Genomic DNA, 56,461 nt, shown 5'->3' on the forward strand with positions numbered 1-56,461 from the left:
CCGAGGGACTCGCTGTCGCACTGGCCCGCCATCTCGATGGAGGTGCTGGTCGTGAAGTAACCGGCCTCCTCGAGCACCTCCCGGATCTCGTCGCCCATGAGGGAGCTGGCGATCACCCCGGGGGTCGCGTCGGGGATGTCTGCCGGCCGGCCGGCGGCTTCCGCCGCGACGTTCGCTTCATCGATCCCCGCCTGATTCGATGCCAGGGCCGCCTCGATGTCCTCCGGAGTGACACGGGCGATCACCGGATCCCAGTCGTGCTGCGCGAGGAACTCGCGGGCCCTCTCGGTCAGCTCGTCGGTCTCCTCAATAGAGAGCCCGCCGCCGTACTCCGGTTGGATCCGGGCGACGACCGCGCACGTTCCGATGTCGGCACCCTCAGCGAGCTCGAACGTGCGCTGCACAGCGACGTCAGGAGTCCATCCCACCCACTGCAGCAGCGACGGCCCCGCGACGGCGGCCGTGGTCCCGACTCCGACCAACCCGATCGCCAGAACCGTCACTCCGACTCCGGAGCGGAACCACGCGCGTCGCGGCGGACGGCTCTCGGCCACTGCCCGGGCAATGCCACGCGCGGCTTCGGCGGCCGCCGGATCCTCGCCCAGCGCCAGCGGCGCAGCTCGTCGCACCAGATCGTCCATGCCGGTTCCCCCTCGGTGATTGCTCGTCACTGTCGACGTGTCCGGCCGAGGCTCGTTCTTAACGTCGGCCGCGAAGATTCACGAGCCGACTAGGGCTGGTTGAAGGATTCTCTGGCGTCGGTGATGGTGCTTCCGTCGCGGAGGGTGAGCGTGACTGTGAAGGTGGGCTCCGGTCCGCCGCGGCCAGTCTCGCCTCCCTCGGTGAGGCCGGTTCCCGGCCACCACGCTGCCCAGTGGCCGTCTGCAATCGTGGCGATGACGCTCGTGCCGTCGCCGGTGCGGATGGTGAGCCCGGTCACGTCCGAGCCGACGTCGCCGCGGGTGAAGACGGCGGGCGGGAGGTTCTCGCCCGCGAACTGACTGATGCCTCCCTGCGTGTATTCCTCAGCGAGCGGCGCGAAGCCGCCCTCGCTTCCAGTGGAACTGACGAGTGCCCTTCCCGCAGTGCTCGTCCCTACCGGAATCTCGATGAGGCACGCTCGCTGACTGGGCGTCGTGTAGGAGACCATCACCCAGTTGCCGCGCCGCTCCCCGATCGCCGGCTGACCGAGCTGCTCCGCGTCACCTGACGCACAGGCCTCGCCGGCGGTGGCCAGGTCGGAGGCGCTGGCAATGTCCGATGTGGAGGTCCAGGAGGCGTACGCGCGGGAGTCGACACCGGACGGCAGGACGGCGAGAGCGACTCCTAGCGCTGCCGCCCCGACCCCGGCGGGAAGGACGAATTGCCATCCCCGAGGGCGCCGAGCGGCGGGCTCTCGAGCGGTCACCGGGTCGCTGTGGAGGATCATCTGGAGCCGCGCAGCGGCGGCCTCGCGAGCCGGGCCGTCGAGCTCGTACTGAGCGGCCGGGTCGAGGTCTTTCGTGGCGAGGAGTTCGGGCGTGGTCATGATGCCTCCAAGGCGGGCGAGTCGGCGTGGTGCTGGCGTGAGGGGGGATCGAGTAACGCCCGCAGCGCGGTGCGTGCTCGGTGAAGTCGGAGTCGGAAGGCGACAGCGGTGATGCCGAGCACTCCGGCCGCGGAGGGAGAGTCGAGCCCTTCCCAGGCCGTCAGCGCGATCGCTTCCTGGTGCTGCGGTGTGAGCTGCTGCCAGGACTGGTAGAGGTCGAGCCGGGTCGCGATCGCGTCCTCCGGCGACCGCGCGGCCGCGTCGGTGTGAGCGGCGACCCGGATCGCGAGGGCGGCGGTGCGGTGCTGACTGCGGAGGTCGTTGAGGAGGCAGTTGCGGGCGATGGTGAACAGCCACGCACGCGTGGGCTCGTCTTCCGATGGCGCGGTGTCGTGTCGGCGCCAGGCGATCAGGAATGCCTCGTGCGCGAGGTCTGCGGCGCGCTCGGGGTCAGTGCGACGCCTCAGGAACCGGACGACGCTGACGTACTCGCGCTCGTACAGCTCGGAGAAGCTCGCCTCGCGGTCGGACTGTGGTGGGCTCATACCTGGGACATGTCGCCAGCCGAGCTGCTGTTACAGGTGATCGAGTACCTGTTGATCAGCAACACGGAACCGACGGCTCGCCCACAGGGTGATGAGCCACGCCACCGAGCCCAAGATCGGCAGGAGCACGACCACGACGGTCCACCCGACGCGCGCAGCGTTGGTGAGGGTCTTCGTCGTGATGAGAGTCACGATCGAGACGATGGGAAGAGCGACGCTGAGGATCGAGAAGACGATCCATGCGACGTCGTAGTAGGTGGGAACCAGGATCACCGCGTCCTCAGTCAGAGCGATCTCCTTTGCTGTCGAGCCAAGGCGACGCTGGTCGAACGGTCGCGGATCCAGCCTCTAGGCCATCGAAGCATCGCGCAAGACCGACCTTCTGCGGTCCGTCTCGCATGGGAATCGCTTAGCCGTCAGGGCGAGGAAAGGGACCCGTCACCGGTACCCGCGAAATATCGCCAACCGAAATCGACAGTCAGGGCGAAAGAGGCATCCGTTGCGCGCACATCCGCTGGAGTCGACTCGGTGATCGACCCTTCGTAGGACTGACGGTTGAAGCCCTGAGGGAGCGGGAGGCCATCGACCTGCAATCGGGAGGCGGCGACGAGAGTCCACCGGACGGTAGCCGTCCCGTTGGCACCTCCACCGGGAAGCCCACGACCACCACCACCGGAGATGTCGCCGCTTTGCAGTAGGTCGACGCCGACCAGAGAATCAACGACTCTCACTCCTGTGCCGTGGATTCCGTTGGTCGCGAGGAATCTGTCGACGGCTTCGGCCGCTACGAGCTGATCGGCGCCGTCCACCGCGTAGACGATTCCTCCGTCGAGTCGGCAGACCGTCGTGATAACTGACCCTGACTCGCCGATCTGATCGGATCCTCCCTCTCCGAAGCACCAGTCCTCCGTCGCCCGTGCCACCTCTCGCACGCCAGGCACGGCGTCCACCGCCATCGCCTCGTCAAACAGCGGACGCGTGTCCTGCCGTGCTGCAGCGACAATGGGCGAGGTTGGTGACGGCCCAGGAATGTCAGCGGCACAACCGGAGAGCGGGATCACGGCGGCTGCAAGAGCGAGCAGACCCCGCCAGAGGAGTCGCCTTTCACGGCCAGAGTCGGGTCGCGCGTGCATGCGCCCAACGTACGACGCTCTGGCCGGTGCGCCCAGGCCGCGTACGCGACTACCCGCCGTCACGGAACCTGATTTCGGCCGTTCACGAGACCTAGAATGAGTGACAAGTTACGTGACGCCTTCGCTCGGCGCGCCATCCCATCAGCACCGTGTCACGTATTCGGCCGTATAAGTGACAGGGGTCCGTGATGCTCGTTGGGTACATGCGCGTCTCGAAGACCGATGGAACGCAGACCACAGATCCGCAGCGCGATGCGCTGCTCGCGGCCGGCGTCGAGGACGCGCAACTGTACTCCGACCTCGCGTCCGGCCGGAAGGATGATCGGCCGGGTCTGCTGTCATGCCTGAAGGCACTGCGCGAGGGGGACACGCTCGTGGTGTGGAAGCTGGACCGGCTCGGGCGCGACCTGCACCACCTGGTGAACACGGTCCATGACCTCACCGCGCGCGGCATCGGGTTGAAGGTGCTGACGGGTCAGGGGGCGGCGATCGACACGACCACCGCTGCCGGCAAGCTGGTCTTCGGGATCTTCGCTGCCCTCGCCGAGTTCGAGCGCGAGCTCATCTCCGAACGCACGATGGCGGGCCTCGCGTCCGCTCGAGCACGCGGTCGGGTCGGCGGGCGCCCGTTCACCATGACGCCCGCCAAGGTGCGACTCGCTATGGCGTCGATGGGCAAGCCGGAAACGAACATCGGTGCCCTCTGCAAAGAACTCGGCATCTCCCGCCAGACGCTCTACCGACACGTCTCGCCCACGGGTGAGGTGCGACCAGACGGCCTCCGCGTCCTCGGACGCAAGAGCACCTAGATACGCAGCTCTCCGACGCCGGCGTAGGCTCCGAAAGACGGCTCCGATGGTTGTGCAGACGACCTTGAAGATCTGTGCAGAGGACCTCGAGAACTGACATGTGCCGCGCGTCGGCGCGGGCGGCAGTGTCCCGTAAGACCCGCCCGATGAAATGCCCGGTGACGGGGCGGCTATCGGGACACTGGAACGGTGGATCAGAAGGCAATGCTGCGCACCCGAGCCGAGGCGCTCGACGAGCTCGACCAGCAGCTGCGTTCCGAGGCCGAAGCGACAGAGTTCGCAGGTCAAGAGTGTGAAACACGCAACCCCTCACCGTCCGGCCATTCCTCGGACTTTGTTCCGTACGTGATTGAGTACGAAGATTCAATGCCGGAGCGCGCAAATCAGAACACTCGCACGCTGATGTTCGGTGTGCTGCTCGGTCTTGCGGGAGGTTTTGCGGCCAGTCTTGTTGCTTGGGGAGATTCGCGCCGTCGCGACCGTCGCGAGGAGACACAAAAACAATAAGAGAGGTCAAAGCCCGGCAAGCGCCTATTGCGCGGCTGATCTCGGAGGACCAGCCCGCGCTTTAGTCGCTAGCCAGTTCGCCAATTAGGGTGCGACCTGTGAGGTGGGATGTACTTCACTTAGACGTGAGTATCCACAAACCGATGTATGTGATGTGAAGGGGTGGTTTGGGCGAGAGCCTGTCCGAATGAGCAGCGGCTGGTGCGCGTGCAGTGGTGGCTGCGAGGTTTGATCATGTGTGGCGTAGAGGTGCCGGTGCTGCCATTGCCGCGCCTCCCTCTTCGGGCGGCCGGTTGGAGGGCCGGCTATGACTAGCTGAACCTCAGCAAGCTGACATAATCTCGCTTATGAGAAGCGGCAGTGGGAAGCGCCCGGGGGAGCGCGCAAGCCCTATACCGCCTTCGACGGGCTTGCGTACCGTCGCTGACGACCCGCACCACTCCTCGAGGCACCGGACCGGTGCAGAACAGGTGACAGCACATGACTCGCGAGCAGAACATCGCCTCCCAGCAGGCCTTCGGTGAGGCGGTCAACGCCGGCGACTTCGCCGCGTTCGACGCACTCGTCGCGCCCGACTCGGTCGATCACGACCCGGCGCCCGGCCAGGCACCCGGTCCAGAGGGATACGCCGCGTTCTTCGGCGACCTGCGGACCGCGTTCCCCGACATGGCACTCGAGGTCGAGAAGCTCGTCGCGGACGACGACAGCGTCGCGTTCGCCTACACGCTGACCGGCACGCAGACCGGTGTGTTCCAGGGCCACGCGCCGACGGGCAAGTCCGTGAAGATCCGCGGCATGCAGATCAGCACCTTCGTCGACGGCAAACTCGCCGAGCGCTGGGGAAGCAGCGACGAGCTCGGCATCCTCACGCAGCTCGGCCTCGCACCCGGCGCCTAGCCGGCGGGACTCCGACGGGTTCCGAAGCTCGTGTGCAACCACACCTCGGAGCCCGTCGAGCGGGGTGTGTGCGAACAAACTGACATAACGTCGATTATCGGAGGTCGCGCGGCGGAGCGGTTTGCTCTAGCGAAACCGGTTGCTCCAACTGCACGCCGGTCGCTTCGACCGCAGCCTCGTTTTGTGCCCACGGGTGATTTGGCGCCCGCGCAGGTCAGCGCAGGTTGCTGCTCGGGGCGAAGGGCCGTCGACTAGTTGTCGTTGATGGGATGGACCGACGCACGATCGTGTGTTGTGCAACTTCTGATCACCGCGGAAAAATTTTGCAGTTACAACTGAAACGCCGTAACGTGGACCTGCGCAGATCAGTTGAGACGCGTGATGGAGGATGAAGGACATGTCTAGAACGCTTGCGATCACGGCACCAGCAAACACCCGGGCCGTGCGAAATGAAGCCGCTGCGGTCGTTCGCGACGCGTGCGATGAGCAGATCACAACTTTCTCCGTGCAGGTCGGCGACCGCACGATTCCTCTCCAGGAGAACGTGTCGAGCTTCCTCCGGTTCATACTCGAGCAGGCCGCGGAAGGCGCATCGTTCTCGATCGCGTCACGGCCCGAGGAGCTCACATCGACGGTCGCTGCCGATCTCGTCGGAGTATCTCGCCCCACGCTCATGAAGATGGCGCGGGAGGGACTCGTCCCGTCGATCAGAGTTGGCACTCACACTCGTTTCAAGTCGGCGGACATCGAAGAGTTCCTTCGCGCGCGAAGCGAAGCGAGAGCAGCAGCGTTTAAGGAGCTGCGTCAGATCGACGACGAGCTGGAGCTTCACGCCGCCCAGTAAGCTCGCGCCATGACCCAGCGCATCTTCGTTGACGCGAACATTCTCATGTCGCGCACGCTGATGGACTGGTTGTTCATGCTTCGCGCGGAGACCGGTCGGATGTTCTCGATCGTGACGAGTGAGGACGTCCTGGCGGAGGTTGAGTACTCGTTGCGACGCCTGCACCCCGAGGCGCCCGGCCGGCTGATCGTTCAAAAGCGGGCGAAGATCGTCGAATGTGTCGATGAGGTCCTTGGTGACTTCGACGCCACCGTTCCGTACAACGGCACCGATCCTCACGATCGCCACGTCCACGCTGCTGCGCTCGCGGCCGGCGCGGATATCTTGCTGACCAACGACGGCGGATTCTCGGACAGCGAGGACGAGCTCTACGAGGTCTACCGCGCGGATGACTTCTTCATCCTCATCGATGACGGAGCGCCCTCACACGTGCAGCGTGTGACGGACAAGCAGCGGATTTACTGGCGAGACAGGGATGGCAGACCCCTCGCTGACGCTCTCCGCGGGGCCGAGTGCCCGCAGTTCGCGGAAAGGGTCACCGGGCACCTCCGTATGCTCTCGGGAATCCGCCGCGACGATCTCGCCCCCGTTCTCCTCACTGCAGCGTGAACGCAGCGAGGCCCAGCACGCGGGAGTCGTGCTGGGCCTCGCTGAGTTCAAGCGCGGACCATTGGACGTCTCAGCCCGTGGCCCGAGCCGCAGGTGTCACCGGACCAAGCGGTGCAGGAACTGAATGGCGTGCTCGACGCGCGTCTTGATCACCTGAAGCTGCGGCAGATCGAATCGTCCCGCTCCCCCGTGCGTTGCGGCGTTGAAGTCGGTGAAGAGCGAGATGACACTGTCGATGTCGTCTTCCACGAACTGAGCGAGCGCGGCGACGTCGTTTCCGGTGCGAGCGAGGAAGAACTTGATCTTCGCACGGCGGGACACGCCTCCGTTCGGGGTTTGTACGTACTCAGGGTTTGCCTGCTTCACAGCAGAGTCGGGCGCTTCTCGATCGAGAATGCTCGCGAGGATCTCGCGGGCGCTCGTGCGGAAGTGCCGGGCTGCGTCCGGGTTCTGCGGGCTCAAGGCGAACAGTGCGCCGTTCCACCGGTCCTGCAACTCCGGGTCGATGCTCGCGAGTTCGTTGGTGAGCGACGTCACCCGAAGCTCCGGTTCTTGATCCTCGTCATCGGTTGACGGAGCCAACAGTGCATTGAGGGTTGCGACGCTGTTGGCGGCTTCGCCCTCTGCCAGGTCGAGGAAGTTGCGCGAGTCTGACCAGGCGCCTTCGGTGGCTGCCGACTCCACGTCGGCGAAGGATCGCTGCAACGTCGACACCGATCGGGTGTAGGTGACATAGCGCGTCGACGAGTGCGTCTGGGACCGCAGCTTGCTGAGTTCCCGCTCGAGCCGCTGGCGGTTCGCGCGGACACGCGAGTTGTGGGCGGACGCCTCGCGGTTGTACGTGCTGACCGCTTGGCGCACCTTGTTGTTGTAGTTGCGGACTTCCCGGTTGTAGTTACTGATGGCCTGCCGCTGCTTCTGCTCGGCCTGGCGAACCATGCTGCGAAGCTGGGAGGGAGTGACTCTGCGCACCATCACTACCACCGCACCTTCTCGGCCGTGAAGGTGATCCTGGTCCCGGAGCTGATCGCCTCCGCGTACTGGCTCAGCTCCGGATCGGTGAGGTCACCGCCGTCCTGGCGGAAGATGCGCTGAAGCGCGGGCTTGATCTCGCTGACCGGTCGACCGGCATAGCGGCCGTGCAGAGCCGCGAGCGCGCGCCTCCGCTTGCGGGCGACATCGTCGAGGGTCGACTGGACCTGCTGCTGCAATTCGCGGCGAAGCGCTGCTTCGTTGAACGTGAATGACATGGTGATGTGTGAGCTCCCTGCCCGAACGGGCGTTGGGGAAGCGTGCCGTGCATCGAGACGTCGACGAGGGTCCGTGGCTCCGGGAGGAGCCACGGACCCTAGGGGCTAGCCCTTTCCGAGGGTCGAGCCGGCCTTCGACTTGGCGGCCTTGCCGGACGAGTCGGACGCGAGGGTCCTTCCCGCCTTCGACAGGGCAGCCTTCGAGGGCTTGGCCGACCGTGACGACTTCGACATCACGTGCTCCACTTCTCTATATGAGGGAGGCAGCGTCGCGTCAACGGGCCGGAGCCCGCTTCACGCAGAGGTCATGGAACCTCTAAGGTCAAGGAGTCCTTCCACAGACACCCTCGGCCCCGATCTGCCTATGAGCACCGAATCTGCTCAGGAGCAGATCGGGGCTGTTTACATTCACAACTGTAACTCAGTGGTCCGCTCTGCGCCTCTGTCGCAGCGGAAATGTGGTAAACACCTCCTGGTTTATCCACAGGATCTTGAGCCGCCAGGGGGCCGTCAGGGGCCGAAACGGACTGCTTTTCGAGCTGGGTCACGCTTCGGTCACGAATTACACGGCTGAAAGTCAAAGCTGAATGCTTGCTGAGGAAGTTATCCACAGGCGGCCTGCGCAGGACGTCCTCGACCGGTCGCCCGTGAGGAGATCCCGTTCGATCTCTGCCGCTAAGCCGCGCTTTGCGCGGCACGGGGCCCGAATGCGTGCTCACCGCGCCAGCTTCTCACCGACCCATGACACAGGGCCTTTCCGGGCTGAGTGCCATCCCGAATGGGGATCGATCGGCGGGACGCTGAGCGTCCAATTCCGCCACGACATGCATCACGAGACGGCATGGGCCGAGAACTGACATAAGGTCAATTTTGATGAAAAGGGCGCTTGTTTCCGGTGGTTGGGGTCAGCGTCCGGCGCCGTCTCGCGCTGCCACCACTTCGGTGTAGAGCGGAGGCTGGTTGTCGTCCTCGAACATGCCGACCGGTGGCGGCGTGTAGGGCAGCGGATCACCGCCGTCGTTCTCGTCGCGAGAGTCCGCGAACGGCCCATCCATCGACAGGAGCACGTTCATGTGCGGGTCGCAGTGGTTGACCCACCAGGTGCTCGGCCCGTCCGTCTCGTCTCGTCGTGCGGCCTCCCACGCCCGCCACAGGGCTTCGATGCGCAGCACTGCCTCCTTGCTCTCCCACCAGGCCGCTTTCCAGCGCATGCCGCCCCCGGAGCCGTAGGCGATCACCCGGCGCCGGTAGGTGCTGATGAGCTGCTTGCGCACGAACTCATCCGCGGACCCGTAGTGCGTCGTCACTGCCTCCTCGTCTTGCGCCGGAGCGTGCTCCGAGGCGGGTGCGGAGTCCTCACCGCCGAACGGGTCGAAGTCGTCTGCGGTCATGCTTCCTCCATAGCGGCGGTAGTGACGAGGGGCGGCGTGGTCGGTGCGGGCTTGCCCGCTTTGTGGTTCGCGATGGAGGCGTTGATCGACTCCACCAGCGCCTTGGGTCCGTCGAACCACGGGACGGTGCGCAGGATCGCGGCACGGTTACCGGAGGGCATCATCACCGCGCGCCCGATCTTGCGGCCCTTCCGCGGTGTGGGGAGGTTCGCCAGCTCCGCGACGTCGAGGATCAGTTCGCGCTTCAACGCGCTCGTGGTCGAGCGCACACCCTTGTTCATGCTCGCGGAGGTCGTCTCCCGGTCGTAGGTGCCGATCAGGTCGGACACCATGCGCAGGACCCTGAACCGACCCCTTGACAGCACGGTGCTCGGAGCTGAGTGACGCGATGCGCTCACACGCACCGCTCGAGCAAAGGCTCGCTCCCTCCTCCCTCCGCCGTCACACCCAACTAGGAGGTACCACAGGGGCTCGCGGGTATGTAAACGCCCAGCCCCCATGCCCGTCGGCCACCCTTCCCGGCCACAGGGCCACGCCGCCGGGCCTGCGAAGCCCCGCGTTACCTCTTCTAGCGTTCCATAGCGGAACGCAATAAAGTCACTGCCTCGAAGGTAAGTTTCGGCTGGCTGGTATGAATTGCTTGCCCGACCCATTTGATGCCATTCTCATCAGCCTTGATAGACGCGGTTCCAACGGGTTCCGAAAGCTCTTGGGCTGTATCCATACCATGAAGTAGTGCGGCTTCCACTCCTTCGGACGTGAGAAGCTGTTCATGCCACCCGAAAACGTTGGAGGGTCCTCTTCGATATCTATAGAGGATGAAGGCGTCATTAGGTTCCTGTGCCCAGCAGTGAATAAGTTCGATATCACCAGCACGATCTTGCTTTAGGAAGACACGCACTCCTCGCAGGAAGGCGTCGGCTGTATGTTCCGCCTGTGTCATTGCCCAACTCCTCCTAATCGACAGTAGCAGATGAGAAGAGTAGATTTCTTCTCCTCTGCTACTGACCGAACTTACTCCGTGAACATGATCTCCGGCAGGGGCGCGTAGTCGAACGCGACCTCGGTCACGTCGCTTGCGATCTCTGCCTTCAGCTCCTCGATCTCCGGCGACGCGAGGATCTCGGCCTGCTTCGCTTGTTGGTCCGCCGTGAGCCCTTCCTCCGCAGGCGTGCTCGACCGGCTAAACGGGTTGTCGACACCTGGGTAGTCAATCGAGTACGTCACCCAGTCGGCGCAGCGAGCTTCGCCGCCCTGCTTGCAGTAGAGGGTCTGCATGCCCATCTTTCCGCCGACGGGCCATCCGTAGTACAGGTCGTACGACCGGGGATTGTAGATGCCCAGCAACTCGACCTGCTCGCGGAGCACGCACCTGCCGTCGACGCAGTCGTAGTTGCCCGCGTAGGCCTTGAGATTGTAATTGCCGTTCCCCTGCAGCGTGCTGTTCGTGGAAGCCATCACCTTCTTCATTGCGTTGGTGCTCCAGATGTTGTGCTTGTGGAAAACCTTGTCGAGGCCCCACCCGCGCTCGATGTCTGCATCGTAGAAGCCGCGCCGGATCGGGAAACTTCCATGCGTACTGCTCGACACCGTCGCGAAGGTGTCTGTACTGGGGTAGCCGGCGGGCGGTTGTGCTGCCATCACCGGTCCCGTAGAGACCAGTCCGATTCCGGTGGCTGCGATGCCCGCAATAAGCAGGCTTGCAGCGAAGGAACGGAAACGCTTCATGCGATCCACCTTTAGCTTCTTGTCTCTACTCTCATTGGCACTTCTGAATTCCCTCAATGGCATATCGAACGGCCTTTCATCTGTAGCGTTTTTTCAGATGCGGATTGATCTCCGCGTTTGAAGAAGGCTTGCAGCGAAGTCAGGAACGGTCAAGAGCGGAGCTTCAAGTGGCGGGATAAGTGGCGCGTTCGTGAGCGAGGAGTCTTACTCGGATCTTCGTGAATTCGGCTCTACTTCTTTCTCTCCTCCGCTTTCGCTTGCTTCAGCGCCCTCGGTTGGCGTGGCCGGAAGGGTGGCGGCCAGCGCGCTGGTGAGATCACTTCGGGGGCCGCCCGCAATGCGACTCTCGTTGGCAGCACACTCCGATCGACCATATGAGTATGTGTCACGTTCCAGGCGTGTGGTGAGAGGATGAAAGGTATGACAGGAGTGAAAAATCGCAGCACACCAGTGAAACCACTCCAAGATCGAGCTCATCGAACGCGAGCCGCGATCGTCGCGGCGGCACGCGAAGTCGTCGTCGAGGTGGGTAGAGATCGGGCGACAACCGCCAAGGTGGCGGCTCGCGCCAGCGTCGGCATCGGCACTCTCTACCGGTATTTCGTCGATTTCGCGGATGTGCTCGAGGCTGTTTATGCAGAGTATCCGATCTACGATAGACATCAAGCGGTACTGAGAGCTGCGCACAAGGCGACCGACTCGGAGAGCGCCGAGACCGTCGCGGTGGAAGCTCTTCAAGAACTCATAAAGGAACTCAGGGCTGAGTCGCTTCTCGAAGCCGAGCTGCGTCTTTACACCTGATCTCGGGATCGTGCGAGCAACCCGCGGTGTCCGCTCGCATCGCAGAAGGCCTTCGTTTGTTCAGCGAGCGCACGCATCGGATGCCTCGCCACGAGGGACCATCAGCGCTCGCCGCCCGACCGCTCCCCGAACTCCACGAGCTTCGCGAACAGGTCCTCGATCAGCCAGCGGGTGTCGAACGCCTCGCAGACCCGGATCGTGTGCGGTCCGGCGTCGGGCAGGAGCTCGCCGTCCGCGGAGAACCGCGGTGCGCGGCGCTCCCGCCAGCGTCCGCCGGCGGGGTTCATCACGGCGCCGATGGCCGGGCTGTCGCCCAGCGACCGGAAGTCGAGCGGCCCGTACGGGATGGTCTCGTTGAACGCGATCAGCTGGTCCACGAGGTGGTCCCCGAGCGGGCTCGTGCCGCGCAGCCGGGTCCGCAGCTCGGCGTGCCCGACTCCGACTCCGGAGTACACGGGCATCGGGATCTGCCAGAGGGCGATGCCCGACTCGAGGACGCGGTTCGCGGCGTGGACGTCGTTGATCAGGTTGAACTCGGGGCTGTAGGCGGGGATCTCGTCGTAGGGCGGGCCGCCGACCCAGACGACCACGACGTCGCGCGAGGCGATCGACGGCTCGAGCAGCAGGGCGGCGGCGACGTCGGTCAGCGGCCCGAGCACGGCGATCCACAGCCGGCCGTCGTCGCGCAGCGCCTCCGCGACGATCAGGCGGGCGCCGTCCGACGCCTCGGCGGGCAGGGCCGACTCGGCGCCGTCGACGACGGTCACCGTCGCTCCCGCCAACTCCACGATGCGGTCGATCTCGGCGCGCGACTCCGGCATGCTCCCCGGCCGGCCGAAGTGCGCCGCGACCAGGCCGCGGACGTCGAGGGTCTCGGTCAGCAGCGCCTGGACGATCACGAACTGGTCGTCGGCCTCGTTCGCGGCGTCGGTGCTGACGATCAGGCGGTGCGGGGGAGGCGGGATCATGCGGACTCGCGCTGCACGAGGGTCGTCGCGAGGATCGGCTGCCGGTCGACCGGGCGGCCCTGCACGACGGCGACGACGGTCTCGGCGGCGACGCGACCCATGTCCTCGAGGGGCTGGCGGATGGTCGTGAGGGTCGGATCCGAGGTGGTCGCGATGACGACGTCGTCGAAGCCGATCACGGAGACGTCGGCGGGGACGCGGCGGCCGGACGCCTGGAGCACGCGGATCGCGCCGTTGGCCATCAGGTCGGAGGAGGCGAAGACGCCGTCGAGGTCGGGGTGGCGCTGCAGGAGGCGGGCCATCGCGGCGGAACCGCTCTCGAGGGTGAAGGCGCCGTGCACGATCGGGCTGGAGTCGAGGCCGAGCTCGGTCAGCTCGTCGCGCCAGCCGCGGATGCGGTCGCGGGCGGGCTCCATGTCGTGCGGGCCGGCGATGATGCCCAGGCGCCGGCGGCCGGAGTCGGCGAGCGCGCGGGCGGCGAGGCGACCGCCTCCGTAGTTGTCGGAGTCGATGACGATGGCGTCCTCGGGCAGGGCGACGCGCGGGCGGCCGACCCAGGCGATCGGCACGGGGGAGTCGGCCAGCGCCTGGGCGAGGTGGGTGATCTCGTGCTGGAGGATCACGATCGCGCCGTCGACGGCCCGCGAGCGGAGGAAGCGGGGGATGCGGTCGCTGTCGTCGTGGTCGGCGGGCAGCAGCACGGGCTGCACCTCGCCGGCGTAGAGGCCCTTCGCGGCGCCCTTCAGCACCGAGGTGAAGAACGTCCCGGTGAGGCTGTCGAGCTCGTTGAAGGCGACGATCAGGGCGATGGCCCCGGCCCGCCCGCCGCGGAGCATCCGGGCGGCGCTGTTCGCCTCGTAGCCGAGGGACTTCGCGGCGCGCTCGACCGCGGCGGTCATCCGGACGTCGACATTGGTGCCGCCTGCGAGCACCCGGGCGGCGGTGGCGCGCGAGACGCCCGCGGCCTGGGCGACGTCCACCAGCGTGGGTCGAGTCATGCTGCTTCCTTCTGCGAGGGGAGGTTCCGGCTTCCGCGCCTCCCCGCGGAGCACGGTGGGGAGAACGTCGGAGTGAAGACTCGCACGGGGCGGCGGGCGGCCGTCCGGAACTGCTCGATTTGCGAAACTTCCCTTTGATACTAGGCGGAGATCGTTATCTCGCGGAGACCGGTTCTCGCTTGCGTCGTGCTCGCGGGCGGGTTAGGTTGGCCGCCAAGAGATCGTTCTCTGAGGCCCGCCCTCACCGAAACCCTGCGAATCCCCAACGAAGAGGAATTGTCGTGAAAAGAAGCCTGATGGCCGTAGCCGCCGCAGCAGCAGTAGTCGCGCTCACCCTGACCGGGTGCTCGTCCGGAGGGGGAGGAGGCGCCTCGGACGACCCGAACGCCGAAGCCACCTTCTGGTCCTTCACCGGCATCAACGCCAAGGACAGCGTCGACGAGTACCTCGCGAAGATGCCCGACGCGAAGATCAAGCTCTCCGAGGTCGGCAGCACGACCGAGACCGCCACCGCCCTCACCGCGGCCCTCGCCGGCGGCAAGGTGCCCGACCTGGTCATGATCCAGAACGACGACCTGCCCCAGTTCGTCGCCAACAGCTCGAACTTCCTCGACCTGCGCACCCTCGGCGGCGACGACGTCGCCTCGACCTACCTCCCGTGGGCCGCCTCCGCCGCGACCGCCGACGACGGCTCCGTCGTGGGCGTCCCGACCGACGTCGGCGGACTGGGCTTCGCCTACCGCGCCGACCTCTTCGAGCAGGCCGGCCTGCCGACCGAGCCCGACCAGGTCGCCGAGCTCTGGAAGGACTGGCCGTCCTTCATCGAGACCGGCAAGAAGTACACCGAGGCGACCGGCAAGCCGTTCGTCGACAACATCGAGACCAGCGTCTTCTTCTCGACCGTCAACCAGGTCTCGGAGAAGTACTACTCGCCCGACGGCGAGCTGGTCTACGACACCAACCCGCAGGTGAAGGACGCGTTCCAGGTCGCCGTGGACACCAAGGACGCCGGCATCAGCGCCGGCATCGCCGCCTGGTCCTCGGGCTGGGCTCCGGGCCGCGCGAACGGCGCCTTCGCCGTGACGATCGCCCCCTCGTGGATCCTCGCCGGCATCAAGACCGACGCCCCCGACACCGCCGGCAACTGGCGCGTCACCAGCGTCCCCGGCATCGGCGGCAACTGGGGCGGCAGCGTCATCGCCATCCCCGCCCGCGCCGAGCACCCCGAGGCCGCCTGGCAGTACATCAAGACGATGATGTCGGCCGAGGGCCAGACCGACCACTTCAAGGCCTCGGGCACGCTGCCCGCCGCCACCGAGGCGGTCGCCAGCGAAGAGGTCCAGTCGTACACCGACCCGTTCTTCGGCGACTCGAAGATCGGCGAGGTCATGGCGACCTCCGTCGAGCAGTTCCCGTCCTTCTACAACGGACCGGACACCACCCCGATCAACGGGGCGCTCCTCAACACCCTCGTCGAGCTGGAGGCCGGCAACGTGACCTCCGACAAGGCGTGGTCGACCGCACTCGACACGGCCAAGCAGGCCATCGGCGGCTGATCGCCCCACCCACCCGAGCGGCCCGGCGCCTCGCGCGCCGGGCCCCTCCCCCCTTTCTCGACGGAGGTACTCCCGTGTCAACGGTGACAGCAGCACCACCCCGCAAGCAGCGCAAGCAGCCCAGCGCGCCGGTCCAGAAGGCCGCGCGGATCCGCAACTCCCTCTCGGAGCGGATCGCCCCCTACGCGTACGTCGCGCCCTTCTTCATCATCTTCATCGTCTTCGGGCTCTTCCCGCTCCTGTTCACGTTCTACGTCTCGCTCTTCGACTGGAACCCGATCGGCGAGCAGACCTTCGTCGGCATCGCGAACTTCCAGCAGCTCTTCGCCGACTCCCGGTTCTGGAACGCGCTGGTCAACACCTTCGGCATCTTCATCATCTCGACGGTGCCCCAGCTGCTGTTCGCCCTCTTCCTCGCGCACCTGCTGAACCACGCCCGCCTCCGCTGGGCGAACTTCTTCCGCATGGCTCTGCTGGTGCCGTACATCACCTCCGTCGCGGCGACCGCGATCGTGTTCGCGCAGATCTTCGACAAGAACTTCGGCCTGATCAACTGGTTCCTCGGCATCTTCGGACTGCCGTCGATCAACTTCCTCGCCACGAACTACGGCTCCTGGATCGTCATCTCGACGATGGTCTTCTGGCGCTGGTTCGGCTACAACACGCTCCTCTACCTGGCGGGCCTGCAGTCGCTGCCCCGCGAGATGTTCGAGGCGGCCTCCGTCGACGGCGCGTCCAGCTGGCAGCAGTTCCGCCACCTGACGATCCCGGCGCTGCGCCCGATCATCGTCTTCACCGTGATCATGTCGACCATCGGCGGTCTGCAGATCTTCACGGAGGCGCTCCTGGTGGCTCCCGAATCGGGCCTCACCTGCGGCGCCGGCCGGCAGTGCCAGACGCTGGCGCTCTTCCTCTACGAGCAGGGCTTCGGCCAGTTCAAGTTCGGCTACGGATCCGCCATCGGCGTCGTGCTGTTCGTGATCGTGGTCCTCGTCTCCCTCCTCAACTTCTACCTCTCCACCCGCACCCGGAAGGAGGCCGTCTGATGTCGGATGTGATCGACCAGGCCGTCCCGCAGACGCTGGCCCCCACGGTCCAGAAGGCACAGCTGCCGAAGCGGCACGGGAAGGGCGGCGGAGTCGGCTGGCCGACCTACGTCTTCCTCGTGATCGCGGTGCTCGTCTCGATCTTCCCGCTCTACTACATGTTCGTCGTCGCGTCGGTCGGAGCGACCGCCGTCACGTCGATCCCGCCGCGCCTGTACCCGGGCACGAACTTCATGGCGATCGCCGAGAAGGTGTTCGACACCGTCCCGTTCATCGCCTCGATGCTGAACAGCCTCATCGTGTCGCTGAGCATCGCCGTCATCTCGGCGATCCTCTGCGCGATGGCCGGCTTCGCCTTCGCGAAGCTGCAGTTCCCCGGCCGCAACGTGCTGTTCCTCATCGTGCTGCTGACCATGACGGTGCCGGCGCAGCTGAGCATCATCCCGCAGTACCTGATCGTCTCGGCGCTCGACTGGGTCGACACCCTCCAGGCGATCATCGTGCCGGGCCTGGCCAGCGCCTTCGGCATCTTCTGGATGCGGCAGCACATGTCCACGACGGTCAGCGACGAGCTGATCCAGGCGGCCCGCATCGACGGCGCCAACTCGTGGCAGCTGTTCTGGCGCATCGCCTTCCCGGTGGTCCGCCCCGCGGCGTTCGTCCTCGGACTGATCACCTTCACCGCGGTCTGGAACGACTTCATGTGGCCGTTCATCGTCCTCAAGTCGCCGGAGCTGTTCACGGTGCAGATCGCGCTGAAGCAGCTGCAGGCCAACCGCTCGATCGACGTCGCCCTGGCGATGGGCGGATCGTTCATGGCCACTCTCCCGCTGCTGATCGCGTTCTTCTTCGTCGGCCGCCGGATGGTGTCCGGGATCATGGACGGGGCGTTCAAGGGCTGATGCACGACGCTTCCCCAGCACTGCCCGGGACGGACGCCGCGCGTCCTCCCGGGCGGGACTGGCGGGACCGCGCTCTGCCTCCGGCCGAGCGCGCCCGCCTCCTGACCCAGGAACTCACCCTCGAGGAGAAGGCGGCGCAGCTCGGCTCCGTCTGGCTCACCGACTCCGCCGACGACTTCGCCCCGAAGCTCGACGACGGGCCCGCCGCGGGCGACGACCTCTTCACCGGCGGCCTCGGCCAGCTGACCCGCGTGTTCGGCACCGAGCCGGTCACCGTCCCGGAGGGCGTCCGCCGGCTCCGCGAGCTGCAGGAGCGCGTGGTCGCCGGCAGCCGCCTCGGCATCCCGGCCATCGCGCACGAGGAGTGCCTCACCGGCCTGGCCGCGTACGGCGCGACCGCGTTCCCCACTCCGCTCGCCTGGGCGGCCACTTTCCACGAGGAGCTCGTGGGCGAGATGGCGGAGGCGATCGGCTCGGACATGCGCGCCCTCGGCATCCACCAGGGCCTCGCCCCGGTCGTCGACGTCGTGAAGGACTACCGCTGGGGCCGCGTCGAGGAGACCCTCGGCGAGGACCCGTACCTGGTCTCGCAGCTCGGCGCCTCCTACGTCGCGGGGCTGGAGGGGACCGGCGTCGTCGCGACGCTGAAGCACTTCGCCGGGTACGCGGCCTCCCGCGGCGCCCGCAACCACGGCCCGGTGAGCATGGGGCCGCGCGAGCTCGCCGACACGGTGCTGCCTCCGTTCGAGGCCGCTCTGCGGCACGGCGGCGCCCGCAGCGTGATGACCTCGTACACCGACATCGACGGCGTGCCCAGCAGCGCCAGCCGGCACCTGCTGACGACGCTGCTCCGCGATCGCTGGGGCTTCGAGGGCACGGTCGTCGCCGACTACTGGGCGGTGCCGTTCCTTCAGGCCATGCACCACGTCGCGGTAGACGCGGCCGACGCGGGGCGCCTGGCGCTGCACGCGGGGGTCGACGTCGAGCTGCCGCAGACGGCGGCGTACGGCGAGCTGCCGCGCCTGATCCGCGAGGGCGTCGTCGACGAGGCCGACCTCGACCGCTCCGTGGCCAGGCACCTCCGCCACAAGTTCGAGGCGGGCCTGCTCGACGGCGGCCCGCTGGTACCCGAGGGGGCCGAGGAGGTCGACCTCGACAGCGCCCGCAACCGCGCGATCTCGTCGCGGATCGCGGAGGAGTCGGTCGTGCTGCTGCGCGACGAGGACGTCGCGGGGCTGCTGTCCTCCGGCTCGCTCGCCGTCGTGGGACCGGCCGCGGACCAGTTCCGCAGCCTGGTCGGCTGCTACGCGTTCCCCAACCACGTGCTCTCCAAGCACCCCGGGCACGACCTCGGGCTGTCGATCCCGACGGTGCTGACGGCGCTGCAGGAGGAGTTCGGAGCGTCGCGCGTGCGCTTCGCGGAGGGCGGCTCGATCACCTCCGCGTCGACCGACGGCGTGCAGGAGGCGGTAAACCTCGTCCGCGGCTCCGACGCGGCGGTCGTCGTGGTCGGCGACATCGCCGGGCTCTTCGGCGACGGCACCTCGGGCGAGGGCTGCGACGCGGCCGACCTCCGCCTCCCCGGAGCGCAGGAGCCGCTGGTGACGGCCGTGCTCGAGACCGGCGTGCCCACCGTGGTGGTCGTCCTCTCGGGCCGGCCCTACGCGCTCGGGGCGTTCGGAGCGGCGCGCGGACTCGTGCAGGCGTTCTTCCCGGGAGCGGACGGGGCGGCTGCGGTCGCCGGCGTGCTCTCGGGCCGCGTGGCTCCGACCGGGCGGCTGCCCGTGCAGATCCCACGGCTCCCGTCCGCGTCGACCACGTACCTGCAGCCGTCGCTCGGGCTCTCGAACCCCGGGATCACGGCGCTGGACGCGACTCCGCTCTACCCGTTCGGCTACGGGCTGACCCGCGGCGCGGTGACGTATACGGAGCTGGCGACGGCGGCGGAGCTGCCGGTCGGCGGATCGCTCGACGTGGCGGTGTCGCTCCGGAACGACGGCGCCGACACGGTCGAGGTGATGCAGCTCTACGCGGGCTACCCGACCTCGGCGGTGGTGCGGCCGGTCGCGCAGCTCATCGGCTTCGCGCGCGTGCCGATCGCGGCGGGCGAGACGCTGACGGTGCACTTCCACGTCGACGCGGCCCGGCTCGCGGTGACGGGGGAGGACGGCCGGCTCGCCGTGGACCCGGGGCCGCTGCGGCTGACGGCCGGCGCCTCGGCGGCGGACGCGGCGGTGACGGCGGAGGTGTCGATCACGGGGGAGCGGCGGTTCCTCGCCGAGCGGGCGCTGCGGACCCCCTGGTCGGTGGCGCGAGGCTGAGCGGCCGGCGCCTCAGGGGGGAGGCGCCGGCCGCTCGCGGGGGGCGGGCCGGCGGTGCCGGCTCGCGACCCCGCAGAAGTCGCGGTGCTCGAGCGCGAGACCTGCGACTTCTGCGGGGTCGGCGGCCGGGAGCGCGACGGCCGCGTAGCAGCGGAGGCGCACAGCGCAAGGGGCCCGCGCGAGCCGGGGGCCCGGCCTAGCGTGGAAGGAGCGGCGCCGCCGGTGGCGGGCCGCGGAGAAGACCGATGCAGAGGAGAGTCATGCCCGCCCTGACCGACACGTTCACGCTGTCCAACGGAGTCGCCATCCCGAAGATCGGGTTCGGCACCTGGCAGATCCCCGACGGCCCCGAGGCCTACGACGCGACGACCGCCGCGCTCGAGGCCGGCTACCGCCACATCGACACCGCCCGCGCCTACGGCAACGAGGCGAGCGTCGCCCGGGCACTGCGCGACAGCGGCGTCCCGCGCGACGAGGTGTTCATCACCACCAAGCTCCCGGCCGAGGTGAAGGACTACGAGGGCGCGAAGGCGAGCTTCGAGACCACCATGGCGGCGCTCGAGCTCGACCACGTCGACCTGTACCTCATCCACGCCCCGTGGCCCTGGCAGGACATGGGGTCCGACCACCGCGAGGGCAACATCGCGGCGTGGAAGGCGATGGAGGAGATCCTCGAGGCCGGTCGCTCGCGCGCCATCGGCGTCTCGAACTTCCAGGTCGCCGATCTGGAGTCGCTGATCGCGGCGACCGACGTGGTGCCGCACGCCAACCAGATCCGCTGGTTCGTCGGCAACACCCAGGACGAGACGACCGCGTACTGCAAGGAGCACGGCATCCTCGTGGAGGGCTACTCGCCGCTCGCGACGGGCGGCCTGCTCGACAACTCCGACATCGGCGAGATCGCCGCGAAGTACGACAAGTCGGTGGCGCAGCTCTGCATCCGCTACCTGCTCGAGAAGGACGTGCTGCCGCTGCCGAAGTCGACGACGCCCTCGCGCATCGTCGAGAACGCCGACGTCGACTTCGAGATCTCGTCCGAGGACCTCGCGCACCTCGACTCGCTCGTCGACACGGAGTCCTGACCCGCGGGCGCCTGCTCCTGACGGTCCGGAGGCCGTCGCACTCGAGCTCGAGCGCGGCGGCCTCCGTCGTCTCGGCGCATCGGCCGCCGCCTCCGCTCGCGAGTGCGCAGGAGTCGTCGCACTCGACGTCGAGTGCGACAAGTCCTGGCTTCTCGCCGGACTCCTCCGATCGCGGTTCCGCGAGTGTGCAGGAGTTGTCGCAGTCGGTCTCGAGTGCGACGACTACTGGAGTCTCGGGGTGCTCGGCACAGGAGCGACGGGCGTCCGGCGTCCCGAGGCCGGTCGCGAGTGCGCAGGAGTTGTCGCGGTCGGTCTCGAGTGCGACAACTCCTGGCTTCTCGTCGGGCTCATCCGGACCGCGGTTCCGCGAGTGTGCAGGAGTTGTCGCGGTCGGTCTCGAGTGCGACGACTCCTGGCTTCTCGCCGGGGCGAGCCGGGGCGAGGCGGGGCGGGCCGGGGCGGGCCCCGCCCGCCCCGGCCGGCGGCCGCGCGTCAGGCCAGGCGCAGCAGGCGGCAGCCGTGCGGCTCGAGCTCGAGCTCGACGGCGCCGCCGACGATCGGCAGCTCGGCGCCGCTCCACACGTCGACGGCCGAGGCTGCGCCGGAGCAGCCCAGGTCGGTCAGGTGCGCGGAGTAGGACCGCGCCGACGAGCCCAGCCAGAACACTCCGCGCCACTGCTCGTCGCCGCGCCACGCCGACCACACCACCAGGTCGCCGTCGCGGACGATCTCGCGGCTGCCGTCGCTGCCGAGCAGCGCGAGGACGTCGTCGTTCGTCAGCAACGCCAGAGTGTCGGCGGGCGTGTCCGGGAGGTGCCCGCCCATCATCAGCGGCGAGCGGAGCAGGCACCACAGCGTCACGAGCGTCCGCTGCTCCGCGGGCGTGAACCGCGAGAGCCGGTCCTCGCCCACGTGCGCGCGCACGCCGATCCGCCCCAGCGGCAGCATGTCGGCGTCGGCCCAGGCGCCGGGACGCTGGTGCGGAGCCCAGCGCGCCGCCCGCTGGAACTGCTCGTGCAGGTGGGCCCAGTCGTCCCAGAAGTCGTCCGAGATCCGCCACATCTGCGCGGTCGACCGCAGCAGCTCGAGGTTCTCGAGCGAGAGCTGCTTGCCGGGGGAGAGGCTCAGCACCATCGGACGGCCGGTCGCGTCGATCGCGCGGGAGAGTGCGGCGATCTCCTCCGCCTGGATCGGCGGGTAGAGCACGTCGTCGAGCTTCACGAAGTCGACGCCCCACGAGGCCAGCTGCGCCATCACGGAGTCGTAGTACTGCTGCGCGCCGGGCGCGCTCATGTCGACGCCGTAGTTGTCCGGGTTCCACGGGCAGACGTTCCCGCGGTCGGCGATGTCGGCGCAGGTCGCCTCTGCCCCGAGCACCGGCAGGCCGAGCTCGGCCGCTCGGCGGGGGACGCCGCGCATCAGGTGCACCCCGAAGCGGAGGCCGAGGGCGTGCACGCGCGCGGCCAGCGCCGTGAACCCGCCCGTCGCCGCGGAGGGGAAGCGTCCGACGGCGGGCTGCGGGCGGCCCCAGTCGTCGAGCACCGGCTCCGACACCTCCTGGTAGTCGCTCGTGCCGGGATCGGGCTCGTACCACTGGATGTCGACGACGACCGTGTCCCAGCCGTGCGGCAGGAGGTGCTCGGCGAGGTACTCGGCGTTCGCGAGCACCTCCTCCTCCGTCACCGAGGCGCCGAAGCAGTCCCAGCTGTTCCAGCCCATCGGCGGGCGGCGGGCGGCCTCCGTGCGCGCGGCGATCACGACAGCTCCAGCGTCACGGTCGCGAAGGAGTGCGGGGGCAGCGTGACCCGCAGGCCTGTGGCCGTGGTCTCGATGCCCTCGAGGGCGACGGGGCTCACCTCGTCGGCGGCGCCGGGCCGGTTGTGCGCGTCGGGGCGGTCGGCGGTGAGGAGGCGGCCGGTCGCGCCGGTCACGGTCCCACCGCGGAAGTCGAGGGAGACCTCGAGCGGCTCCTCCAGGTCGACGTTGGTCAGCGAGACCAGGACGCGGCCGTCCTTCGTGGAGGCGGAGGCGGAGGCGACGGGTATCTCGCGGCCGTCGACCGCGTGCGTCGGGCCGGCGACCGTGGTCGGCAGAACCGTCGCGTCGTGGTGCCCCTTGTTCATCTCGAACACGTGGTACGTCGGCGTGCGGACCATCTCGCCGCCGTCCGGGTCGGTCAGCAGCATCGCCTGCAGCACGTTCACCGTCTGCGCGATGTTCGCCATCGTCAGGCGGTCGGCGAAGCCGTGGAAGACGTCGAAGTGCCAGGCCGCGACCATCGCGTCGCGGATCGTGTTCTGCTGGAAGAGGAAGCCCGGGTGGGTCCCCGGCTCCACGTCCCACCAGGTGCCCCACTCGTCGAGCACCATCCCGTACTTCTTCTCGGGGTCGTGGACGTCCATCACCGCGGCGTGCGAGCGGAGCAGCTCCTCGATCCCCTGCGCGGCCACGATCGTGCTCCAGTAGGTGTCGGCGTCGAAGTCGGTCGCGCTGCCCTTCGCGTGCCAGCTGCCGCCGATCGTGTAGTAGTGCACCGAGACCGACTCCCACGGCACGGAGGAGAAGGGGTGCCCCTCGATCTCGGGGATCACCTCCATCAGCGTCTGCGTCCAGTGGGTGTCGGCGCCGTCGGCTCCGGCCGCCACGCGGTAGAGCGGAGTGTCGTTGCCGCTCTGCACGAAGGTCCCGAACTGCCGCGCCAGGTCGGCGTAGGCGCCGGCGCGCATGTTGCCGCCGCAGCCCCAGGTCTCGTTGCCGAGCCCCCAGAAGCGGACGGTCCACGGCTCCTCCCGGCCGTGGGAGCGGCGCAGGTCGGCCATCGGCGACTTGCCCGCGCCGGTGAGGTACTCGGCCCAGTCCGCCATCTCCTGCACGGTCCCGGAGCCGATGTTGCCCGAGATGTAGGCGTCGGCGCCGAGCAGCTCGCAGAGCGCCATGAACTCGTGGGTGCCGAAGGAGTTGTCCTCCGCGACTCCGCCCCACTGCGTGTTGATCAGGCCGGGACGCTCCTCGCGCGGGCCGATGCCGTTGGTCCAGTGGTAGCGGTCGGCGAAGCAGCCGCCGGGCCAGCGGAGGTTGGGGATGTCGAGGGCGCGGAGGGCCTCGACGACGTCCAGGCGGATCCCGCCCTCGTTCGGGACGGGCGAGTCCTCGCCGACCCAGAAGCCGTCGTAGATGCACCGGCCGAGGTGCTCGGCGAAGTGGCCGTAGAGGTGGCGGCTGATGGTGGCGCCGGGGCGGTCGAGGTCGACGGTGACGGTGCTGTTCACGGAGTGCTCCAGGGTGGTGGCGGACGGGTCGGCGGCGGTGCCGGCGGTGTCGAGGACGCCGCGGTCGGCGGCGGTGCTCACGCGGTCTCGCGGACGAGCCGCAGGACGATCGCGCGGTCGGCGTGGAAGGTCGGCAGGTCCAGGCCCGCCTCGCCCAGCAGGCTCCCCGAGTAGGCGGGGGCCGGGGCGTCGGAGTCCAGCGGAACCGTCGACTCCAGCCAGTGCGGGCTCTGCCAGGGCGGGCCGAGCGAGCCGGGGCGCGCGGTCTCGATCCGGTAGCGCGCCCGCGGATCCAGGCCCGGGAGGCGGACGCGGCGGCGCGAGTCCGCGGTCAGCGCAGGCGTGACCAGCGTGTACAGCGCCTCCGAGCCGTCCGGCGCGACGACGCCGCGCAGCGACGGCGCGTCGGGGTCGGAGTCGTCGCCTCCGACGACCCGGCCGGTCGCGATCAGGCCGCGGTGCTCGCGGTACGCCGCGATCCAGCCCGCCAGCACGGGCTCCTCCTCCGCGTCCAGCTCGCGGAGGTCCCACTCGATCCCGAAGTGGCCGAGGAAGGCGATCGCGCAGCGGGTGTGCAGGTCGCTGGTGCGACCGGTGACGGAGTTGACCGGCGAGGCGACGTGCGAGCCGAGCATCTCCGGCGGCACGAGCAGCCCGGTCCAGCGCAGCATCCGCGAGCGGTCCAGCGGGTCCTGGTTGTCGGAGGTGTGCACGCGGTCGGTGCGCTCGAGGATCCCCAGGTCGACCCGGCCGCCGCCGGAGGCGCAGCTCTCGATCTCGAGCTCCGGGTGCCGGGCGCGCAGCTCGTCGATCAGCCGGTACAGCGCGAGCGTCTGCTCGTGCACCGCGGCCGTCCCGGTGGCGGGGTGGCCCGCGTCGATCAGGTCGCGGTTGTGGTCCCACTTGAGGTACGCGACGCCGAGGTCGGCGACCAGGCCGTCGAGCACGCCGAGGATGTGCGCGAACGCGTCGGGGTTCGTCAGGTCGAGCACCTGCTGGAAGCGGAACCGCGGCGGCAGCTCCTCGCGGGCCCGCAGGATCCAGTCGGGGTGCGCGCGGGCGAGGTCGGAGTCCTCGTTGATCATCTCGGGCTCGACCCAGAGGCCGAACTCCATGCCCAGGCCGCGGACGTGCTCGGCGAGGGGGAGGAGGCCGTCGGGCCAGGCGACGGGGTCGGGCGTCCAGTCGCCGAGGCCGGCGCGGTCGTCGCTGCGGCCGAGGAACCAGCCGTCGTCGAGCACGTAGCGCTCGACCCCGAGGGCGGCGGCGCGGTCGGCCAGCTCGGTGAGGACGGCGAGGTCCTGGTCGAAGTAGACCGCCTCCCAGACGTTGAGCGTCACCGGGCGCGGCCGGCGCGAGGAGCGGGAGACCCCGCGGAGGTGGGCGTGGAAGCGGGCGGCCGCGGCGTCGAGGCCGTGGCCGAAGCTGCCGGAGATCCAGGGGGAGGAGTAGCTCTCGCCGCTCGCGAGGCGCACCTCGCCGGGCAGGAGCAGCTCGCCGCCCCGGAAGGCGAGCCAGCCGTCGCCGCGCTCCACCGCGTGCTCGTGGTTGCCGCCGATGCCGACGTGGCAGAGCCAGACCCGGCCGTCGGCGGAGTCGAAGCCGGGGTTGCCGACCGCGACGACCGTCGTCGCGTCCAGGCCGGTGCGGCCGCGCCGCGAGGAGCGGGAGTGGGTGCCGGTGACGACGGGGTGGCGCTGGGGGATCTTCTCGGTGCCCCAGCGGCCGGAGAAGTCCAGGATCTCGCGGGCCTCGGTCGGGATCCGGAGGGCGGGGTCGACGCCGATCACCTCGAGGTGCCCGGCGCCGTCGTTGCGGACCGAGACGCGGGTCCTGAGCAGTCCGGCAGGGGAGAGAACGATCTCTAGGACCACCCCGATCCGGGCCTGTGCGTCGTGCGCCTCGACGGTCACGGCGGCGCTGCCGGCCTGCGCGACCGCGCCCTCCGCGAGGGCCTCCCCGTCCACCGAGACGGTGTCCACGGTCAGTCTCGGCGACCAGCCGGCGCCCTCCCGGTGCACCCGGAGACCCGGCAGGCCGGCCCAGCCGAAGGTGTGCTCGGGCAGGATCCCGGGCTCGTAGGGGACGTCGGAGGAGCCCTCGATCCCCGTCCGCACGGGAGTTCTTGCGAAAGCTGCGAGATCGTCGTCGCTCGCGTCGAGTCGCGGACCCCAGTGCAGCAGCACGGGCAGGTCGCCTCCCGACTGAGTGAGGAGGGCGGACACGTCATCGGCGACGAGATGGATCACTCTCGGGGATTGCATGTCCCCATTCCTATCGTCGATCCTGGTCTGAGTACAGCGAGAGATCGATCTCGACCCTCGGTCGGATGGACCACCGCGCGGATCGACCCGCGCCGATCGACCACCGCTCGCGCCGCTCATCCCCACCACCCACCGCCTCGACGAGGAGCACCCATGCCGCTGACCCACCCGGCCCCGCACGAGACCCGCCTGGAGCGCGGGGTGCTCGACGCGCGGCGGCGGCTCAACCGCGACTACCTCCTCTCGCTCACCGACGAGGGGCTGCTGCAGAACTTCCTGACCGAGGCCGGGATCGGCGACCAGGGCTGGCACCTGCACCCCTCGCAGGACTCGCGCGAGGCCCGCGGCCTCGACCGGCACTGGGGCTGGGAGACGCCGGGCTCGCAGCTGCGCGGGCACTTCCTCGGCCACTGGCTCTCCGCCGCGGCCCGCGAGGTCGCGGTCACCGGCGACCCGCTGCTGCGCGTCCGGATCGACTCCGTGCTCGACGGACTCGAGCGCTGCCAGGAGGAGAACGGCGGCGGCTGGATCTGGGCGATCCCGCGCGGCTACCTCGACCGCCTCGCGACCGGCCGCCCCATCTGGGCGCCGCAGTACGCGATGCACAAGCTGCTGATGGGCCTCGTCGACCTGCACCTCGACCTCGGCGACGAGCGGGCGCTGCGGATGGCGCGGGCCGCCACGGTCCCGCTGCTGGAGTGGGTCCGCGGATTCGACGACGCCGCGTTCCAGGAGATCCTCGAGGTCGAGACCGGCGGCATGCTCGAGGTCTGGGCCGACCTCCTCGCGATCACCGGCGACCCCGTCTACACCGAGCTGCTCGGCCGCTACGACCGCCGCTCCTTCTTCGAGGGCCTGCTCGAGGGCCGCGACGTGCTGACCAACATGCACGCCAACACCACGATCCCCGAGGTGCTCGGTGCCGCCCGCGCCTACGAGGTCACCGGCGACGAGCGCTGGCGGAGGATCGTCGAGGCCTACTGGGAGCAGGCGGTCACCCTCCGCGGCACCTTCTGCACGGGCGGTCAGACCTCCGGCGAGATCTGGACGCCGCCCTACGCGTTCGCCGCTCGCCGCGGCGAGAAGACGCAGGAGCACTGCGTCGTCTACAACATGATCCGGCTGGCCGACGTGCTGCTGCGCTGGACCGGCGACCTCGCCTACGCCGACTACATCGAGCGGAACCTCTGGAACGGCCTCCTCGCCCAGCAGAACCCGCGGACCGGGATGGTCGCCTACTTCCTGCCGCTCGAGGGCGGCGCCCGCAAGGACTGGGGCAGCCCGACCGAGGACTTCTGGTGCTGCCACGGCACGCTGGTGCAGGCGCACACGCGCCACTCCGGGCTCGTCTTCTACCGCGGCGGCGACGCCGAGCTGACGATCGCGCAGCACGTCGACGCGAGCCTGCGCCTGCCGTCCGCCGCCGGCGACGCGGCGGTGCGGGTCGAGGTGCTCGACACCGCCGGCTACGTCGGCCCGGACGCCAACGCGGGTGCCGCGGGCGACGTGCACCGCCCCACCGCCTCGCGGATCCGGGTCGAGATCGTCTCGGAGGAGGGAGTCGCGCTGCACGTGCGGCTGCGGGTGCCGGAGTGGACCGTCGGCGAGCCGGGGGTCGCGGGCGACGCCGAGCGCGTACGGGCGGGCGACGGCGCGCTCCTGATCGAGCACCCCGGCGGCCGCACGAGCGTCGACCTCGCCTTCGGCACCGAGATCCGCGCCGTGCCGATCCCGGACGAGCCGGGCACGGTCGCCTTCGTCGAGGGCCCGATCGTGCTGGCCGGCCTCGTCGACCGCGAGATCGCGCTGCGGGGGCGCCTCGAGGACGCCCCCGCCCTGCTCGCCCCCGACAACGAGCGGCAGTGGACCCAGTGGCTGCGCGGCTACCGCGCCGTCGGCCAGCCCGCCGCCGTCCGCTTCCGGCCTCTGCACGAGGTCGTCGACGAACCCTTCTCGCTCTACTTCCCGGTCTCGGCCGGGAGCTGATGGACAGGATCCCCTCCGTGACCTGCGCTCCGCGCTCATGACCGCCTCCACCGCCTCCCCCGCCGTCCGGGCGATGCCCCGCGGCCGCCTCCTGCTGCCGATCTTCGCGATGCTCGTCGGCTTCGGGCCGCTCACCATCGACCTGGTGCTGCCGTTCCTGCCGACGCTGCAGGACGATCTCGGCGTCTCGGTGGCGACCGCCCAGCTGGTCGTCACCGGCGCCACCTTCGGTTTCGCGGCCGGCCAGCTCGTCTCCGGACCGCTCAGCGACGCGGTCGGCCGCAAGTGGCCGCTCGGCGTCTCGGCGGCGCTGCACATCGCGGCGAGCCTCGTCGCGGCGATGACCTCCGACACTGCCGTGCTGCTCTCGGCCCGCTTCGTCCAGGGCGCCGCCTGCACCGCCGCGGGCGTCGTCGTCACCGCCATCGTCCGCGACCTCTACAGCGGCAAGCGGCTCGTCACGATGCTCGCGAACCTCGCCGTGATCGTCTCGGTCTTCCCGATCCTGGTGCCCTCCGTCGGCGCGCAGCTGACCAAGGTGATCGACTGGCGCGGCTCCTTCCTCGCGGTCGCCGCCTGGGGAGCGCTCGCGACCGTGATCGCGCTCCTGGTGCTGCCCGAGACGCTGCCCCGCGAGCGGCGGCACCAGGGCGGGCTCGGCCCGTCGCTGCGCAACTCCTTCGGGATGCTCCGCCGGCCGCGCGTGCTGGCGCTCGCCGCCGCCTCGGCCGCGGGCTGGTCGGTCGGCTTCGCGTATCTCGCGACCGCTCCCTTCCTCTACACGAACGTCTACGCGGTCGGGCCCGACCTGTACGGGCTGCTGTTCCTGGTCACCTCGCTCGTGACGATCGCGGTCGGGCAGACGACGGGACGGGTGATCGTGCCCCGGTTCGGACCCCGGTTCGCGATGTCCGCCTCGGCGATCGTCACGGCGCTCGGCGCCGTCGTGGTCGCGGTGCTCGCGCTCACCGGCACGCAGCCGCTGCTCGTCGTCGTCGGCGCGCTGACGTTCGCGCTGGCCGGCCGCTCGCTCGGCTTCGCCCCGGTGCAGTACCTCTCGCTGCAGGGCCCGTCGAGCGAGGCGGGCAGCGTCACGGCGATCCTCGGCACGGTCAGCTTCACGGCGGCCGGACTGGTGATGCCGGTGATGGGCGCGTGGGCCGAGATCTCGCTGATCCCGTTCGCGATCCTGCTGCTGCTCGCGGGGCTGGTCGAGGGCGGCGTCGCACTGCTGTTCCGGCCGGGCTCGCGGCGCTTCGATCCGGGGGCGCAGCGGCTCGAGGACGAGCCGGCCGGGGCCGCCCGACCGGCCGGCCCCCGCGCGCACGACGAGAAGAGCTGAGATGACCCTCCGGGAAGGGACCACCGTGGAACTGCGCTCCGGCGACTACACACTCCGCGTCGAGGCGGGCGGCCTCGAGGTGCTCGCGGGCGAGCGCGTCCTCTACGCGAACGACCGGCCGCTGCGCGTCACGGTCAAGACCGTCGCCGCGATCAGCGAGTACTCCGGCGCGCCCTACGACGCCGTCTCGCTGTCGGAGGGGGCGATCACCGCGAGCGGGACGATCACCGTCCGCTCCGGGTCGGCCTTCGCCGTCACCGATGTCTGGCGCGTCGCGGGCGACGGCTTCTCCGTGCACCGCGACGTCGAGGTGCTGACGGCCGGCGGCGACCTCGGCTTCTCCACCGCCGTCTCGCTCGGGCTGACCGGGTCCGACGACCTCCGCGACTACGAGTGCTTCGCCCCCGGCGCCTGGTACCGCGACAACGCCTTCGGGCCCGCCGACGCGATGGGCCGCGACCCCGGCAGCGAGTACTTCTGGCGCACCGAGACGCACTACGCGCTGCCTCTGTTCGCCGCGCAGAGCCTCGCGACCGGCGAGACCGTGGCGCTCTCGCGCTGGGCGGCCGACGCGACGCTGCCGCGCCTGGACGTGGTCCGCTCGGAGAACTTCACCGACCCGGAGTGCACCGTCGGCTCGATCGGCCTGAGCCGCCCGCAGGGCACGACGCTGAACTACCTCTACTACGGCTTCGGCGTGCGGACCCCGCTCGACGTGCCGCCCGCGGGCCTGTCGATCGACTACGTCCACCCGGGCGCCGACGGCGAGCGCACGATCGACAACCCCTACTCCGGCCTCGACTACGACGCCGCCCCGAAGGCCCTGCAGCGGGTGAACCACCCGGTCGAAGTCGGCTTCCGCCAGCGCTACGCCGTCGCGGTCGACCTCGGCCGGTACGACGACTTCGCGACGATGATGCGCGCCACCTGGCGCAGCACCTACGCCCGGATCCGCGACGACCTGTTCGAGGTCGACAACGAGCGGCACTTCCACCACGGCATGGCGATCCTCCAGCGCCTCACCCGCCGCTACGGCGACTCCTGGGGCCTGCCGTTCGCCTGCCAGCTGCCGGACCTCGACGTCTCGAGCGTCTCATTCCAGTTCGGCTTCGTCGGGCAGCAGCCCGGCATCGGATACCAGCTGCTGCGCTACGGCGACCGCGAGGGCGTGCCGGAGGCGTTCGAGCAGGGCGTCGGCATCGTCGACTTCTGGGCGCGGACCGCGCTGCCCGAGTCGGGCCCGCCGCGGATGTGCTTCAACCCCTCGCTCGGCGGCTTCGAGCCGTACCCGCACTACCTGCGGATGCTCGCCGACGGCGTCGAGGCGATCCTCGACGCCTACCTGCACCTGCGGGACCTCGGTGACGAGCGCCCGCTCTGGCTCGAGTTCTGCCGGCGGACCGCCGACTGGCTGCTCGAGGTGCAGGACGCCGACGGCAGCTTCCACCGCGCCTACAACGCCGACGGCTCGGTGCGGATGGACTCGCGCTCGAACACCCCGAGCGTGATCCGCTTCCTCGTGCAGCTGCACCTCGTGACGGGGGAGGGGCGCTACCGCGCGTCCGCCGTGCGCGCCGGCGAGTGGTCGTTCGCGAACATCCACCGCACGCTGGAGTACCGCGGCGGCACCTGCGACAACGCCGACATCCAGGACAAGGAGGCGGGCATCTACGGACTGTTCGGCTTCCTCGCGCTCTACGACCTGACGGAGGAGCCGCGCTGGCTGGAGGGCGCCGTCCGCGCCGCCGACTACACGGAGACCTGGACCTACGCGTGGTCCTTCCCGGTCCGCGCGCCCTGGGCGCATCCCTTCAACCGGTACTCGATCAGCGGACAGAGCATCATCACCCTCGGCGGCGGCGCCGACGTCTACATGGCGGCCTGCTCGTACAGCTACTACCGACTGCACCTGATCACGGCCGACGAGCACTACCTCGATTTCGCCGAGTTCCTGCACCGCAACATCCGCCAGTCGACCGACGTCGACGGCAGCATCGGCTACGCGATGCCCGGCCTCGGCCACGAGAGCGGCGACTTCGCGACCCAGACCCTGCGCAGCCACCACCACTGGCTGCCCTGGTGCACCTTCGTCGAGGTCGACCCGGCCTCGCGCCTGCGCGACACCTTCGGCGTCTACGAGATCGCCGACGCGCAGCGCCTGCCCGCCGCCGAGCGGGCGAACCGCAACCGCGTCTACGACCGGTACGGGCGGCGGGACGCCTGACGGCGGGCGGGGTCCGGCGGCAGCTCTCGCGGCACCTCCGGCACGCGGAACCGCCTCCGGCTCGCCGGATCCGGCTGTTTCCGCGTGCCGAGGCGCGTTCCACGGGCCGGAGTCACGCCGGCGGACCTCCGGCTCGCGGTTCTACGTCCGGCTCGCTGCATTCGGCGGTTTCCGCGTGCCGCAGATTCATTGAGCTCGGCGCCCGCTCGGATGCGCACTTCAAGCCCTCCGGTCGCGCACTGCTGGCAGGCTTCCTGCTCGCGGCGGCTCTGGGCGGCCGCCCGATCACGGACGTCCATGCGTGGACCAGTGGCAGCTTCAAGAGGTCAGAGGAGACGGATGAAGATTGGCGAAGTGGCGCGGCGCGCGGTCGTCGGGGTGAGTCGAGCGCCCGCAAAAAGTTGTAAATCTCATCTCATCATCCGTGCCCTGATCAAACTCCATCGCAATTGCAGGAACCGAGTCGCCCAGCGAGCACGCGTAGCTCACCTCAGGTGAGATCTCCGGAGACTCACCCGCCGACTTTGATCGGCAGTCGCCCCTCGGAGGCGAGCAGGGCGGAAACTGGTTCCGACCGTGAAGCCGAAGGCAGAGTGCACACGCGCTTCCGATCGCTCTCGTTGGAGCTGTGAGACTGAGGTTATGCGGATCCCGATCGTGTATTGGTACTTCCCCCTTCCCGAGCCCCTGGCGTGGCCCCAGAACGATGTGATTCCGCTCCCCGTTCCAGATGGTGGTGTGGCTGTCAGCGCGTCGATCCGAGTGATTAGCGAGCGCTGGCCCAGCGTGCTGGAGTCGAGGATCGGTCGGCTCTTCGAGTCCGTGCGCGCCCTCCAGCCGCCGCCCGCTGGGCAGGGCCATCCGTCGATGTCCATACCCGTAGAACCGATCGATGAAATCACGACCGTAGTGGAGATGCTCGTCGAGCTCGAGGACGGGAGTGATCCGACTTTCGGGGTTGTGTCGGACGCATTCGACATCGGGATCAGGGGCGTTCGAGCGCTGCAGCAAGCGTACGTAGTCGCAACGCAACATCCGATTGACCTTGTGTCCCGCCAGCTCCTGCCATCGATTTTGCCCATGACGACGCGACTCATCACAGCGTCCGACGACGGTTGGCCAGGCGGTCCGGGAATCTTCCTACCGAACGATATCGGCATCGGAGCTCTTGCGGAACCGACGCCGCTAACAGAGCGGCAGAGTGCTGCGTTTCGCTACGCGTATTTGCACCCGGACCTCGCCTACGCCGGCTATACCGACCTGCGACGCGAGGCCGCTGCCGCCATGCGCCTGCGGGGTGATGTCCGATCGTCGGTGATTCACGCGGCGACTGCTGCCGAAGTTCTGATCGACACAACCGTGCTACATCTTCTGTGGGAGGTAGGTCGTACTCCCGAAGAGGCGGCTCCGGTCTTGAACCCCCCGATCGCCGCGAGAGTGAGGTCGCAGTTCCCGCCGCTGCTCGGAGGAGTGTGGGCGTGCAGGGACATCACCACGGCACCCGGCGCGTGGTTGGTGAACACCGCGAATCTGAGGAACAGGGTGGTGCACTCCTACTTCGAGCCGTCCGTCGAGCAGGCGAATGCGGCCTATTCGGCCACGATCGAGCTGGAGCAATACATCTGCGATCTCCTCTGCAAGCCCCGAGGACGTCAACGATTCCCCCGAACCGCACTCGCCCTCGCGGGAAATCCTGGGCTCCTTCGACGAGGAGTGGAGCAGGGCGAGATCGAACTGATGCGCAGTCCCGAGCAGGAGCCCGGCTGGGTAGTGGCATTTGCAGCGTGGCGAGAGGAGGTCATGACTGTTCGGCAAGACCCGTTCAACGCGACAGGCTGAGCCGAGGCTACCTAAGCGAGTTCCACAAGCGAACGGGACCAGACGGCGTGCCGCCTTCATGAGTAGGGGTAGGTTCGGCACGTGAAGCTCTGGTCATCCCTTGACGGGCAACCCGCCGTGCAAATCGAAATCGATGATGCCCCCGAGGCGGTTTTTATCGACGCCGTCGTCTCATCGCACCGCGCCAAGGTCAGGCGACTCCTGTGGTCGGACTCTATGGACATCATCGAGTGGCATCACGCGCTCGAGCTTCACGGGTTCGGGCCCGAGGACGGCTGGTTGCCGCACGGCACCTCTGTCTATGGTGCTGTCACTGTCGGTGATATCCGATCCCTGCTCAGCGGACTGCCAATCGGGGAGGCCGAAAGGCTCGAAGTTGCTCTGAACGGAAATCGTGGAGGCGACGGGTACTTCGGGGTAGTTCTCACGGCGGGCGCTGTCGCAACCCTCTTGCTCGACTGGGCGGGAGCCATCGAGACTCTTCGTCTCGCCGAGCTCTTCCGAGCGCTCGGCCGGTTGAATCACGGCGTTCCGATGGAAGACGTAGAGGCTTTCCGCCGGACGGGGGCGCTCGGTGATGAGTTCCGCTGGTGGCTCCGGCAGGACTCGTATCGACATATGGATTCGATGGTCGGCCTCACCGGGCTGTCCTACGCGGAGGTCCGAAACGCGCTTGAATCCGCAGGCTTCCACTACGTAGAGCCCTCCGGAGTTCACTGGAGACGCGAAGATGAGGACGAAGACTCTAGTGGCTGACGGACGCTGGTCTCTTGCGATTCGATTTGGCGACTGACATGACGTCAGTTATTGGATACTGCTGACAGCATGTGGAGGCCCGACAACAGCCGTCAGCTACCGAGGTCAAGCACCAATTGCCCGCACCGCACACGCGATCAGTGCCATGGCTACGGCATCTTCAGAATGCGCACCAGCACGTGGCGCGAGCCTAGTGATCATGGCGAGGGCAGCACGAACGGGGGCTCGCCTATGCAAGATCGTCCGACAAATACCACTACCAACTACTCAGCCACGGCCCCGTCGCCGACGAAGGCCGAAATCAAGTCGTCCCGCGAATTCGGGCATTTATTCTATTCTGCCAACGGAGCACCGAACAGAAGCGCATCGCGAGAGGCGTCTAATCTTGCCCTCCAAATCGACGCCTTAGCAGGTTCAATGTGAGACGCGTAGGCTAATAGCCCTAAAATGTGATGTGACATACCCAAAACATCGCGGAAGCCGCAATGGATACTATGTGCATTCGCGCCAAATCGCTCAACCCCAGAGACATGAAACTCGATGCGTGTACGCAGGTGACGCTGTAGACGCAGACTTTCTCCATCAACTGTTAAACCGAGAAGATTTAACCCGTTGGCCCGTGTGCTGAACCGGGTCTTTGATTCGTTAATATGAAAGCCGGTTTTGCCAACCATACGCGCAACTTCACGCAGAAAATCGAGGCCCTGACTCCGGCTTAGAACGCGTGCACTGGAAAAGGCCAAATCGTCGGAGTAACGCGTGTATGTTAGTTCAAGCGCGGCCGCGATGCTAGAAAGAGCTGTGTCCAATGGTTTAGCCACCAGATTCGAAATATATCCACTCGTGGACGCGCCCTGTGGCAAATAGCCGATTTTTTCGGATCTTTTATAAGGATACGATGATTTGGTAGGGATTTGATGCACGGTGCGAAGGTATTTTTTTGGAAGCCAAGGCTGACCAACATGGGGTTGGCGCGTGACTATTCTCGAGACCTCGAACGCAACTAGCGGCTCGTATAGTGACGACGCCACGCCAAAAACATGTCTCTCGTCGATTTGATGAAAGAAATCACTGAGATCGACTTTGAGCATCCACTCCGCGTGCAGATGACGAGACGCGCAGTCTTTGATGGAAATACCGTGGCGATAGGAAAAGCAATCACTGTGCACAGTAACTTTTGAGAAGACGTCAGTTAGCAGCCATTTCTGAACTTTCGCCAGCTCCGGGTGTGGAACCGCGATCGATCGCCGCCTCCCACTAGCTCGCTTTCGGATGTTAAACAGGTCATAACCATCAACCTGACGATCAACAACCGCGTGAAGATAATTCCCACTTGTTCCGGAGAGGGCGGCAAGATGGTTGAGCGTCAAAATGGGTTCAACCCCACGCGCTCGCTGTTCCGAAGTTAGCTTTATTGCTCGTTCAACAACCGCACCGTCCAGACCGCTCGGCGCATTCTTTCGATAGAGGTGAGGAGAAAGATTCAACGGTTACCTTCAGTTGTCCGCCCCGGAGGGGCGAGCGGCTCAACGGAGAAGACCGCGACTTTGTTTGAGTCGCTCGGAAGTCTCCGTAAGCGCCAGTTTTCTCCGCGCCCACCCCTCCGGGGCGAGCGTCGTCCGATGGACGCATCGTGCTTTGCAGCCTTCCGGCAGCGCCGCGCGTGGGGCTCGCGACCATGGTCGCGAGCGTTCTCTAACCCGAATCCTTCCCCTCACCTTAGCTGTCGAGGATAGTACATGACCGGCGTCACCCGGCGCGGTGCGCCGTCCTCCTCCTCAAGCTGAGGCTCCAGAGCGGGGAACCACGGTGGTGCTTTCTTAGCGAGCCGCCTTAAGAAGTCCTGCCCCTTGCGTGTCACCGTCAGGTCCATGTTGATCAGCCCCAGGCGTTGTGCAGTGGAGCGAACCTGAGCCAACCTCAGTTGAGTCATATTCGTGACTCGTCTCAGGTCTAGGTTATGACGATACCCACGCCGCGCAGCGACTAGGAAAAGTGCCAGGGGTTGGACGAGCTGAATCTGATCAACAACGCCGATTGCACGCGCCTCTGCGAGATAAAGTGGCTTTGGCTTTTTTTTCGTCACGCCTTTCTCAATGATTCTCGTTCGATTGTCTGGAGGGTAATAATCTCCGAGCCTTCGCTCGTCACCGCTCTCCATCCCAAAACCGCGATCCGCGGGCAACAACGGCGTCCACTTTTTTCGCCCATCACCAGCTTTTCTTTGAAGCAAGATTCTCGGGACCCCATTTCCGATGGTGTGCGCAAAAAAGGTAAGCGACTGCGCTTGCCGGTAGCCATAGGCCTGGTCTAGATCATCTGCATACTTCTGGCATAAGTTTTCGACTGCCTCGAGCTCGTTGTCGGACCAGTCGGCCGAATCAAAGTCATGTCCGGCCGTGTGCCAGAAGACTTCTTTCACGAAAGGCATGAGGTTGATCCACGACCAAGCGCCTTGATTCACCGTATGGACGGCGATATAGATCGAAATGTGACGGCTTGAATTCCAACTCTTGATAGTTGGTGAGTCATAGAAGTGCTGAACAAACTTATAGAGTTCATATCCACTGACAGCCTGATCCGCCACAAATAGAATGTTGTCGATCTTACGCTCACGAAGGTCGTTCAGCGAAAGGTCAAGCTGGAACTGCGTCCTACCTTTTGTTTTAAAGAGGATGTTTTGGACAATTAATTCACTTCCATCACGCTTCCAGTTTTCGGTGGAAACAAAGGTAGAGCCTGTCGCTGAAGGCAATTGTAGAACGGTGTAAGCTGCCGTCCTGCCCTTCAGTTTCTTGCGGGCGGCGACTAAAAGTTCCTTCGTCTCGGCGCGAAATGTCGAACTCGATATGATGTGGATACTGTCCAAAAGTAGCTTCGCCGCTGGCTTATCCCCGCTGTCGAAGTTGGACAACCAAGCTTTGGCACGGGCCGTATCTCGAAGACGCGTGGGCGGCTCAGGCTGGGTCATCAATTTCCTTTCAGGTCTGTTTGGGAGTCAACCATCAGTGTGTCCAGGTTTCCCATCATCGACGATTGTAATCGATGCCTTTTTGTAAGCGATCTTTTTGGCCGGCTTGTCATAACGCCAGTCGAACAATGCGCAGGTCGCGGAAACTGCGCAAAGGCGTCAAGTCGACATGACCTCGCCACGAGTGCGTCCAACGCTTACGACTATTCCCGCCTTGGACCTTCATGCTGCGTCGAGCGCTAGACGCACGTCGCGGTCGCGCAACATTGCGAACGTCGTGCAATAGGGCACTCCGAGCGCCTGACAAGCGTTCGGGAGCGGCCCAGCGCAGGACCTCCGGGCTTATCGGGATGCGGACACTCATAACGCCCCTCCGATCAGCAGCGCGTTTGCCTCATCGTAAACGGAACCTGTGACAAGTCGAATGAGCCGAGTCAGCGGCTGAGGTCTCCGCGATCAGCGCCCTGTCCCTGGCCACGGCCACGGCGAGTCTGCGGAACGGTACTCATTGGCGCCTTCGACGTGACGGCGGCGCTGGGCGGGGTGGCGTGTGCGCGGTCGGCGCTCATGCGCGCCTCGATGACGTGTGGTGGAACTTCCTTGGCTTCCATCGCCTGGATGGTCGACTGACGCCGCTCAGCGCTGTCGTAGGCGACGTCGCCGGCCTCCCGTGCTGTTGAGGCGCGAGGATCGGTCGCCGGGGATGCGGAGTTGGCCGCTGTATCGGTGCTCTGAGCAGAGTCCTGGCGTTCGGCGGGGGCGTCGTTGCGGCAGAGCTGCGCCTGGGCGCGTGCGTCGGCGGCGAGCTCGCGCAGCTCGTCGGGAGTCGCGTCGGCGGCGCCGCCGGCGGCGGCGTCGCGGTCGTAGTCATTGGCGCGCGCTTCCAGCTCGGCTGCCATGTTCGCCGGACCATTGTCGACGTCGGCCACGCCAGCGGTTTCTCGAGCGGCGGCGTCGCTGCGGGCGTCGTTGACGCGGTCGAGTCGATCAGCTTCCGCGATGAGCTGCTGCGCCTCCGTCACCTCGGCGCCGGCACGGGCGCGCTCCGGGGCGACCGTGTCCTTCCACTCCTCGACCAGCGCCGCTCGCGCAGCGGCGACGTCGGCGGGGTCGGGGGTGCTGACCTGGCTGGCGTCGTTCCAGTCGATCGATGTCTGCACCCGGTAGTCCTGGAACCCGGCCGGGTCGGTGTCGCGCTTCCACTCCTCGGCCGCGGACAGCTCTACGGTGGCGACGTCGCCGGCCAGCGCGGCGCAGTAGTCGGTGAGCAGGGCGCGCTCTGCGTTCACGTCCGGCTCCACCCGGTCGCCGACCTGCATGGTGAAGCGGTCGTCGTCGTGGCGGTGGTAGTGCTCGGGCGCAGACGTGCTGGTCCATTCCTTCGCCAGGTCCAACTCCGACTTCCCCCGGCCGGCGGCGTCGCGGAGCACGGCGGTGTCGACGCCGTAGCGGTCGAGTACCTCGCGCTGCACGATGGCAGCGGCCCGTTCTGCGATCGGGTTGTGACCTTTCCACGCCTGCGCGGTCTCCGCGATGTCCTGGACGCTCGCGCGTTCCCACCAGTCGGGCCGGTCCACGACCTGCAAGCTCGCTCGTGCAGCGCCGCGTTCGGCGTCGAACCGGGCCGACAGCTGGCGCGCCTGAGCCAGACCGCTTGAACGGCGTGCCGGAGACCTCGGCCGTCTCGTGAAGATCTCCGGCGGTCCTCCGACCCGGGGTTCCACGTCCGGCTCGCAGGATCCGTCGGTTTCCGCGTGCCGAGGCACATCCCGCGTGCCAGGAGTCTTCCCGGCGGAACTTCCGGCTCGCGGAGTCGGGTCCGGCTCGCCGGATCCGCCCGGTTCAGCGTGCCCAGGCGCGTTCCGCGCCGGAGGTCGCCCCCGCACCCTCAGTCGCGCCACTCCACGTCCACGCGCACCGCCTCCGCACCGAGCTCCAGCCCGCCCGACACCTCGCGCCCGTCGACCCGCAGCACCGCGTCGCGCAGCGTGCGCACCCGTGTCCCGCCCGCCGGTGCCAGCCACTCCGCGCTCGGCACCCGCCGCACCCACAGCGACGCCCGTCCCGGCGACCACTCCAGCCGGTCCACGACCACCCCGCCGCGCGCGCGCAGCCCCGTCACGGCACCCCGCGCCCACGCGGACGGCAGTGCCGGCAGCACCGTCAGCGTCTCGTCATCCGATCCCAGCAGCATCGCCGCCACGAGCCCCGGCAGTCCGCCGCTGGCGTCGAGGTTGAAGATCCTCCCCGCGTCGTGCCGGGTCGTCAGCGTCGGTGACCAGTGCTCGACCGCGAGCCACTCCGCGCAGGTCAGCGCCGCCTCCGCGTCACCCAGCGCCGCCGCCGCGACGCCCACCTGCACCAGCCCGAACGCCATCTCCATCCGCCCGGGAGGAGCGGTCGGCGCCTCGGCCCGCCACGCGATCTTCGCCGCCACCGTCGCCGCCGCGGCGGCCCGCAGCCGCACCGCGGAGGCGCCGGGGCCCTCGAAGGCCGCGTCGCCCGCGTACCAGAGCGGGTACAGCTGCGACGCGTGCCGGTGCGCGATCTCCTCCGCGAACCGCGGGTCGATCCACTCCGCCAGCGTGCCGTCCTCGGCGACCCGGTACTCCGGCAGCTCCGCCACCACCCGCGCCCAGCGCTCGTCGAGCGAGTCGTCGCCGCGGGCCCGGCCGAGCAGCGCCGTCGCCCGCGCGGCGTCCCGCAGCACGGCGACGTCGATCGTCGCATCGACCGCTATCGGCGAGCGCGCACCACCCGGTGTGTTCTCGGGGGAGTAGGAGGGGACGATCCGGCGCACCCCGTCGACCACGGTCGTCCCGGTCTCGGCGAAGCGCAGCACGCCCTCGGCCAGCTCCCACAGCCGGTCGTCGACGATGCCGCGGTCTCCCGTGGCCGCGACGGCGTCGGCGGCGAGGCGCAGCACCCAGCCGCCGCAGCCCGTCCAGAAGAGGTGCGGGTAGCTCGCCGCGAAGTGGTCGGCGCGGCCGTGGGTCGACATCCGCGACGGCAGGAGCATCCCCTCGGACCCGTAGACGAGGCGCGCGTTGTCGCGGTAGTCGTCGAGGTGCGGCAGCACCAGCTCCAGGATCGACAGCGCCAGCTCGGGCGTGCCGGTCGGGATCATCCCCGCCATCGCTCCGTTCTGGACGTTGCCGTTCAGCGTGTAGTCGGCCGACCACGCCGGCCGCCAGGTGCCCTGCCAGACGCCCTGCAGCGTCGGCGGCAGCTCGCCGGTCGACGCGACGATGTTGGCCCGGCCGCTCAGCCAGGCCAGCTCGACCACGCGGCGACGGGCGCCCGCGTCGCCGGAGCGGGCGGCGTCCCACAGGTCCTCGGTCAGCTCGGCGTCGGAGGCGCCGTCGAGATCCAGCACGGAGGCGCCGACCAGCCGGCCGTGCCCCTCGCGCTGGGCGTCGCGCAGCTCCTCCCAGGAGAGGTCGGCGGAGGCGTCGGGAGCCGCGCCGATCGCGACGTCCAGCCGGAGCACGCGGGCGACCCCCGCGGAGATCTCCACGTCCGAGACGGCGGCGCCCCCGGCCACGCGCCACGTCGCTCCGCTCGTCGCCCGCGTCACGGCGCGGATCGCGGTCGGGCCCTCGCCCGCCTCGGCCGTGAGCACCGCGGAGGCGCCGCCCTCGACGTGCGACGAGACCACGGCCGAGGCGTCGGGCACGCCGGTGTCGAAGGAGGTCGCCTCGCCGGCCCCGAGCGCGAGCTCGACGGTGACGACGGTGTCCGCGGAGGACTCCAGAGCCAGCCGGACGCCCTCGCCGCCGTGCGGGGCGAGCAGGCGCACGGCGTGGCGGCCGCCGTCCTCGTCGGTCCATTCCACCGCGGCCTCGCCGCCGAGCGGATCGATCAGGCGGACCGCGGAGGCGACACCGCCGGGGGTGCGCAGCGTGACGGTCGCGCAGAGGCCGAGCGGGTCGGTCCAGATCAGGCAGCCGTCGTAGCCGCTGTCGCGGGCGGCGCGGGCGAGCAGGGCGGTGGCGGTGTCGGAGTCGCCGGCCAGCAGGGCGCCGCGCAGCTCGTCGCGGACGCCGGCGAGGTCGGGCGCGTCCGGGCGCGGATTGACGGGGAGGAACCAGCGCTCGTGGGCGAGCGGGACGGTCAGGGAGTCGGCCGGGCCGTGCACCACGGCGCCGACGCGGCCGCTGCCGACGATCAGGCCCTCCTCCCAGGTCGGGGCCGCAGTGGCGGTGACGAGGGTGGGCGTGCGCGACAGTGCGCCGGCGATCGGGGCGATGATCGGTTCCTTTCGGGCTCGCGGGAGTGCCTGATATGTTGCGTGAACCCTCAAATTACCTCTCCCGGTGCGACGGCGCGCGGGAGTCGAGAGTTAGGAATCCGCGATGACGCGACCGATCACCCTCTTCACCGGCCAGTGGGCGGACCTCCCCTTCGAGGAGGTGGCGCGCCTCGCGGGGGAGTGGGGCTACGACGGCCTCGAGATCGCCTGCTGGGGCGACCACATCGACGTGGCGCGCTGGGACGACGCGGAGTACGTGCAGAGCCGGAAGGACATCCTCGAGCGCAACGGCCTCCAGGTCTTCGCGATCTCGAACCACCTCACCGGCCAGGCGGTCTGCGACGACCCGATCGACGAGCGCCACCGCGACATCCTCAGCGACCGCGTCTGGGGCGACGGCGACCCCGAGGGCGTCCGGCAGCGCGCCGCCCAGGACCTCAAGGACACCGCCCGCTTCGCCGCCGCGCTCGGCGTGACGCAGGTCAACGGCTTCTCCGGCTCGTCGATCTGGAAGGGCGTGGCCATGTTCCCGCCCGCCTCCGACGAGTGGATCGCCGCCGGCTACCAGGACTTCGCCGACCGCTGGAACCCGATCCTCGACGTCTTCGAGGAGGTCGGCGTCCGCTACGCGCTCGAGGTGCACCCGAGCGAGATCGCCTACGACTACTGGACCGCCAAGCGCACCCTCGAGGCGATCGGCCACCGCGCCTCGTTCGGCTTCAACTTCGACCCGTCGCACTTCGTCTGGCAGCAGCTCGACAGCGTCGCGTTCGTGCTCGACTTCGCCGACCACATCTTCCACGTGCACGTGAAGGAGTCGGTCACCAACCTCGACGGCCGCAACGGCGTCCTCGGCTCGCACCTGCCGTGGGCGAACCCGCGCCGAGGGTGGACCTTCGTCTCGACCGGGCACGGCGCCGTCCCGTGGAAGCCGGTGTTCCGCGCGCTCAACGCGATCGGCTACACCGGCCCGACCAGCGTCGAGTGGGAGGACGCCGGCATGGACCGCCTCGACGGCGCCCCCGAGGCCCTGGCCTTCGTGCGGAAGCTCAACGCGATCACGCCGCCGGCCGACGCCTTCGACGCGGCGTTCTCGACCTCGCGCGACTGACCGCCCGCCGCACGCCTGCATCCCGGAGGCCGGAAGGACCGACTGCCCGCGAGGGCCGTCCGGGCCTCCCTGCCTCCGTCGTGCTGCGAGCGCGTCCGCAACCGGGGCCGGGACGCTGCAGCGGGCGCCGAACGGGCCGGAGAGGGCGATCCGCCCTCGATCGCGGACGCGATCCAGGCCGGTCTCGGCGGCGGGCCCCCGCCCCGACCCGGCGGCTCGCCGGGAACGACGGACGGCCGGCCCCCCGCAGGGAGCCGGCCGTCCGGCCTCGCAGGATCTACAGGCCCTGGGAGAGGCGGTAGTACGCCGCGTTCGAGCGGATGTCGGACTCGAAGCCGCGGAGGGTGGTCGACTCGTCGATCACCAGGAGCTCGACGCCGGCGATGCGGGCGAAGTCCTCCCACGCCTCCAGGCCGATCTGCGTCGTCATGACCGTGTGGTGCGCGGCACCGGCGGTGATCCAGGCGGCGGCGCTGGTGCCGAAGTCCGGGGCGGGCTGCCAGACGGCTCGGCCGACGGGCAGGTGCGGGAGCGTCTGGGGCGGCTCGACGTTCTGGACCTTGTTCGCGACCAGGCGGAAGCGCTCGCGGACGTCGCTCAGGGCGACCACCACGGCGGGTCCGGCGTCGGCGGTGAAGACCAGGCGCACCGGGTCCTCGCGGCCGCCGATGCCCAGCGGGTGGATCTCGAGCGAGGCGCGCTTCGACGACAGGGACGGCGACACCTCGAGCATGTGCGCGCCGAGGATGAGCTCCTCGCCGGGCGTCATGTCGTAGGTGTAGTCCTCCATCAGGCTGGTGCCGCCGGGGAGGCCGGCGCCCATGACGGCGGCGATTCGGATGAGGACGGCCGTCTTCCAGTCGCCCTCGCCGCCGAAGCCGTAGCCGTCCGCCATGAGGCGCTGCACGGCGAGTCCGGGGAGCTGGCGGAGCCCGCCGAGGTCCTCGAAGCTGTCGGTGAACGCCTCGAAGCCGCCCTCCTCCAGGAACGAGCGCAGGCCGATCTCGACCGCGGCGCCGTAGCGGAGCGACTCGTGGCGCTCGCCGCCGGGGAGCAGCTCGGGGACCACGTCGTAGCTCTCGACGTACTCCGCGACGAGGGCGTCGATCTGCTCGGAGGTGGCGGCGTCGACGCGCTCGACGAGCTCGTTCACGCCCCAGGTGTTGACGCTGACGCCGAGGCGGATCTCGGCCTCGGTCTTGTCGCCCTCGGTGACGGCGACGTTGCGCATGTTGTCGCCGAAGCGGGCGACCTTCATGCTCTGCGAGGCGGACCAGCCTGCGGCCGCGCGCGACCAGGTGCCGATGGCCTCGGTGACGCGAGCGTCGCTCGCGTGGCCGACGACGGTCTTCCGGGGCACGCTCATCCGGCTGAGGATGTAGCCGTGCTCGCGGTCGCCGTGCGCGGCCTGGTTGAGGTTCATGAAGTCGAAGTCGATGTCCTGCCACGGCAGGGCGACGTTCGCCTGGGTGTGGAAGTGCAGCAGCGGCTTGGCGAGCGCGTCGAAGCCGTGGATCCACATCTTCGAGGGGCTGAAGGTGTGCATCCAGGTGATGACGCCCACCACGGAGTCGTCGGAGTTCGCCTCGATCATGGTGCGGCGGATGGCGTCGGAGCTCTTCAGCACCGGCTTCCACTCGACGGTCACGGGGATCGCGCTCGCCTCGTTGAGCTGCGCGACGACGGCCTGCGACTGCTCGGCGACCTGGCGGAGGGTGTCCTCGCCGTAGAGGTCCTGGCTGCCGGTCAGGAACCAGACGGTGCGGGTGGCGAGGTCGGGGATGATGCTCTGGTACACGCTCATGCGATGGCTCCGGTGGGGTTCTGTCCGTAGACGTTCTGGTAGCGGTCGAACAGGGCGTCGATCGACTCCTGCGGGATGGGGACGAGCTCGCCGCCCTGGCGCGCGAGGTGCACGGTGCGGGCGACGTCCTCGGCCATGACGGCCGCCTTGACGGCGTCCTTCGCGTCCTTGCCGATGGTGAAGACGCCGTGGTTCTGCATCAGGACCGCGCGCGAGCGGTGGCCGCTGAGGGTCGCGACGATGCCGCGGCCGATGGAGTCGTCGCCGATGATCGCGAACGGGCCGATGGGGATCTCCCCGCCGAACTCGTCGGCCATCGCGGTGATGACGCAGGGGATCGACTCGGCGCGGGCCGCCCACGCGGTCGCGTAGGTGGAGTGCGTGTGCACGACTCCGCCGACCTCGGGCATCTCGCGGTACACGTAGGCGTGGGCCGCGGTGTCGCTGGAGGGGCTGCGGTCGCTGCCGGGGGTGCCGGGGACGACGTTCCCGTCGAGGTCGCAGAGGATCATGTTCTCGGGCGCGAGGTCGTCGTAGGAGACGCCGCTGGGCTTGATCACGAAGAGGTCGGCGCCGGGCACGCGGCCCGAGATGTTGCCGCCGGTCCAGATGACGAGGCCGTAGCGGACGAGCTCGGAGTGCAGCCGCGCGACGTCCTCGCGGACGCGGGCGATCGCCTCCTCGACGGCGGGGGTCTGGGTGGTCATGCGGTGGCTCCCTGGTTCTGCGGGTCGGTGAGGGTCTCGACGGCGGTCTGCTCGACGGCGAGGCCGGCGCGGTAGCGCTCGAGGTAGGCGGAGAAGCCGGCGACGTCGTCCGCGTCGGGGGCGACGGTCTCGAAGCCGGAGTCGCCGAAGACCTGATCGGTGAGGTACGCGTCGAGCGCGACTCCGCTCTGCAGGCGGTAGGCGGCGAGCACCGCCATGCCCCACGGGCCGCCCTCGGAGGCGGTCGCGGCGACCGAGACGGGGGCGTCGAGCGCGCCGGCGAGGAAGCGCTGGGCGACCCCGGCGGTGCGGAACATGCCTCCGTGCGCGAACATCTCGTCGATCCGCACGCCCTCGCCTGCGAGGACGCGCATGCCCAGCGCCAGGGTGCCGAACACGCCGTAGAGCTGCGCGCGCATGAAGTTGGCGAGCGTGAGGCGCGAGTCGGGGGTGCGCACGACGAGCGGGCGGCCCTCGACCAGGCCGGCGATCGGCTCGCCCGCGAGGTGGTTGTAGGCGAGCAGTCCGCCCGCGTCCGCCTCGCCCTCGAGCGCCTCGGCGAAGAGGGTGCCGTAGACGGCGTCGCTGTCGGAGGGTCCGCCGGACGCGGCGGCGAACCGCGAGAACAGGCCGACCCAGCCGGCGAGCTCGCTGGCTCCGTTGTTGCAGTGGACCATCGCGACGAGGTCGCCGGCGGGGGTCGCGACGAGGTCGAGCTCGTGGTGCACGCTCTCCAGTGGGCCCTCGAGGACGACCATGGCGAAGATGCTGGTGCCGGCGCTGACGTTGCCGGTGCGCGGGGCGACGGAGTTGGTCGCCACCATGCCGGTGCCGGCGTCGCCCTCGGGCGGGCAGGCGGGGGCGCCGGGTCGGAGGGAGCCGGTGGGGTCGAGCAGGAGCGCGCCCTCGGCGGTGAGCGAGCCGGCGTCGGCGCCCGCGGGGAGCACGGCGGGCAGCAGCTCGCGCAGCGGCTTCACGGCGCCGGCCGCGCGCTCGTCGTAGAGGTCGACGACGCGCTGGTCGTAGTCGCGGGTCGCCGGGTCGGTCGGGACCATCCCGGAGGCGTCGCCGACTCCGAGGACCTTCTCGCCGGTGAGGCGCCAGTGCACGTAGCCGGCGAGGGTGGTGAGGAAGTCGATCCGCTCGACGTGCGGCTCGGAGTCGAGGACCGCCTGGTGCAGGTGCGCGAGCGACCAGCGCAGCGGGATGTTGGCGCCGAACAGCTCGGTGAGCTCGGCCGACGCGGGGCCGGTGCTGGTGTTGCGCCAGGTGCGGAAGGGGACGAGCAGCCCGCCGTCCGCATCGAAGGGGAGGTAGCCGTGCATCATCGCCGAGACGCCGAGCGCCCCGACGGAGGAGAGCTGCACGCCGTGGCGCGACGAGGCGTCGGCGACGAGGTCCGCGTAGGCGGCCTGGAGGCCCGCGTGGACGGCGTCGAGGGAGTAGGTCCAGCGGCGGTCGACGAACTGGTTCTCCCACTCGTGGCTGCCGACGGCGAGGACCACGGACGGGTCGGCCGCGTCGACCAGGCACGCCTTGATCCGGGTGGAGCCGAGCTCGATGCCGAGGGCGGTGGCGCCGCTCGTGATCACGTCGGCGGGGGTGGGCCTGCGCTGGTCCATCATGCTCCTCGCTCGGGCGATGTGACCGTTCACAAAGCCCCGGGTCAGCGTAGGCGAAACGGCTCGGGGTCGGCAAGCGAGGGGCCGCCCGACGGGGTCCGACTGCTCCTCCTCCGCCGCAAGCCCCTTCCGCCGGGGCCGCCCGCTTGGTCGCATGAGGCATGCGTGAGATCAGACTCGTCAGACTCGTCACCCGCCTCGAGAACGCCGCCGCCCTCGATCCGCTCGTCGGCCGGGTGAAGCGGGCCGTGAACGCGGTGGTCCGGCCGCAGCCGGTGCGGGACGTGCTGCACGGCGTCCCGGTCGGCCACCCCGTCCATCCGCTGCTCGTCCTCGTTCCCACCGGCGCCTGGGTGTCGGCGGCGGTGCTCGACCTGCTGCCGGGGAACCAGCGGGCGGCGAGGACCCTCGTCGGCGTCGGCGTGATCAGCGTCCTGCCGACCGCCGCCTCCGGCTTCACCGACTGGTCGGAGCTGCACGAGCAGCAGACCCGCGTCGGGCTGGTGCACTCGGCGGCCAACGTGGTCGCGACGGGCCTCTACGCCGCGTCGTGGGTGCAGCGCCGCCGCGGGCGCACCACGAGCGGGAAGGTGCTCGGGATGCTCGGGCTCGCCGTCGTCTCGGGAGGCGGCTACCTGGGCGGCCACCTCAGCTACCGGCAGGCGGCGGGGGCGAACCACGCGGAGGACGTGCCGCACCGCTTCCCCTCGGGCTGGCAGGAGCTCGGCGCCCTGGCGGACCTGCCGGAGCGCACGCCGGTGAGGAGGGAGGTCGCGGGCCTCCCCCTGCTCGCCTTCCGGCGGGGCGAGCGGATCGACGTGCTCTCGAACGTCTGCAGCCACCTCTCGGGCCCGCTCGACGAGGGCGAGGTCTCGGCGGACGGCTCGGGGGAGGCGTGCGTCGCCTGCCCGTGGCACGGCAGCGCCTTCTCGCTCGAGACCGGCGAGGTGCTGCGGGGGCCGGCCACCTCGCCGCAGCCGCGGTTCCAGACTCGGGTGCGCGAGGGGCGCGTGGAGGTGCTGCTGCCGCACGCGGGGTGAGGCGGGGGCCGGTGCTGCTCAGGCCTGAGTCGTCGACGCCCGCTCCACCAGCACCGGCGGCACCGGGCGGCCGACGGCGGGCTCCTCGCCGCGCAGCTCCGCGAGCACGACGCCGATCGTGCGGCGGCCGACTTCCGCGAAGTCCTGGCGGATGGTGGTCAGCGGCGGCTGGTAGTGCGCCGCCTCGGGGACGTCGTCGAAGCCGACGACGCTGAGGTCCTCGGGCACGCGCAGTCCCCGCTCGGTGCAGGCGTGCAGGAGTCCGAGGGCCATCTGGTCGTTGCCGACGAACACCGCGGTCGGCAGAAGCGCGGCTCCGAGGAGGCGGAGGCCGGCGCGGTAGCCGGACTCGGCGCTCCAGTCGCCCTCCACGACGGCGACGGGGTCGAGGCCGGCCGCGCTCATCCCGGCGCCGAAGCCCTCGAGCCGCGCCTGCGCCTCCACCCAGTGCTGCGGACCGGCGAGGTGCGCGATGCGGGTGTGGCCGAGGCCGACGAGGTGCTCGGTCGCCAGTCGCGCTCCGGCCGCCTGGTCGACGAGGAGCAGGGAGTCGGCGCCGCGGTCCGTCGCGCCGAGCGTCACCGAGGGGACGCCGATCGCGAGGCTCTCGATCGCCTCCAGCGCGCGCTCCTGCGGGGCGAGGACCACGATCGCCTCCACCGACTCCCGCTGCAGGTGGGCGAGACCGTCGGCCAGCGACTCCGCGTCCGGCGCCGCGTTCACGACCGGGACCCGGTAGCCCGCGTCGCGCGCCGCCTGCTCGATCGCGGCCATCGCGGTGGCGGTGCCGTAGAAGCTGTGGCTCTCGGCGGCGAGGATCCCGATCAGGCCGGAGCGGCTCGTCGCCAGGGCGCGGGCGGCGGCGCTGGGGCGGAAGCCGAGGTCCTCGATCGCGGCGAGCACGCGCTCCCGGGTGCGCGGCCGCAGCTGGGGGCTGTCGTTGAGCACCCGCGAGACCGTCTGGTACGACACTCCGGCCCGCACCGCGACGTCGCGGATGGTCGGCGCGCGGTCGAGGGGCATGGCCACACCGTAGCGGTGCGTGCGCCCCCGCCCCCCCCTCCCGCGAGACGCCTCCCGGGTGCGCGTTCGTCGGCGGGTCGCGTACCGGTGCGGCGTCCCGCGGGCGCGGGTCAGGGGCCGCCGAGCCAGTGGTCGATGCGGTGGTGGTCGGGGGTGAAGCCGTGGTCGACGCCCCAGAGGACGGCCTGCGTGCGGCTGGTCGCGCCGATCTTGCCGTAGACGCTGCGGATGTAGGACTTCACCGTGTTGGGGCTGAGGTAGGTGAGCGCGGCGACGTCGGCGTTGCTCTTGCCCTGCGTGATGAGCGCGAGGATCTCCGACTCCCGGTCGGTGATGCCCTCGTGGCGGCCCGGCCAGTCGAGGCCCGGTGCGCTGCCCGCCCGCCGCGGAGGATCGCTGACGACGACCTCGCCCGCCGCCACCCGCTCGAGCGCGGCCACCAGCTCCCGCGCCGGCAGGGTCTTGGAGAGGTAGCCGTGGACGCCCTGCTCGAGGGCGTCCGCGATGAGCGTCGGCGCGAAGTTCCAGGTGTAGACGACCACGTGCTCGGCCCGCTCGTTGCGCACCAGCTCCGCGATCTCGTGGTGGTCCGACTCCGGCTGGGCGAACGAGTCGTAGAGGACGACGTCGATCCGATCGGAGAGGGAGGCGTTCGCGTCGATCTCGGCGACGACCACCCGGTCGCGGTAGTGGTCGAACATGTGCGCGAGGCCCGTGAGGACGACGTCGTAGTCGTCGACGAGCGCGACGGTGAGGGGCGCACGGCGGGTCATGGTCGGACGCTACCGCACGGCCCGTCGGGGCGAGCACACCCCCAGGGGTGTACCGCCGCCTCCTCCGGGGTGGTTGCGTAGCCACCGGTCCCGCAACCGCGGAACCGATCAGCGGGCCCCCGCCCGCACAACGGAAGGACGACCGCCATGCTCGGTCTCATCATCAGCCTCATCGTCGTCGGACTCATCGCAGGAGCGCTGGCCCGCCTCATCGTCCCCGGGAAGCAGAGCATCAGCATCGGCATGACCATCGTGCTCGGCATCGTCGGCTCGTTCGTCGGCGGCTTCCTCGGCTTCCTGATCTTCCAGCACGACCCGATGGACGGCTTCTTCCAGCCCGCCGGCATCATCGGCTCGATCATCGGAGCGATCATCGTCCTGCTCGTCTACACCCGCTTCGCCGGCCGCTCCGCCGCGCGCCGCTGACCCGCAGCGCACGGCGACAGCGAGGTGGCTGCCGACCCGCGCTCCGCGGGCGTGCAGGCACCACGCTGACCGGCGGCCCCGGCCCGGCTCCCTCCACGGGCCGGGCCGTCGTGCTGTCCGCGGGGTGCCCGGGCGTCGTCCGCGGTCTCCGACGCTGCGTCCGCGGGTGCCGACGCTCCGTCCGCGGAGCCCGCGCCGCGTCCTCCGACCTCCGCGGATCAGCGGCGGAGTCCGTGACTGTCGCGTCGGTGGCTGCCGAGGCCGTCGCCGCAGAGTCCGCAGCCGCGCAGTCCGTCGCCGCCCAGCCGCCGCGCACCGGGGTGCGCGATGCTCGGGCGATGCCGCTCGTCGTCCCCGATGCCCTCGTCCCGCTCGCGCTCCGGCTCGCCCGTGCGAACCGCACCTTCGTCAGCGCGGAGGGAGCCCGTCGCCGCATCCGGGAGCGCGCGCTCCGTCCCGCCTCCTACGGCCCGCCGCCCCGCCTCCGGCCCGGCGTGCGCGTCGACGTGGAGCAGGTCGGCTCCTGGCCGGTCTACACGATCCGCCCGCGGGTGATCCGCGGCGGCGTCGTCTACGTCCACGGCGGCGGCTGGGTGAACGAGATCGCGCCCCAGCACTGGTGGCTCGCCGCCCGCATCGCCGACGAGGCCTTGGTCGCGGTGACCCTCCCGATCTACCCGCTCGTGCCCTTCGGCACGGCGCTCGAGGCGCGCGACGGTGTCCGCGCCCTGGTGCTGCGGAGTCTTGAGCGGCACGGGGCGACCTGCCTCGCCGGCGACTCTGCGGGCGGCCAGATCGCCCTCTCGACGGCCCTCGCCCTGCGCGACGAGGGGGTGGTCCTGCCGCGCACGACCCTCGTCTCGCCCGCGCTCGACCTCTCCTGGAGCAACCCGCGGATCCCCGAGGTGCAGCCGACCGATCCCTGGCTCGGCACCCCGGGCGGTCGCGTCCTCGCCGAGAGCTGGCGCGGCGCCCTCGACCTGCTCGATCCCGTGGTCAGCCCGCTGTTCGGCGACCTGGCGGGCCTCGGCCCCCTCACCGTCTTCACGGGCACGCGTGACGTCCTCAATCCGGACGCCCACGTGCTGGCCGAGCGGGCGGCGGCCGCCGGGGTCCCGTTCGAGCTCCACGAGGCCGTCGGGCAGGTCCACGTGTACCCGCTCGTGCCCACGCGGGCCGGCCGCGAGGCGCAGCACGACCTGGTCGAGGGGCTCCGCGCGGCGGTCTGATCGGAGGCTCGCCCGGGCGTCCGGCAGGCTCCTCTCAGTCCGTCTTCCGGACGGCGGACGGCGCCTCCGCCCGCTCGTCCACGACGTCGAGGCGAGCCAGCGCGTTCGCCGTCCCCCGGCGGCCCCGCGTCGCGACCAGGCCGATCATCGCGGCCGCCGCGAGGACGAAGGCGAGCAGCGACCAGAACCCGCCCTCGACGGCGAGCAGGGTCGACCAGCCGCCCGATCCCGCCGCCCAGCGCACGAGCCGCTGCCAGAGGAACGGTCGCGGCTCGGGACGCAGGCGCACCACCGTCTCGCCGAGGGTCCGCCCGGACCGCAGCACGATCACCAGCTGGAGCAGCGGAGCGACGAACGGCAGGGCTCCGAGAACCACGTCCCCGGGGCTCGAGCGCGTGTCCACCCCCGCGAGCACGAGGCCGACCCCGGTGATCGAGACGAGCGCGCCCGTGATGAGGCTCAGCGCGAGCACGTCGCAGAACATGCCGAAGGCGCGGCGGCGGATCGTGACCGGGCGGGCCAGCTCCGGCACCGCGCCCTCGGTCCGGCGGGTGAAGAGGAGGAGGACGGGGGAGAGGAGGGTGCCGAGCAGGGCGCCGGCCGTGTTGGCCAGCAGGTCGTCGACGTCGAAGAGCCGGTAGGCGCACGGGTAGAGGAACCAGTCGCCCGTGAGCTGCGTGACCTCGATGAGGAGCGAGACGGCGAAGCCGACGGCGGTGCCGCCGATCATCCCGGCGACGAGGCGCCCGCGGAGAGCGAGGTGGCGGACGAGCATCCCGAGGGGGACGAAGAAGACCACGTTCAGGAGCACCTGCGCGGACGCGGGGTTCGTCAGCAGCGCGCGGGGCCCGTCGATCCCGCCCTCCTTCGCGATGTCCCCGACGAAGGCGAACAGGCGCAGCTGCGGACCCGATCCGGTGCGGCAGGCGGCGGCGACCGTCGCCTCGTCGGGCAGGGGGAGGAGCGTGTAGGTGACGAGGGCGAGCGCGTAGACCACGGCGGCGAAGGCCAGCACCGCGTTGCCGATCCCGAGGACGCCGCGCCGCCGGTACTGCAGGGCGGCCCAGGGCACGAGGCCCACGAGGGCGACGGCGGAGCCGAACAGGAGGGCGAGCACGGCGGAGGTCATGCGTCGACAGTAGGAGAGCGGAGGCCCTTCTCGACCGCCCGGCGCATCAGGGGCCTCTGACAGCGCGGTTCGTCCCTCCCCAGCGCGGGATCCGGGCGCTCCTCCACGGATCCGAGCGATCCCCGTCCGCCGCCTCCACGCCCTGCTAGCGTTTCCTGGGTCGCGTCCAAGAAACGCGTGCACCCCCGACCCCTCCACGAAAGACGTCATGCCGCTGCGCTCCCGCCTCCTCGCCCTCCCCGCCGCCGTCGCGGCCGCCGCGCTCCTGCTCAGCGGCTGCACCGCCGAGACGCCGGACGCCTCCAGCACCCCCGTCGACGGCGGGACGCTGACCTACGCGTCCGGCGACGCCGAGCCCACCTGCCTCGACCCGCACGTCGGCGGCAACTACCCGCAGGCGCTCCTCGCGACGCAGGTGCTCGAGTCGCTCGTCTCGCGCGACGCCGACGGCACCATCACGCCGTGGCTGGCCGAGTCGTGGACCGTCTCGGACGACGCGCTCAGCTACGACTTCACCCTGCGCGAGGGCGCGACCTTCACCGACGGCACCGCCCTCGACGCGGAGGCGGTCGCCGCGAACATCGCGCACCTGCAGGACCCGGCGACCAAGTCCTCCACCGGCTACCTCGCCGTGGCGAAGGTCGCCTCCGTCACCGCGGTCTCGCCGACCGTCGCCCGCTTCACCCTGACCGCGCCGGACAGTGCGCTGCTCGAGTCGCTCGCGCAGCCGTGGACCGCGATCGAGTCGCCCGCCGGCATCGCCCGCGGCGAGGAGGCGAACTGCGAGGCGCCCGTCGGCACCGGCCCCTTCACCGTCTCGGAGTGGGTCAAGCAGGACCACGTGACCCTCACCCGCAACGAGGCCTACGACGCGTCGACCGGCCCGACCGGGGACGGCCACGAGGGCCCCGCGCACCTGGCGAGCATCACCTGGCGCTTCATCCCCGACTCCGCCACCCGCTACGCGGCGCTGCAGTCGGGCGAGGTCGACGTGCTCGACAACGCCCAGCCCGACACACTGAAGGCCGCGACCGGAGCCACCGACCTCGTCGAGCTCGACGCGCCCCGGCCCGGCTCGGTCAACCGCCTCGAGCTCAACTCCGGCCAGGCGCCGTTCGACGACGAGTCCGTCCGCGAGGCGTTCGTCCGCGGCGTCGGCGTGAACGACGCGATCGACTCCCTCTTCTTCGGCACCGCCGAGCGCTCCTATTCCCCGCTGTCCAGCCGCGAGGCGACCGCGTACTCCGACCCGTCGCTCTTCGAGGACGCCGGGTCCGACTCCGAGACGGCCGCCGCCGAGGACCTGCTCGAGAAGGCCGGCTGGGTGGACTCGGACGGCGACGGCATCCGCGAGAAGGACGGCACGCCGCTGACGCTGCGCTTCCCCGTCAGCACCAACCAGTCGATCCCGGCTGAGCAGTCGCTGTTCGAGCAGATCCAGGCCTCGGCGAAGACCCTCGGCTTCGACGTGCGGATCAGCCTGCTCGACCTGTCGAGCTGGTACACCGCGCTCGCGTCGAACGAGTACGAGCTGGTGAGCGCCCCGTACACGAAGGTCGGACCCGACGTGCTGCGGATCCTCTACTCCTCCTCGGGCATCACCCCCGCGCCGAGCGGCTACTTCGCCAACCACGCGCAGATCGCCGACCCCGCGCTCGACTCGCTGCTCGAGCAGGCGAGCGCCACGACCGACGAGGACGCCCGCGCCGACCTGTACGAGCAGGCGCAGCGGATCGTCCTCGAGGGCTACTGGATCCTGCCGCTCTACGACCAGCAGAACCACTACCTGCACCGGGCGGCCGTCCAGGGCCTCGTCGCCCTCGACACCGTGTCGACCCCCTGGTTCGCCGACGCCTGGGTCTGACCCGGCCCCGGCGAGCCGCCTGCACCGATCGATGAGCGGACGCGTGCCGGTCGAGTAGTCGCCGCGGTGGCGCATCGAGACCCCGCGATCGGGACGGGCGGATCTCGATGCGCCCGCTCCGCGGGCTGCTCGATCAGCAGGGATCCGTCCTCCATGGAGCAGCTCCGCTCCGTCGGTGTCCTCCATGCTGGTCGAGTAGCCGCCGTCGGTCGCGCATCGCGTGCTCCGGAGGGAGCGGACCTCGACGACGCCCCCCTCCACCGCCCCGACCAGAGAGGACGCCCGCCCGCATGATCCGCCGCGTGCTCCTCCGTCTCGGCGGCGCCCTCGTGGTGCTGTGGGCCGTCGCGACCGCCGTCTTCGTCCTCATCCGCCTCGTCCCCGGCGATCCGGCGCAGGCGATCCTCGGCGGTCCGGGCTCGCAGGCGTCGCCCGAGGCGCTCGCCGCGGTGCGGGAGCAGTACGGCCTCGACCAGCCGCTCCTCGTGCAGTACCTGGTGCAGCTCGGCAGGCTCGCGCGCGGCGACCTCGGCACCTCCTACTCCCTGCGCACTCCCGTCGCGCAGATCCTCGGCGAGCAGCTGCCCGGCACCCTCCTGCTCGCCGTGCTCGCGCTCACCGCCGCATGGATCCTCGCGCTCACGACCGCGCTCTGGTCGACCCGGGGCGGACGGCTCGCCGCCGCGGTCGGGTCCGGCCTCGAGCTCACGGCGGCCGCGCTCCCGCACTTCTGGCTGGCGACCGTGCTGATCGCCGTCTTCGCGACCGCGCTGCGCTGGCTGCCCCCGGTCAGCACCGGGTCGCCCGCCGGGCTGGTGCTGCCGACGCTCACCCTCGCGATCCCGCTGGCGGGCTTCCTCGGCCAGGTGATGCGCCGCTCCCTCCTCGACGCGCTGGAGTCGCCGTTCGTGCTCGCCGCTCGGGCGCGCGGCGAGGGCGAGCTCGGCGTCCGCGCCCGCCACGCGCTGCGCCACGCGGTGCTGCCGGGCGTCTCGCTCTCGGGCTGGGCGTTCGGCTACCTGATCGGCGGGGCCGTGGTGGTCGAGACGATCTTCGCGAGGCCGGGGCTCGGCCGGACTCTGCTCGCGGCGGTGACGGTCCGTGACGTGCCGGTGGTGACGGGTGTCGTGCTGGTCACGGCGCTGGCGTACATCGTCGTGACGCTCGCCACCGATCTGCTGACCCGCGTGATCGACCCGCGGCTGGCCCGGCGGGAGGCGGTCGCGTGAGCGAGCTCGAGCTGCGCGCCGCCCGCCCGCTCCGCCGGGGTCCCTCCCGCCTCCGCGCCGGCGAGGTGCTGGCCGCGGTCTTCGTCGTGCTGCTCCTGCTCGCCGCCGTGGCGCCCGGGCTGCTCGCCCCCTCCGATCCGCTCGCCGTCGCCCCGCGCGACGCCTTCACCCCCCCGGGTGCCGCGCACCTGCTCGGCACCGACGAGTCCGGTCGCGACGTCCTCAGCCGCCTCATCGCGGGGGCCGGCGCATCCCTCCTGATCGGCGCCAGCGCCACCGCGATCGGCCTCGTCCTCGGCGCGGTGCTCGGGGTGGTCGCGGCGTTCGGCGGCCGCGTCGTCGACGGCGTGATCGGCCGCGTGCTCGAGGTGCTCTTCGCCTTCCCCGCGCTCCTGCTCGCGCTGCTCGTGATCGTGGTCACGGGTCCCGGAGTCGTCCCCGCCACCATCGCGGTCGGCCTCTCGACCGCGCCGGGGTACGCCCGCATCCTGCGCACGCAGCTGCTCGGCATCCGCGACTCCGGCTACGTCGAGGCGGCGCGCGTGCTGGGCCACGGACCCGTCCGCATCCTCGTCCGGCACGTCCTCCCCAACACCTTCGGGCCGCTCGCCGTGCTGGCGACCCTCGGCGTCGGCCAGGCGATCGTCTGGGCCTCGGCCCTCAGCTACCTGGGCCTGGGCGCCGAG

50 protein-coding genes (2 of these 50 only partly in view) are annotated in these 56,461 nt (G+C 69.6%); 23 read left to right on the forward strand and 27 right to left on the reverse strand.

The annotated features are described in order from the left end of the window. From C5B98_RS01840 to C5B98_RS16555, 5 genes are all read right to left on the reverse strand, one after another. Positions 1 to 641, reverse strand: the 5' portion of a protein-coding gene (locus C5B98_RS01840) for a hypothetical protein (protein ID WP_146076863.1). Its footprint begins 13 nt before the window's first position; only the first 641 of its 654 coding nucleotides appear in the window; it begins with the start codon at positions 639 to 641; its stop codon lies beyond the left edge, outside the window. A gap of 89 nt (positions 642 to 730) precedes the next feature. Further along, complete coding sequence (locus C5B98_RS01845; protein ID WP_104262289.1) at positions 731 to 1,528, reverse strand: hypothetical protein; 798 nt, start codon at positions 1,526 to 1,528, stop codon at positions 731 to 733. After that, on the reverse strand, positions 1,525 to 2,073 hold the full coding sequence (locus tag C5B98_RS01850) for an RNA polymerase sigma factor (protein WP_104262290.1): 549 nt from the start codon (positions 2,071 to 2,073) through the stop codon (positions 1,525 to 1,527). The genes C5B98_RS01845 and C5B98_RS01850 overlap by 4 nt, the downstream gene beginning before the upstream one ends. A 30-nt stretch (positions 2,074 to 2,103) precedes the next feature. Then, complete coding sequence (locus tag C5B98_RS01855) at positions 2,104 to 2,346, reverse strand: PLDc N-terminal domain-containing protein (protein ID WP_181065431.1); 243 nt, start codon at positions 2,344 to 2,346, stop codon at positions 2,104 to 2,106. Between the two features lie 143 nt (positions 2,347 to 2,489). Next, complete coding sequence (locus tag C5B98_RS16555) at positions 2,490 to 3,023, reverse strand: hypothetical protein (protein ID WP_146076864.1); 534 nt, start codon at positions 3,021 to 3,023, stop codon at positions 2,490 to 2,492. 371 nt (positions 3,024 to 3,394) lie between these two features. Here C5B98_RS16555 and C5B98_RS01860 point away from each other — a divergent pair, with 371 nt between their 5' ends. The 5 genes from C5B98_RS01860 (at position 3,395) to C5B98_RS01875 (ending at position 6,872) form a co-directional block, all read left to right on the forward strand. After that, complete coding sequence (locus C5B98_RS01860; protein ID WP_104262291.1) at positions 3,395 to 4,015, forward strand: recombinase family protein; 621 nt, start codon at positions 3,395 to 3,397, stop codon at positions 4,013 to 4,015. 189 nt (positions 4,016 to 4,204) lie between these two features. Next, positions 4,205 to 4,522 carry a hypothetical protein gene (locus C5B98_RS16560; RefSeq protein ID WP_146076865.1) on the forward strand — a complete coding sequence of 106 codons (318 nt, stop codon included), beginning with the start codon at positions 4,205 to 4,207 and terminating at the stop codon, positions 4,520 to 4,522. A 480-nt stretch (positions 4,523 to 5,002) separates the two neighbouring features. Further along, positions 5,003 to 5,419, forward strand: coding sequence for an ester cyclase (locus C5B98_RS01865; RefSeq protein WP_056045707.1), 417 nt, complete (start codon positions 5,003 to 5,005; stop codon positions 5,417 to 5,419). A gap of 397 nt (positions 5,420 to 5,816) precedes the next feature. Then, positions 5,817 to 6,263 carry a helix-turn-helix domain-containing protein gene (locus C5B98_RS01870; RefSeq protein ID WP_181065432.1) on the forward strand — a complete coding sequence of 149 codons (447 nt, stop codon included), beginning with the start codon at positions 5,817 to 5,819 and terminating at the stop codon, positions 6,261 to 6,263. 9 nt (positions 6,264 to 6,272) lie between these two features. Next, positions 6,273 to 6,872 (forward strand): PIN domain-containing protein, encoded by a 600-nt coding sequence (locus C5B98_RS01875; RefSeq protein WP_104327210.1) that lies wholly within the window; start codon positions 6,273 to 6,275, stop codon positions 6,870 to 6,872. A gap of 96 nt (positions 6,873 to 6,968) precedes the next feature. Here C5B98_RS01875 and C5B98_RS01880 read toward each other — a convergent pair whose 3' ends face one another. The 7 genes from C5B98_RS01880 to C5B98_RS01900 form a co-directional block, all read right to left on the reverse strand. After that, positions 6,969 to 7,811, reverse strand: a complete 843-nt coding sequence (locus tag C5B98_RS01880; RefSeq protein WP_146076866.1) for a hypothetical protein — start codon at positions 7,809 to 7,811, stop codon at positions 6,969 to 6,971. A 38-nt stretch (positions 7,812 to 7,849) separates the two neighbouring features. Then, a complete protein-coding gene (locus tag C5B98_RS01885; protein WP_104327212.1) occupies positions 7,850 to 8,122 on the reverse strand; it encodes a hypothetical protein in 273 nt (90 codons plus the stop codon). 105 nt (positions 8,123 to 8,227) lie between these two features. Next, positions 8,228 to 8,356 (reverse strand): hypothetical protein, encoded by a 129-nt coding sequence (locus C5B98_RS17175; RefSeq protein ID WP_258063410.1) that lies wholly within the window; start codon positions 8,354 to 8,356, stop codon positions 8,228 to 8,230. 671 nt (positions 8,357 to 9,027) lie between these two features. Further along, a complete protein-coding gene (locus tag C5B98_RS01890) occupies positions 9,028 to 9,513 on the reverse strand; it encodes a DUF4913 domain-containing protein (RefSeq protein WP_104327213.1) in 486 nt (161 codons plus the stop codon). Then, the gene (locus C5B98_RS01895; protein WP_104327214.1) at positions 9,510 to 9,845 is read right to left on the reverse strand and encodes a hypothetical protein; all 336 of its coding nucleotides are present in this window, start codon (positions 9,843 to 9,845) and stop codon (positions 9,510 to 9,512) included. Before C5B98_RS01895 ends, C5B98_RS01890 begins: the two co-directional genes overlap by 4 nt. A gap of 236 nt (positions 9,846 to 10,081) precedes the next feature. Further along, positions 10,082 to 10,456 (reverse strand): hypothetical protein, encoded by a 375-nt coding sequence (locus tag C5B98_RS16565; protein WP_146076867.1) that lies wholly within the window; start codon positions 10,454 to 10,456, stop codon positions 10,082 to 10,084. Between the two features lie 71 nt (positions 10,457 to 10,527). Continuing rightward, complete coding sequence (locus C5B98_RS01900) at positions 10,528 to 11,250, reverse strand: hypothetical protein (protein WP_104262297.1); 723 nt, start codon at positions 11,248 to 11,250, stop codon at positions 10,528 to 10,530. Positions 11,251 to 11,661: 411 nt separating this feature from the next. Here C5B98_RS01900 and C5B98_RS01905 point away from each other — a divergent pair, with 411 nt between their 5' ends. After that, positions 11,662 to 12,042, forward strand: a complete 381-nt coding sequence (locus C5B98_RS01905; RefSeq protein WP_181065433.1) for a TetR/AcrR family transcriptional regulator — start codon at positions 11,662 to 11,664, stop codon at positions 12,040 to 12,042. Positions 12,043 to 12,143: 101 nt separating this feature from the next. Here C5B98_RS01905 and C5B98_RS01910 read toward each other — a convergent pair whose 3' ends face one another. Both C5B98_RS01910 and C5B98_RS01915 read right to left on the reverse strand, forming a co-directional pair. Beyond that, positions 12,144 to 13,010: a nucleoside hydrolase gene (locus C5B98_RS01910; RefSeq protein ID WP_104327216.1), complete on the reverse strand. Its 867-nt coding sequence runs from the start codon at positions 13,008 to 13,010 to the stop codon at positions 12,144 to 12,146. Then, complete coding sequence (locus C5B98_RS01915; protein WP_104224675.1) at positions 13,007 to 14,008, reverse strand: LacI family DNA-binding transcriptional regulator; 1,002 nt, start codon at positions 14,006 to 14,008, stop codon at positions 13,007 to 13,009. The genes C5B98_RS01910 and C5B98_RS01915 overlap by 4 nt, the downstream gene beginning before the upstream one ends. Positions 14,009 to 14,304: 296 nt before the next feature. Between C5B98_RS01915 and C5B98_RS01920 the strand changes: the two genes are divergently transcribed. From C5B98_RS01920 to C5B98_RS01940, 5 genes are all read left to right on the forward strand, one after another. Next, a complete protein-coding gene (locus C5B98_RS01920) occupies positions 14,305 to 15,564 on the forward strand; it encodes an extracellular solute-binding protein (protein WP_104267733.1) in 1,260 nt (419 codons plus the stop codon). Between the two features lie 83 nt (positions 15,565 to 15,647). Next, positions 15,648 to 16,610 (forward strand): carbohydrate ABC transporter permease, encoded by a 963-nt coding sequence (locus tag C5B98_RS01925; RefSeq protein ID WP_104224677.1) that lies wholly within the window; start codon positions 15,648 to 15,650, stop codon positions 16,608 to 16,610. Then, positions 16,610 to 17,512, forward strand: a complete 903-nt coding sequence (locus C5B98_RS01930; RefSeq protein ID WP_104262300.1) for a carbohydrate ABC transporter permease — start codon at positions 16,610 to 16,612, stop codon at positions 17,510 to 17,512. The genes C5B98_RS01925 and C5B98_RS01930 overlap by 1 nt, the downstream gene beginning before the upstream one ends. After that, positions 17,512 to 19,833 (forward strand): glycoside hydrolase family 3 N-terminal domain-containing protein, encoded by a 2,322-nt coding sequence (locus C5B98_RS01935; RefSeq protein WP_104327217.1) that lies wholly within the window; start codon positions 17,512 to 17,514, stop codon positions 19,831 to 19,833. The genes C5B98_RS01930 and C5B98_RS01935 overlap by 1 nt, the downstream gene beginning before the upstream one ends. 260 nt (positions 19,834 to 20,093) lie before the next feature. Next, complete coding sequence (locus C5B98_RS01940) at positions 20,094 to 20,915, forward strand: aldo/keto reductase (protein ID WP_104226493.1); 822 nt, start codon at positions 20,094 to 20,096, stop codon at positions 20,913 to 20,915. A gap of 492 nt (positions 20,916 to 21,407) precedes the next feature. Here the strand turns inward: C5B98_RS01940 and C5B98_RS01945 are convergent, their stop codons facing one another. From C5B98_RS01945 to C5B98_RS01955, 3 genes are read right to left on the reverse strand one after another with little or no spacing between them, the layout of a single operon-like run. Beyond that, positions 21,408 to 22,673, reverse strand: a complete 1,266-nt coding sequence (locus tag C5B98_RS01945; protein WP_258063411.1) for a glycoside hydrolase family 27 protein — start codon at positions 22,671 to 22,673, stop codon at positions 21,408 to 21,410. After that, positions 22,670 to 24,265: an alpha-L-arabinofuranosidase C-terminal domain-containing protein gene (locus C5B98_RS01950; protein ID WP_308470953.1), complete on the reverse strand. Its 1,596-nt coding sequence runs from the start codon at positions 24,263 to 24,265 to the stop codon at positions 22,670 to 22,672. Before C5B98_RS01950 ends, C5B98_RS01945 begins: the two co-directional genes overlap by 4 nt. Further along, the gene (locus tag C5B98_RS01955; RefSeq protein ID WP_104262302.1) at positions 24,262 to 26,448 is read right to left on the reverse strand and encodes an alpha-galactosidase; all 2,187 of its coding nucleotides are present in this window, start codon (positions 26,446 to 26,448) and stop codon (positions 24,262 to 24,264) included. Before C5B98_RS01955 ends, C5B98_RS01950 begins: the two co-directional genes overlap by 4 nt. A 153-nt stretch (positions 26,449 to 26,601) precedes the next feature. Here C5B98_RS01955 and C5B98_RS01960 point away from each other — a divergent pair, with 153 nt between their 5' ends. The 5 genes from C5B98_RS01960 to C5B98_RS01980 all read left to right on the forward strand — a co-directional run bounded on the left by C5B98_RS01960 (position 26,602) and on the right by C5B98_RS01980 (position 34,595). After that, the gene (locus tag C5B98_RS01960; RefSeq protein WP_181065434.1) at positions 26,602 to 28,434 is read left to right on the forward strand and encodes a beta-L-arabinofuranosidase domain-containing protein; all 1,833 of its coding nucleotides are present in this window, start codon (positions 26,602 to 26,604) and stop codon (positions 28,432 to 28,434) included. Between the two features lie 37 nt (positions 28,435 to 28,471). After that, on the forward strand, positions 28,472 to 29,776 hold the full coding sequence (locus C5B98_RS01965) for a multidrug effflux MFS transporter (protein ID WP_104262304.1): 1,305 nt from the start codon (positions 28,472 to 28,474) through the stop codon (positions 29,774 to 29,776). A 1-nt stretch (position 29,777) separates the two neighbouring features. Further along, positions 29,778 to 32,000, forward strand: a complete 2,223-nt coding sequence (locus C5B98_RS01970; RefSeq protein ID WP_219814129.1) for a hypothetical protein — start codon at positions 29,778 to 29,780, stop codon at positions 31,998 to 32,000. A 642-nt stretch (positions 32,001 to 32,642) separates the two neighbouring features. Then, complete coding sequence (locus C5B98_RS01975; protein WP_104262305.1) at positions 32,643 to 33,839, forward strand: hypothetical protein; 1,197 nt, start codon at positions 32,643 to 32,645, stop codon at positions 33,837 to 33,839. An 81-nt stretch (positions 33,840 to 33,920) separates the two neighbouring features. Further along, a complete protein-coding gene (locus C5B98_RS01980; RefSeq protein WP_104262306.1) occupies positions 33,921 to 34,595 on the forward strand; it encodes a hypothetical protein in 675 nt (224 codons plus the stop codon). 332 nt (positions 34,596 to 34,927) lie between these two features. On the opposite strand, the gene C5B98_RS01985 is transcribed toward C5B98_RS01980, so the two are convergent. The 4 genes from C5B98_RS01985 to C5B98_RS02000 all read right to left on the reverse strand — a co-directional run bounded on the left by C5B98_RS01985 (position 34,928) and on the right by C5B98_RS02000 (position 41,869). Beyond that, the gene (locus C5B98_RS01985; RefSeq protein ID WP_104327218.1) at positions 34,928 to 36,082 is read right to left on the reverse strand and encodes a reverse transcriptase family protein; all 1,155 of its coding nucleotides are present in this window, start codon (positions 36,080 to 36,082) and stop codon (positions 34,928 to 34,930) included. 227 nt (positions 36,083 to 36,309) lie between these two features. Further along, positions 36,310 to 37,566 carry a hypothetical protein gene (locus C5B98_RS16570; protein WP_146076869.1) on the reverse strand — a complete coding sequence of 419 codons (1,257 nt, stop codon included), beginning with the start codon at positions 37,564 to 37,566 and terminating at the stop codon, positions 36,310 to 36,312. Positions 37,567 to 38,000: 434 nt separating this feature from the next. After that, a complete protein-coding gene (locus tag C5B98_RS01995; protein ID WP_146076870.1) occupies positions 38,001 to 39,143 on the reverse strand; it encodes a hypothetical protein in 1,143 nt (380 codons plus the stop codon). A gap of 311 nt (positions 39,144 to 39,454) precedes the next feature. Then, entirely contained in the window at positions 39,455 to 41,869 is a 2,415-nt protein-coding gene (locus tag C5B98_RS02000; RefSeq protein ID WP_146076871.1) for a glycoside hydrolase family 95-like protein, read from the reverse strand. 52 nt (positions 41,870 to 41,921) lie between these two features. On the opposite strand from C5B98_RS02000, the gene C5B98_RS02005 reads away from it, so the two are divergent. After that, positions 41,922 to 42,929 carry a sugar phosphate isomerase/epimerase gene (locus tag C5B98_RS02005; protein WP_104327220.1) on the forward strand — a complete coding sequence of 336 codons (1,008 nt, stop codon included), beginning with the start codon at positions 41,922 to 41,924 and terminating at the stop codon, positions 42,927 to 42,929. Positions 42,930 to 43,206: 277 nt separating this feature from the next. On the opposite strand, the gene araA is transcribed toward C5B98_RS02005, so the two are convergent. Genes araA through C5B98_RS02020 form a run of 3 tightly spaced genes read right to left on the reverse strand, consistent with a single transcriptional unit; the run spans position 43,207 to position 47,062 of the window. Further along, positions 43,207 to 44,733 (reverse strand): L-arabinose isomerase, encoded by a 1,527-nt coding sequence (gene araA, locus C5B98_RS02010; protein ID WP_104233641.1) that lies wholly within the window; start codon positions 44,731 to 44,733, stop codon positions 43,207 to 43,209. Next, positions 44,730 to 45,440 carry an L-ribulose-5-phosphate 4-epimerase gene (locus C5B98_RS02015; protein WP_104224687.1) on the reverse strand — a complete coding sequence of 237 codons (711 nt, stop codon included), beginning with the start codon at positions 45,438 to 45,440 and terminating at the stop codon, positions 44,730 to 44,732. The genes araA and C5B98_RS02015 overlap by 4 nt, the downstream gene beginning before the upstream one ends. Continuing rightward, positions 45,437 to 47,062: a xylulokinase gene (locus C5B98_RS02020; protein ID WP_104248018.1), complete on the reverse strand. Its 1,626-nt coding sequence runs from the start codon at positions 47,060 to 47,062 to the stop codon at positions 45,437 to 45,439. The genes C5B98_RS02015 and C5B98_RS02020 overlap by 4 nt, the downstream gene beginning before the upstream one ends. A 161-nt stretch (positions 47,063 to 47,223) precedes the next feature. On the opposite strand from C5B98_RS02020, the gene C5B98_RS02025 reads away from it, so the two are divergent. Beyond that, positions 47,224 to 48,102, forward strand: coding sequence for a Rieske 2Fe-2S domain-containing protein (locus tag C5B98_RS02025; protein WP_104308061.1), 879 nt, complete (start codon positions 47,224 to 47,226; stop codon positions 48,100 to 48,102). Between the two features lie 18 nt (positions 48,103 to 48,120). Here C5B98_RS02025 and C5B98_RS02030 read toward each other — a convergent pair whose 3' ends face one another. Both C5B98_RS02030 and C5B98_RS02035 read right to left on the reverse strand, forming a co-directional pair. Then, the gene (locus C5B98_RS02030) at positions 48,121 to 49,125 is read right to left on the reverse strand and encodes a LacI family DNA-binding transcriptional regulator (RefSeq protein WP_104308079.1); all 1,005 of its coding nucleotides are present in this window, start codon (positions 49,123 to 49,125) and stop codon (positions 48,121 to 48,123) included. Between the two features lie 110 nt (positions 49,126 to 49,235). Beyond that, entirely contained in the window at positions 49,236 to 49,898 is a 663-nt protein-coding gene (locus C5B98_RS02035) for a response regulator transcription factor (RefSeq protein WP_104225041.1), read from the reverse strand. A gap of 147 nt (positions 49,899 to 50,045) precedes the next feature. On the opposite strand from C5B98_RS02035, the gene C5B98_RS02040 reads away from it, so the two are divergent. Then, a complete protein-coding gene (locus C5B98_RS02040) occupies positions 50,046 to 50,324 on the forward strand; it encodes a GlsB/YeaQ/YmgE family stress response membrane protein (protein ID WP_104225042.1) in 279 nt (92 codons plus the stop codon). Positions 50,325 to 50,572: 248 nt separating this feature from the next. Continuing rightward, positions 50,573 to 51,553 (forward strand): alpha/beta hydrolase, encoded by a 981-nt coding sequence (locus C5B98_RS02045; RefSeq protein WP_258063412.1) that lies wholly within the window; start codon positions 50,573 to 50,575, stop codon positions 51,551 to 51,553. Positions 51,554 to 51,587: 34 nt separating this feature from the next. Here the strand turns inward: C5B98_RS02045 and C5B98_RS02050 are convergent, their stop codons facing one another. Then, positions 51,588 to 52,682 carry a VanZ family protein gene (locus C5B98_RS02050; protein ID WP_181065435.1) on the reverse strand — a complete coding sequence of 365 codons (1,095 nt, stop codon included), beginning with the start codon at positions 52,680 to 52,682 and terminating at the stop codon, positions 51,588 to 51,590. Between the two features lie 208 nt (positions 52,683 to 52,890). Here C5B98_RS02050 and C5B98_RS02055 point away from each other — a divergent pair, with 208 nt between their 5' ends. The 3 genes from C5B98_RS02055 to C5B98_RS02065 all read left to right on the forward strand — a co-directional run. Next, entirely contained in the window at positions 52,891 to 54,546 is a 1,656-nt protein-coding gene (locus tag C5B98_RS02055; RefSeq protein WP_104308063.1) for an ABC transporter substrate-binding protein, read from the forward strand. A gap of 290 nt (positions 54,547 to 54,836) precedes the next feature. Further along, the gene (locus C5B98_RS02060; protein ID WP_104327221.1) at positions 54,837 to 55,775 is read left to right on the forward strand and encodes an ABC transporter permease; all 939 of its coding nucleotides are present in this window, start codon (positions 54,837 to 54,839) and stop codon (positions 55,773 to 55,775) included. Further along, positions 55,772 to 56,461 carry the 5' portion of an ABC transporter permease gene (locus C5B98_RS02065; protein ID WP_104327222.1) on the forward strand. The gene runs 150 nt beyond the window's last position, so 690 of the gene's 840 nt are visible here — the first part of the coding sequence; it begins with the start codon at positions 55,772 to 55,774; the stop codon falls past the right edge of the window. Before C5B98_RS02060 ends, C5B98_RS02065 begins: the two co-directional genes overlap by 4 nt.

This window comes from Rathayibacter sp. AY1A5 (assembly GCF_002930875.1).
Classification (GTDB): Bacteria; Actinomycetota; Actinomycetes; order Actinomycetales; family Microbacteriaceae; genus Rathayibacter.

What these genes read in the sequence shown, in the direction of transcription:
- C5B98_RS01845 (WP_104262289.1), bottom strand. Translation starts at nt 1,528, where the DNA reads ATGACCACGCCCGAACTCCTCGCCACGAAAGACCTCGACCCGGCCGCT.
- C5B98_RS01850 (WP_104262290.1), bottom strand. Translation starts at nt 2,073, where the DNA reads ATGAGCCCACCACAGTCCGACCGCGAGGCGAGCTTCTCCGAGCTGTAC.
- C5B98_RS01860 (WP_104262291.1), top strand. Translation starts at nt 3,395, where the DNA reads ATGCTCGTTGGGTACATGCGCGTCTCGAAGACCGATGGAACGCAGACC.
- C5B98_RS01865 (WP_056045707.1), top strand. Translation starts at nt 5,003, where the DNA reads ATGACTCGCGAGCAGAACATCGCCTCCCAGCAGGCCTTCGGTGAGGCG.
- C5B98_RS01870 (WP_181065432.1), top strand. Translation starts at nt 5,817, where the DNA reads ATGTCTAGAACGCTTGCGATCACGGCACCAGCAAACACCCGGGCCGTG.
- C5B98_RS01875 (WP_104327210.1), top strand. Translation starts at nt 6,273, where the DNA reads ATGACCCAGCGCATCTTCGTTGACGCGAACATTCTCATGTCGCGCACG.
- C5B98_RS01880 (WP_146076866.1), bottom strand. Translation starts at nt 7,811, where the DNA reads ATGGTTCGCCAGGCCGAGCAGAAGCAGCGGCAGGCCATCAGTAACTAC.
- C5B98_RS01885 (WP_104327212.1), bottom strand. Translation starts at nt 8,122, where the DNA reads ATGTCATTCACGTTCAACGAAGCAGCGCTTCGCCGCGAATTGCAGCAG.
- C5B98_RS17175 (WP_258063410.1), bottom strand. Translation starts at nt 8,356, where the DNA reads ATGTCGAAGTCGTCACGGTCGGCCAAGCCCTCGAAGGCTGCCCTGTCG.
- C5B98_RS01890 (WP_104327213.1), bottom strand. Translation starts at nt 9,513, where the DNA reads ATGACCGCAGACGACTTCGACCCGTTCGGCGGTGAGGACTCCGCACCC.
- C5B98_RS01895 (WP_104327214.1), bottom strand. Translation starts at nt 9,845, where the DNA reads ATGGTGTCCGACCTGATCGGCACCTACGACCGGGAGACGACCTCCGCG.
- C5B98_RS16565 (WP_146076867.1), bottom strand. Translation starts at nt 10,456, where the DNA reads ATGACACAGGCGGAACATACAGCCGACGCCTTCCTGCGAGGAGTGCGT.
- C5B98_RS01905 (WP_181065433.1), top strand. Translation starts at nt 11,662, where the DNA reads ATGACAGGAGTGAAAAATCGCAGCACACCAGTGAAACCACTCCAAGAT.
- C5B98_RS01910 (WP_104327216.1), bottom strand. Translation starts at nt 13,010, where the DNA reads ATGATCCCGCCTCCCCCGCACCGCCTGATCGTCAGCACCGACGCCGCG.
- C5B98_RS01915 (WP_104224675.1), bottom strand. Translation starts at nt 14,008, where the DNA reads ATGACTCGACCCACGCTGGTGGACGTCGCCCAGGCCGCGGGCGTCTCG.
- C5B98_RS01920 (WP_104267733.1), top strand. Translation starts at nt 14,305, where the DNA reads ATGGCCGTAGCCGCCGCAGCAGCAGTAGTCGCGCTCACCCTGACCGGG.
- C5B98_RS01930 (WP_104262300.1), top strand. Translation starts at nt 16,610, where the DNA reads ATGTCGGATGTGATCGACCAGGCCGTCCCGCAGACGCTGGCCCCCACG.
- C5B98_RS01935 (WP_104327217.1), top strand. Translation starts at nt 17,512, where the DNA reads ATGCACGACGCTTCCCCAGCACTGCCCGGGACGGACGCCGCGCGTCCT.
- C5B98_RS01940 (WP_104226493.1), top strand. Translation starts at nt 20,094, where the DNA reads ATGCCCGCCCTGACCGACACGTTCACGCTGTCCAACGGAGTCGCCATC.
- C5B98_RS01955 (WP_104262302.1), bottom strand. Translation starts at nt 26,448, where the DNA reads ATGCAATCCCCGAGAGTGATCCATCTCGTCGCCGATGACGTGTCCGCC.
- C5B98_RS01960 (WP_181065434.1), top strand. Translation starts at nt 26,602, where the DNA reads ATGCCGCTGACCCACCCGGCCCCGCACGAGACCCGCCTGGAGCGCGGG.
- C5B98_RS01965 (WP_104262304.1), top strand. Translation starts at nt 28,472, where the DNA reads ATGACCGCCTCCACCGCCTCCCCCGCCGTCCGGGCGATGCCCCGCGGC.
- C5B98_RS01970 (WP_219814129.1), top strand. Translation starts at nt 29,778, where the DNA reads ATGACCCTCCGGGAAGGGACCACCGTGGAACTGCGCTCCGGCGACTAC.
- C5B98_RS01975 (WP_104262305.1), top strand. Translation starts at nt 32,643, where the DNA reads ATGCGGATCCCGATCGTGTATTGGTACTTCCCCCTTCCCGAGCCCCTG.
- C5B98_RS16570 (WP_146076869.1), bottom strand. Translation starts at nt 37,566, where the DNA reads ATGACCCAGCCTGAGCCGCCCACGCGTCTTCGAGATACGGCCCGTGCC.
- C5B98_RS02005 (WP_104327220.1), top strand. Translation starts at nt 41,922, where the DNA reads ATGACGCGACCGATCACCCTCTTCACCGGCCAGTGGGCGGACCTCCCC.
- araA (WP_104233641.1), bottom strand. Translation starts at nt 44,733, where the DNA reads ATGAGCGTGTACCAGAGCATCATCCCCGACCTCGCCACCCGCACCGTC.
- C5B98_RS02015 (WP_104224687.1), bottom strand. Translation starts at nt 45,440, where the DNA reads ATGACCACCCAGACCCCCGCCGTCGAGGAGGCGATCGCCCGCGTCCGC.
- C5B98_RS02020 (WP_104248018.1), bottom strand. Translation starts at nt 47,062, where the DNA reads ATGGACCAGCGCAGGCCCACCCCCGCCGACGTGATCACGAGCGGCGCC.
- C5B98_RS02025 (WP_104308061.1), top strand. Translation starts at nt 47,224, where the DNA reads ATGCGTGAGATCAGACTCGTCAGACTCGTCACCCGCCTCGAGAACGCC.
- C5B98_RS02030 (WP_104308079.1), bottom strand. Translation starts at nt 49,125, where the DNA reads ATGCCCCTCGACCGCGCGCCGACCATCCGCGACGTCGCGGTGCGGGCC.
- C5B98_RS02035 (WP_104225041.1), bottom strand. Translation starts at nt 49,898, where the DNA reads ATGACCCGCCGTGCGCCCCTCACCGTCGCGCTCGTCGACGACTACGAC.
- C5B98_RS02040 (WP_104225042.1), top strand. Translation starts at nt 50,046, where the DNA reads ATGCTCGGTCTCATCATCAGCCTCATCGTCGTCGGACTCATCGCAGGA.
- C5B98_RS02050 (WP_181065435.1), bottom strand. Translation starts at nt 52,682, where the DNA reads ATGACCTCCGCCGTGCTCGCCCTCCTGTTCGGCTCCGCCGTCGCCCTC.
- C5B98_RS02055 (WP_104308063.1), top strand. Translation starts at nt 52,891, where the DNA reads ATGCCGCTGCGCTCCCGCCTCCTCGCCCTCCCCGCCGCCGTCGCGGCC.
- C5B98_RS02060 (WP_104327221.1), top strand. Translation starts at nt 54,837, where the DNA reads ATGATCCGCCGCGTGCTCCTCCGTCTCGGCGGCGCCCTCGTGGTGCTG.